This is a genomic window from Streptomyces sp. NPDC029956, from assembly GCF_055574655.1.
In genome coordinates this window covers 2,253-43,879 of record NZ_JBVHZJ010000070.1, presented here as the reverse complement: position 1 = coordinate 43,879, position 41,627 = coordinate 2,253, and the positions used below count along the sequence as shown (strand labels likewise).

The following is a 41,627-nucleotide window of genomic DNA, read 5'->3' as shown; positions in this document are numbered from 1 at the left end:
CCCTCTTTCTGCTTTGGCCGGGTCCACCCTTGCTCTTTTTCTTTTTTTTTTTTGGGGGGGGGGGGGGGGGGGGGGGGGGGGCCCCCCCCCCCCCCCCCCCCCCCCCCCCCCCGGGGCAGGACGGATCAGACGGCCGTGCCGTACTGGCTGTCCTTCATGAGGAAGGTCGCCAGCGGCTTGCCGTCGCCCTGCGACATGGCCGTGAAGGTCACGCCCAGCGTGGACGCGGCCTTGCGGGCCAGCTTGATGTCGTCGGACGCGGTGACCTGGCCGCGCGGGATGATGAAGCGGTACGTGACCGCGGTGGCGCCACCGGCCTTGACGTCGGTGAACTCCAGGCCGAGGGCGCGCACGTCCGCGAACGGACGCTCGGCGATCTCGTACTTGTAGGTCTCCGTGGACGCGGCCGGTTCGGCCTCGACCTTGCCGCCGCCCATGAAGAAGGGCAGCGTCAGCTCGTTGAACTGGAGCATGGAGAACTTCAGCGAGAGGTCACGGCTGGAGTAGATGAAGTGCACCGGGGAGACCGACTGCCACGAGTCGATCGGCTCCAGCTTGTCCTTCTTGGCGAAGGTCACGCCGTCGCCGGTCGTGAAGCCGAGGTCCTTCCAGCCCGCACCGGTCCAGTCGGCCGCGGCGTCGGCGCCGAAGGTGGTCGGGGCGGCGGAGCCGGCGTCGGCCACGTAGAGCTTGCCGGTGCCGGCGACGCGGATCTCGGCCGAGTTGTTTCCTGCCATGGTGGATCTCTCCTTGTGATGGGTGAGGGCGCCGTCCCGGTGTGGGATCCGGGTACGGCAAAGGCCCCGCCGGACGGCGAGGCCTGGTCTGTGGGGCGAGCGCCCGGGGGCGCTCGGTGCGGGGCGCGGAACCCCGCGGCGAGCGGCTAGAACACGCTCAGGGAGAGGCGGATGACGCACAGGTATCGGTTGGCGCCCCGGTAGAGGTAGTCGGGCAGCCAGCGCGGCCCGTCCTGCTCCTCGACGTCGTGGACGACGTTGCCGGCGCCGATCTGCTTGCCGATGGTGGCGAGCAGGGCCCGGCGGGCGCCGTTGGCGAGGACGTGGGCGGCGTTCTTGGTCGGCCCGTACACCTCGAACTCGATCAGCGGCATGTCGACGTGCAGGTCGCCGATCCAGGCGCCGCCGCGGCGGTTGACCAGGACGGCGGCCTGGGTGCCGTCGAAGCCGGCCGGCGCGTTGACCGCGATGGTCGCGCCGGCCAGGGCCGGGTCGGCCTTGAGGACGTCGACGACCAGCTTCTCGACGTCCGGGAAAGCACTCGGGGGAGTGGTCATGACGGGTTCTCCTCGGGAGAGGGTGCGGGACGGGGTGCCGCCCGGGGCGCTCCGGCGGGAGGGGGCGGTGCGCGGCAGCGCGCCCGGACGGCGAACGGCGAAGCCGCCGCCCGTCGTTCGGGCGCAGCTCCGCCGCTGCACCAACTGTGACAGAGAGCGTGCGCGCACGCAACTAGTTCTGGATGTCCCTCCGCCTGTTCCTCCGCGCGCCCCTCCGTACGCCCTCGGTACGCCCCCGCCCGACGTCCTCCCGTGCAGGTCCGCACGCGTGCCCGATAGGTTGGCGGCCACCGAAAGAGGAGCCGCCCCGTGCCCGCCGCCCGCCCCCGCCTCCTGTACGTCACCGACCTCGCCTACCCGGCCCGCGGACGGCGCTACTGCGACGAGGACATCCACCTCACCGCCCGGCTGCGCGAGAGCTTCGACCTGGCGCTCTGCCACCCGCTCGACGCCGCCGCCCTCATGGGCGGCTTCGACGCCGTCGTCGTACGCAACAGCGGCCCGGTCATCGGCTACCAGAAGGAGTACGACGCCTTCCGTGAGCGCGCCCTCGCCGAGGGCACCCGCGTCTACAACCCGCTCCACGGCCGCGGCGACATGGCCGGCAAGCAGTACCTGCTCGACCTGACCGCCGCCGGATACCCGGTCATCCCCACCGTCGACCGGCCCGAGGACCTCCACCGGCTGCCCGCCGCCGCCGAGTACGCGGTCAAGCCCAAGGCCGGCGCCGACTCGATAGGCCTGCGCTTCCTCGCGTACGAGGAGCTCGCCGGCCTCGCGTACGACGGCCTCCTCGTCCAGCCGCGCATCGACTTCCGGTACGAGGTCTCCTTCTACTTCGTCGACGACCTCTTCCAGTACGCCCTCCACGCCCCCGACCCCTCACGCCGCTGGGTCCTGGAGACGTACGAACCCACCGAGGACGACCTCGCCTTCGCCCGCCGCTTCGTCGACTGGAACACCCTCGACCACGGCATCCAGCGCGTGGACGCCTGCCGCGCCCCCGACGGCGAGCTGCTCCTCGTCGAGCTGGAGGACCTCAACCCCTATCTCTCCCTCGACCGCGTCCCCGAGGAGACCCGCGACCGCTTCACCGCCGCCTTCACGGACTCGCTCCACCGCTTCCTGGAGGCATGAGGAGCGGCACGAGGCGCGGCACGAGAAAGCGCCCCCCGTCCTTCACGGACGGGGGGCGCTTCTCGTACGACGGGGAGTCAGGCGGTACGGGGACGGCGGCGGGCCACGCGCTCGGCGGCGAACACGTCCTCCAGGCGGAAGAGCTGGGCCCGGCCCGTCTTTCCGGCGGCCCGCAGATGCCCGAGCTGGACCCACTTGCGGATGGTCGCGGGGGCGACGCCGGCCTCCTCGGCGGCCAACGGTCCGGGGATCAGGGCCGGCAGGACGGGCGAGCTCAGCACGAGGCCTCCTTCGGGTCGTCCATCGCCGCCTCGATCTCCTCGGTGCGGGAGCCGGAGGCGGCCGCGAGCTCCGCCCACTCCCGCTCCGGCCACAGGTGCCGGTAGGAGGGGTCGTCCTGGCAGCCGCACGCCTCGTCCGTGCACACGCAGGCCGGGTTCACACAGAGCACCGCGCGCCGGTCGGGGAAGGCCCGCAGCGACACCGAGTCGCACCAGGGGCAGCGGCCCGACACCCGTACGACGGTCTCCGAGTCGCCCAGCGTCCGAGCGCAGCGCCGGGCCATCCGGCGGATCTCGTCCCGTACGTGCCGGGCGAGGTCCGGGTCGGCGGCGACCGCGTCGAGGAGTCCCACGACCCGGCGGAGCCGGTCGATCACCCCGGCGCGGGGCGGCCGGGGCAGCGCGAGCCGGGCGCACACGGCCTCCTCCAGCTCCACCACCCCGTCGGTGATGTCGCGGATCGCGTCGGAGACGTGCAGCCGGATCGGGGCGGCGCCGTGGCCGGGCACGGAGAGGCCGTGCCGCTGCTGGAGGAGCAGCGCCTCGCGGCGCTCCTCGCGGATCTGCTCGTCACGGCCCGCGGGGGAGGGGGCCGGGGCGCTCCCGGCGGGGCCGCGGCGGCCGGGCGCGAGCTCTTCGGACAGCTCGGGGAACTGGCGTACGAGGGAGGCGGTCCAGAGCGCGATGTCGCGCAGCACGAGCTCGACGGAAGCGAGGGCGGGCGTGCGGTCAGCCACGGCGGCCGCTCCGGGTGAGCGTCGGGGCGAGGGCGACGGCCTTCGCCACGCGGGCCGCGTCCGCCGGGCGCCCGTTGCGCCAGAGGCGGCCCGCGCAGACGCCGTCGAAGTAGCTCTCGGCGGGTGCCACCGCCGTCTCGCACTCGCGGCGGACGGGGCAGCCGGCGCAGGCGCGCAGCGCCGGGGCCGCCTGATTGGCGCGGCGGGCGAAGACGACGGACGGGGAGAGGTCGGCGCACGCGGCGGCGGCCTGCCAGGGGGTGGGGTCGGGCTGGGACAAGAGGTTCTCCACGGTCCGGGGCACCCCGAACTCCATGGGACCGATGGGGCCGTTGGGGCTCAGGGGGCCGACGAGTGCGGCGGCGAGCCAGAGTTACATGTTGCGTGCGGGCGCGCAACAAGTTTTGTGGGGCACCCCGGGAGCGACCTTCATCGTTTCGACACGTTGCGTACTCGAAACCAAGTAATTCTGTGCGCGCAAGCACGCTAGAGTTGAGCGCCTGGAGGAGTGGAGTGAGGAGCTGTACATGACCACTCGTGGGCTGGATGAGTTCGCAGGCTGGGTCGAAGGCCTGATGCGACAGCGCGGCTACGACATCGACAGCCCGCGCGGCGGCGGCAAGTCCCGGATCGCGGACGAGGCCGGGGTGCACCGGGCTGCCGTGACGCGCCTGCTGCAGCGGCAGAGCATGCCCGACCTGGAGACCATGCGCAGGATCGCCCCGCTGCTCGGGGTCTCGGTCCGCGACATGCTGATCCGGTCCGGCCGGGTGAGCCCGGAGGAGCTTCCGATGGCGGCGGATCTGCTGCCGCCGAGCGACTGGCAGCCCTCGATGGAGGACTTCGCGCGCTGGCTGGGCGTCCCCGACGACCGGATGGGCGTCTTCGTCAAGGTCGTGAACCAGTTCCTGGAGCCCGACACGGAGGCGGAGGGGTCCGCCGAGGCCCCCGAACCCCGCCGCACGGCCCGGGACTGACCCCGGTCCCGCCCGGGATCCACCCCGGTCCCGCCCCGGACCGGCCCTCGCCCGATGTGATCTTGCCTGGTCCCGGCCCTCCCCGGCCGGGACCGCGTGCGCGTGGGCATTTGTTTTGACCGGAGTCCATGCGATAGGTACGCTCAAGCCTTGTGCCTGGGGTGTGCCTGGGCTCGCGTGCGTGTCCTCAACCGCAAGGCGAGTCATATATCGGCCACCGTGATCCGCGCCTTCTCCGCCTCGGCGGAAGGGCTCGCGAGATTCGACACACCCGACCGCGTGGGTCGGCGAATGTTCCAGGTTAGTTTCACCGACGGCACACAGAAACCGGAGAAGTAGTGCCTACGATCCAGCAGCTGGTCCGGAAGGGCCGGCAGGACAAGGTCGAGAAGAACAAGACGCCCGCACTCGAGGGTTCCCCTCAGCGTCGCGGCGTCTGCACGCGTGTGTTCACGACCACCCCGAAGAAGCCGAACTCGGCCCTCCGTAAGGTCGCGCGTGTGCGTCTGACCTCCGGCATCGAGGTCACGGCCTACATCCCGGGTGAGGGTCACAACCTGCAGGAGCACTCCATCGTGCTCGTGCGTGGTGGCCGTGTGAAGGACCTGCCGGGTGTTCGCTACAAGATCATCCGCGGTTCCCTCGACACGCAGGGCGTCAAGAACCGTAAGCAGGCTCGCAGCCGCTACGGCGCCAAGAAGGAGAAGTAAGAATGCCTCGTAAGGGCCCCGCCCCGAAGCGCCCGGTCATCATCGACCCGGTCTACAGCTCTCCTCTTGTCACCTCGCTGATCAACAAGATCCTGCTGGACGGCAAGCGTTCCACCGCCGAGCGCATCGTGTACGGCGCCATGGAGGGTCTTCGTGAGAAGACCGGCCAGGACCCCGTCATCACGCTGAAGCGCGCGCTGGAGAACGTCAAGCCGGCCCTCGAGGTCAAGTCCCGCCGTGTCGGTGGCGCCACCTACCAGGTGCCGATCGAGGTCAAGCCGGGCCGCGCGTCCACGCTGGCCCTCCGCTGGCTCGTCGGTTACTCCCGCGCCCGTCGCGAGAAGACCATGACCGAGCGCCTCATGAACGAGCTCCTCGACGCCTCGAACGGCCTCGGTGCGGCCGTCAAGAAGCGTGAGGACACGCACAAGATGGCCGAGTCCAACAAGGCCTTCGCGCACTACCGCTGGTAGTCGCAACCCACATCGAGACCGAGAGAAGACTGAGCCGATATGGCTACCACTTCGCTTGACCTTGCCAAGGTGCGCAACATCGGCATCATGGCTCACATCGACGCGGGCAAGACGACCACCACCGAGCGGATCCTGTTCTACACCGGCGTTTCGTACAAGATCGGTGAAGTCCACGACGGCGCTGCCACGATGGACTGGATGGAGCAGGAGCAGGAGCGCGGCATCACGATCACGTCTGCCGCGACGACCTGCCACTGGCCGCTCGAGAATGTCGATCACACGATCAACATCATCGACACGCCGGGTCACGTCGACTTCACCGTCGAGGTGGAGCGTTCGCTGCGCGTGCTCGACGGTGCTGTCACCGTGTTCGACGGTGTGGCCGGCGTCGAGCCCCAGTCCGAGACTGTCTGGCGACAGGCGGACCGCTACGGCGTGCCGCGTATCTGCTTCGTCAACAAGCTCGACCGTACGGGTGCCGAGTTCCTCCGCTGCGTCGACATGATCGTGGAGCGCCTCGGCGCCGTCCCGATCGTCATGCAGCTCCCCATCGGCTCCGAGATGGACTTCCAGGGCGTTGTCGACCTGGTCCGCATGAAGGCGCTTGTCTGGTCCGCCGAGGCCAGCAAGGGCGAGATGTACGACGTCGTCGACATCCCGGCCTCGCACACCGAGCTCGCCGACGAGTGGCGCGCGAAGCTGGTCGAGACCGTCGCGGAGAACGACGAGGAGCTCATGGAGCTCTTCCTCGAGGGCGTCGAGCCCACCGAGGAGCAGCTGTACGCGGCTGTCCGTCGTATCACCATCGCCTCCGGCAAGGGTGGCGGCGAGAAGACGATCACCCCCGTCTTCTGTGGCACCGCGTTCAAGAACAAGGGCGTTCAGCCCCTGCTCGACGCTGTCGTCCGCTACCTCCCGTCGCCCCTGGACGTCGAGGCCATCGAGGGCCACGACGTCAAGGACGCCGAGCTTGTCGTCAAGCGCAAGCCGTCCGACGACGAGCCGCTGTCGGCCCTCGCGTTCAAGATCGCGAGCGACCCGCACCTCGGCAAGCTCACCTTCGTCCGGATCTACTCCGGTCGCCTGGAGGCCGGCACCGCGGTGCTGAACTCCGTCAAGGGCAAGAAGGAGCGCATCGGCAAGATCTACCGCATGCACGCGAACAAGCGTGAGGAGATCGACTCGGTGGGCGCCGGCGACATCGTCGCCGTCATGGGCCTCAAGCAGACCACCACCGGTGAGACGCTGTGTGACGACAAGAACCCGGTCATCCTGGAGTCCATGGACTTCCCGGCGCCGGTCATTCAGGTCGCCATCGAGCCCAAGTCCAAGGGTGACCAGGAGAAGCTGGGTGTTGCCATCCAGCGTCTCGCGGAGGAGGACCCCTCCTTCCAGGTGCACTCGGACGAGGAGACCGGCCAGACCATCATCGGTGGTATGGGCGAGCTTCACCTCGACATCCTCGTCGACCGTATGCGTCGCGAGTTCAAGGTCGAGGCGAACGTCGGCAAGCCGCAGGTCGCGTACCGCGAGACGATCCGCAAGACCGTCGAGCGCGTGGACTACACCCACAAGAAGCAGACCGGTGGTACCGGTCAGTTCGCCAAGGTGCAGATCGCGATCGAGCCGATCACGGACGGCGACGCCTCGTACGAGTTCGTGAACAAGGTCACCGGTGGCCGCATCCCGAAGGAGTACATCCCTTCGGTCGACGCGGGTGCGCAGGAGGCCATGCAGTTCGGCATCCTGGCCGGCTACGAGATGACCGGCGTCCGCGTCATCCTTCTCGACGGTGGCTACCACGAGGTCGACTCCTCCGAGCTCGCGTTCAAGATCGCCGGTTCGCAGGCCTTCAAGGAGGCCGCGCGGAAGGCTTCGCCGGTCATCCTCGAGCCCATGATGTCCGTCGAGGTCACCACGCCCGAGGACTACATGGGTGAGGTCATCGGCGACATCAACTCCCGCCGTGGTCAGATTCAGGCCATGGAGGAGCGCAGCGGCGCTCGCGTCGTGAAGGGCCTCGTGCCCCTCTCGGAGATGTTCGGCTACGTCGGAGACCTCCGCAGCAAGACCTCGGGTCGCGCAAGCTACTCGATGCAGTTCGACTCCTACGCCGAGGTTCCGCGGAACGTCGCCGAGGAGATCATCGCGAAGGCCAAGGGCGAGTAACTCTTCCGAGTTCACGCTTTAGGCTTGACACCAGTCGCCGGGGCTCAGCCCCCGAAACCCGAGGGATCGGGTCCCGGCGGATGGCATCCCAGCAAAGATCACCTGGCGCCGATGAGCAAGGCGTACAGAACCACTCCGCAGGAGGATTCAGTGGCGAAGGCAAAGTTCGAGCGGACTAAGCCGCACGTCAACATCGGCACCATCGGTCACATTGACCACGGTAAGACGACCCTCACGGCCGCCATTACCAAGGTGCTGCACGACGCGTACCCGGACCTGAACGAGGCCTCGGCCTTCGACCAGATCGACAAGGCTCCCGAGGAGCGCCAGCGCGGTATCACGATCTCGATCGCGCACGTCGAGTACCAGACGGAGTCGCGTCACTACGCGCACGTCGACTGCCCGGGTCACGCTGACTACATCAAGAACATGATCACGGGTGCCGCGCAGATGGACGGCGCGATCCTCGTGGTCGCCGCCACCGACGGCCCGATGCCGCAGACCAAGGAGCACGTGCTCCTGGCCCGCCAGGTCGGCGTTCCGTACATCGTCGTCGCCCTGAACAAGGCCGACATGGTGGACGACGAGGAGATCCTGGAGCTCGTCGAGCTCGAGGTCCGTGAGCTCCTCTCCGAGTACGAGTTCCCGGGCGACGACCTTCCGGTCGTCCGTGTCTCGGCGCTCAAGGCGCTCGAGGGCGACAAGGAGTGGGGCGAGAAGCTTCTCGGCCTCATGCACGCGGTGGACGAGTCCATCCCGCAGCCCGAGCGTGACGTCGACAAGCCGTTCCTGATGCCGATCGAGGACGTCTTCACGATCACCGGTCGTGGCACCGTCGTCACCGGTCGTATCGAGCGTGGTGTCCTCAAGGTCAACGAGACCGTCGACATCATCGGCATCAAGACCGAGAAGACCACCACCACGGTCACCGGCATCGAGATGTTCCGCAAGCTGCTCGACGAGGGCCAGGCCGGTGAGAACGTCGGTCTGCTCCTCCGTGGCATCAAGCGCGAGGACGTCGAGCGCGGCCAGGTCATCATCAAGCCGGGCTCGGTCACGCCGCACACGAAGTTCGAGGCCCAGGCCTACATCCTGTCGAAGGACGAGGGTGGCCGTCACACCCCGTTCTTCAACAACTACCGCCCGCAGTTCTACTTCCGTACCACGGACGTGACCGGCGTCGTGACCCTCCCCGAGGGCACCGAGATGGTCATGCCGGGCGACAACACCGCCATGAGCGTTGAGCTGATCCAGCCCATCGCCATGGAGGAGGGCCTCAAGTTCGCCATCCGTGAGGGTGGCCGGACCGTCGGCGCCGGCCAGGTCGTCTCCATCACCGAGTAATCAGTGATCTGACCTGGTAGCTCCACGAGCTGCAGCAGAAGGCCCCGCACCTTTCGGTGCGGGGCCTTCTCGCATGTCCGCGGCGGGTCACGGCCGCCAGCTCCACGGGTGACCGTCCGCGCCGATGCCCACCACGGTCGCCCCGTCCGCGCGCAGGTGCAGCGCCGCCGACACCGCCGGCGCCCCCGTCGTACGGGTCCGCAGCCTGCCCCCGGTCCGCATCCGCACCCGGCCGTCCGGATCCGTGCCCAGGAGCACGGTCCCCAGCGCCGCGGAGCGCGCGGCGACCACACCCCCGTAGCCGTCCAGACCGGCGTCGCCCCCGGGCCCGAGGAGTTCCCCGCCGGCCGGGCGCCGGTAGTAGAGGTCGCCGCCCGCCGACGCCACCGTGGATCCGGAGAGCGGCAGCGGCTCCGCCTGCTCGACCCCGTCCACCCAGTGCCGTACCGACTCCCGCCCCGCCGCGTGGAGGTGCACCCGGCCCGTCGCGTCGAGCGACACGGCGAGTCCGTCCTGGACCTCCGCCGCCCCGGGGAGCGTCCGCCACGGGCCCCAGGCGCCGTCCGCCGCCCGTACCCGGGTCGAGACGTTCTTGTCCGCGTTCCGTACGAAGAGATGGACCCGGCCGTCGGGCGCCGCGACGGCAACCGGCGCACCGACCCGGCGCCCCCGGTCGTCCGTGCGCTCCGGGTTCCCGAGCCCGCGCCAGGCCAGGAAGGGGCCGCCGGTGGAGCGCTGCTCCAGGAGCACCAGCTCGCGCCGGTTCCGCCCGCCGTGTCCGTCGATCGCGGAGAACCGCACCCCGAAGAGCAGCACCCGGCCGTCGCCGAGCACCGCCGAGCCGAGTGCGGGGGCGAGCGGGCCGCCGCCGAGGTCCGCCGGTTCGCTCCAGACGCCGGGCGCCGTCTCCTGCCAGCGGACCGCGCGCAGGCCGAGCACCCCGTAGGCGGCGAGGCGGCCGTCCGGCCGCTCGGCGAGCGCCGGACCCCCGGTGGGCCAGCGGTGGTGGGTGGAGCGGACCCAGCCCTTGCGGTTGGTGAGCGGCCGCTCGCCGCCGACGCCGTAGTCGCCGCAGCCCGAGGGGTTGCCGCACTCCCAGGAGGGGTCACCGCCGTACGGGACGAGGCGGGCGGCCTTCGCCCCGAGCACCTGGGGCGGGAGGTTCTTGGGCCAGTGCCGGTTGTAGTAGCCGCGGAACGCGGTCGTCGTGAACGCCGGTATCGGTTCGCCGTCCCGTACCGCGTCCGAGACCCAGCGGCTCAGCGCGGCCCAGGTGAAGGACGCGACCGCCGTGTGGTCACCGTGGTCGGAGTAGCCGGCCTGCTCCGAGTCCCGCTTGCGGGTGGCCTCGTCGCTGAGCTGGATGTCCGGGTCGGGGTCCAGGGTGTGCACGACGGTGGGCCGGTAGCGGCCGAGCAGTCCGGCGAGGACGCCGACCAGCTGGTCGTAGTCGTAGGTGTCCGAGCGGGTCACGGGCGAACCGGTCGACAGATGGGTCCGCAGTTCCAGCGCGCGGTCGTGCCAGAGGGCCGGCAGGGCCATGTAGCGCCGGTTCGTGTGCATCGGCAGGTTGAGGAAGACCAGCTCGATCCGGTTGCCGCCGTGGTCGAGGGTGTCGGTCTCCGCCCGCCGGCCGCCGGGGAGCGTGAGGACCTCGCGCCGCCAGGGAGTGAACATCGGCAGGCCGAGCGCCGCAGCGTACGACTGGCGCAGGCCCTGGTGGCGCGCCGAGGAGTAGGCGGCGCGGTCCGGGGGAGTCTCCGGCATCCCCTTGATCCGGTTCCGGCCGGTGTGCTCGCCCGCGGTCACGTACACGGAGACGAGCGGGACCCCGGCGTCGAGGAGCCGCTGGGTGTCGGGGTTCATGAAGTACAGGTCGTCGTCGGGGTGGGCGGCGACCTGCAGGAGCAGCGCGCGCCGGGTCCGGGCGGAGGCGATCGGCTTGCCGGGCGCGGGGTCGACGGTCGGCGCGGTCCTGCGCGGCGCCGGCACGGAACACCCGGCGACGGCCGAGGTGACGGCGAGGCCTGCGGCGAGAACCGCCCGCCGGCGGGGTGCTGTGGTCACGTGGGCGGTCCGTCCCCTGGGCGTTGCGGTCCCCTGTAAGACGAACGTTCGATGTCGGTGGTTGTGTGCGGACCGAACCCCGCCTGGCAGGATGCGGCCACCGGCGAGAGCTCGGCGAGAGATCGCCGTCGATCATGTCGAGGAGCGGCCGCCGGCTCCGACCAGGGAGTGACAGCACGCCGCAGGGGCGCGCGGGACGGGGAGGACGACCACGATGAAGTACGCCGCGATGATCTACGGCAACCAGGCCACGTGGGACGCCTTCCCCGCCGAGGCCTGGCCCGAGGCGATCGCCCGCCAGGAGGCGTTCAACCGGAGGTACCGCGAGAGCGGCGAGCTGATCGGCGCGTACGGACTCGCCGACGCGGCCACCGCCCAGCTCGTACGGCGTGAGGGCGGCGCCCCCGCGGTCACCGACGGCCCGTACCTGGAGACCGAGGAGTACCTGGCCGGCTTCTACCTGCTCGACTGCGACAGCCTGGAGCGGGCCCAGGAGATCGCCGCGGACATGCCCTTCGCGGACACCGGCCCCGTCGAGCTGTGGCCGATCCTGCACGAGTCCGCGGCGGACGTGTGAGCGGCTCCGCCGAGGTCGAAGGCCTGCTGCGCGTGTTCGCGCCGCAGGTCCTCGGCGCGCTCGTCCGCCGGTACGGCACCTTCGACCTCTGCGAGGACGCCGTCCAGGAGGCCCTGATCGCCGCCGCCCGGCAGTGGCCGGAGGACGGTGTCCCGGGCAACCCGCGCGGCTGGCTGGTCACCGTCGCCACCCGCAGGTTCGTCGACCTGGTGCGCGGCGAGGCCGCCCGCAGGCGCCGCGAGGACGCCGTGGCCCTGGCCACCCCGGACTCCGAACTCCTGGCGCGCGCCGCGGACGAGGCTCCCGGCAGCGACCGGGACGACTCGCTCGCCCTGCTGTTCCTCTGCTGCCACCCGGAACTGTCCCCGCCCAGCCGGATCGCGCTCACCCTGCGCGCCGTCGGCGGCCTCACCACCGCGCAGATCGCCGCCGCCTTCCTCGTACCCGAGTCGACGATGGCGCAGCGCATCAGCCGGGCCAAGCAGACGATCAGGGAGGCGGGCGGGTCGCTCGCACTCCCGCCGGGGGAGGACCGCACGGCCCGGCTCGCCGAGGTCCGGCACGTGCTCTACCTGATCTTCAACGAGGGCTATACGGCCAGCGCCGGCGAGGAGTTGACCGCGCCCGAACTGTCGACCGAGGCGATCCGGCTCGGGCGGCTGCTCCACCGGCTGCTGCCCGAGGACACCGAGACGGCCGGTCTGCTCGCGCTGATGCTGCTCACCGACGCCCGCAGGCCGGCCCGCACGGGACCGCACGGCGAACTGGTGCCGCTCGCGGAGCAGGACCGGGGGAGGTGGGACGGCCGGCTCGTCGCGGAGGGGGTCGAGCTGATCAGCCGCACGCTGCCCCGGGGCCAGGTCGGCCCGTACCAGCTGCAGGCGGCGATCGCGGCGGTGCACGACGAGGCGGAGACCGCCGGGGCGACCGACTGGCCGCAGATCCTCGCGCTGTACGAGCTCCTGGAGCGGACCGGGCCGAATCCGATGGTCACCCTCAACCGTGCGGTGGCCGTCGCGATGGTCGAGGGACCCGGGGCCGGGCTCGCGCTCCTGGACGACCTCGCGCGGGACAAGCGGCTGGCCCGGCATCACCGGCTGCTCGCCGCGCGGGCCCATCTGCTCGAACTCCTCGGCGAGAAGGAGACCGCCGCGGAGGCCTACCGGGAGGCGGCACGCCGTACGACCAGTGCCCCGGAGCGTCGTCATCTCACCGAGCGGGCACGGCGCTTGGCGTGAGGCGGAGGGGGGCGGCCGTTCCCGGCGCGTGCGCCCCGGCGCATGACCGTACGTGACGTGGGGTACAGTCTTCGCTCCCGATTGGCGGCCGGATGGCCCCGTATGGCAGACTGTCGGGGTTGCTCGGTTGAGTGCCGATGCTGCGCGCCTCCCGTCGGGAGGACCGGAAGCGAGTCCCACAGTACTCGTCGCTCCTTTTCAGGAGCGGACGTACGGGAATCTTCTGGGAAGCGTCAGCGGGGTGCCGGCCAGGCGCCCGGTGGGTGTTTTGCCCCCGGCCTGCGGTCATGGCGACCGTGCCCCCTTGGTTGGGAAATCCTCAGGGATTTCTGCGTAGAGGGAGTGCGACACGCCCGACCGCGTGGGTCGGAGATACGACAACGCTTTTCAGTAAGCGAAGCCGATCGGGTTCCAGAGCGTTACGAGACAAAGGACTACTAGTAGCCATGGCGGGACAGAAGATCCGCATCCGGCTCAAGGCCTACGACCACGAGGTCATCGACTCCTCGGCGAAGAAGATCGTCGAGACGGTGACCCGCACTGGTGCGTCGGTCGCAGGCCCGGTGCCGCTGCCCACTGAGAAGAACGTGTACTGCGTCATCAAGTCGCCGCACAAGTACAAGGACTCGCGCGAGCACTTCGAGATGCGCACGCACAAGCGCCTCATCGACATCCTCGACCCCACGCCGAAGACGGTTGACTCGCTCATGCGTCTCGACCTCCCGGCGGGCGTTGACATCGAGATCAAGCTCTGAGGGCGCGCGAGATGGCTAAGAACATCAAGGGCATCCTGGGCGAGAAGCTCGGCATGACGCAGGTCTGGGACGAGAACAACCGGATTGTCCCGGTGACCGTCGTCAAGGCCGGCCCCAATGTCGTGACCCAGGTGCGTACGAACGACGTCGACGGCTACGAGTCGGTCCAGATCGCCTTCGGCGAGATCGACCCGCGCAAGGTGAACAAGCCCCTCAAGGGTCACTTCGCCAAGGCCGACGTCACCCCGCGCCGCCACCTGGTGGAGCTCCGCACCGCTGACGCCTCCGAGTACACGCTCGGCCAGGAGATCACCGCCGAGCTCTTCGAGGCCGGCGTGAAGGTCGACGTCACCGGTAAGAGCAAGGGCAAGGGCTTCGCCGGTGTCATGAAGCGCCACAACTTCCGTGGTGGCAAGGCGTCGCACGGTGCCCACCGCGTGCACCGCAAGCCCGGTTCCATCGGTGGCTGCGCCACCCCGGGCCGTGTCTTCAAGGGTATGAAGATGGCTGGTCGCATGGGCAACGAGCGCGTGACCACCCAGAACCTGACCGTCCACGCCGTTGACGCCGAGAAGGGTCTGCTGCTCATCAAGGGCGCCGTCCCCGGCCCCAACGGTGGCCTCGTCCTGGTCCGCACCGCGGCCAAGGGGGTTTGAGGAACCGATGAGCACCATTGACATCCTTTCGCCGGCAGGCGACAAGACCGGGACCGTCGAGCTCCCCGAGGAGATCTTCGGCGCCAAGGTCAGCGTTCCGCTGATCCACCAGGTCGTCGTCGCGCAGCTGGCCGCGGCCCGTCAGGGCACGCACAAGACCAAGCGCCGTGGCGAAGTCCGTGGTGGTGGCAAGAAGCCTTACCGCCAGAAGGGCACCGGCCGCGCCCGTCAGGGTTCGACCCGCGCTCCGCAGTTCGTCGGCGGTGGCGTCGTCCACGGCCCGCAGCCGCGTGACTACTCGCAGCGGACCCCGAAGAAGATGAAGGTCGCCGCCCTCCGCGGTGCCCTCTCGGACCGGGCCACCCACTCCCGCATCCACGTCGTGACCGGCGTGGTCGAGGGTGACATCTCCACCAAGGCCGCGAAGACGCTGTTCGGCAAGATCTCGGAGCGCAAGAACCTGCTCCTGGTCGTCGAGCGCTCCGACGAGGCTGCGTGGCTGTCCGCTCGTAACCTGCCCCAGGTGCACATCCTGGAGCCGGGCCAGCTCAACACGTACGACGTGATCGTCTCCGACGACGTGGTCTTCACCAAGGCCGCCCTCGAGTCCTTCGTGTCTGGCCCCCAGACCGCTGAGACCGAAGGGAGCGACGCCTGATGACTGAGGCCGTCGTCACCAGCAAGACCTTCTCGGACCCGCGCGACATTCTCGTCAAGCCGGTCGTCTCGGAGAAGAGCTACGCACTGCTGGACGAGAACAAGTACACGTTCATCGTCGCGCCTGGCTCCAACAAGACCCAGATCAAGCAGGCCGTCGAGGCGGTCTTCTCGGTCAAGGTCACCGGGGTCAACACGATCAACCGCCAGGGCAAGCGCAAGCGCACCAAGGCCGGTTTCGGCAAGCGCAAGGACACCAAGCGCGCCATCGTGACCCTTGCCGAGGGCAACCGTATCGACATCTTCGGCGGTCCGACCGCCTAAGGGCGGTCTGGATCGTCCGGAATCGGACGAGGACTGAGAAATGGGAATCCGCAAGTACAAGCCGACTACGCCGGGCCGCCGTGGCTCCTCCGTAGCCGACTTCGTCGAGATCACGCGGTCCACGCCGGAGAAGTCGCTGGTCCGCCCCCTGCACAGCAAGGGCGGCCGTAACAACACCGGTCGTGTGACCGTCCGTCACCAGGGCGGTGGCCACAAGCGTGCCTACCGCGTGATCGACTTCCGTCGTCACGACAAGGACGGCGTGCCGGCCAAGGTCGCTCACATCGAGTACGACCCCAACCGCACCGCGCGCATCGCGCTGCTCCACTACGTGGACGGCGAGAAGCGCTACATCATCGCCCCCAAGGGTCTGACGCAGGGTGACCGCGTCGAGAACGGCCCCGGCGCTGACATCAAGCCCGGCAACAACCTGGCGCTCCGCAACATCCCGGTCGGTACCACGATCCACGCGATCGAGCTCCGTCCCGGTGGCGGCGCCAAGTTCGCGCGCTCCGCTGGTGCCTCCGTGCAGCTGCTGGCGAAGGAGGGCACGATGGCCCACCTTCGTATGCCGTCCGGTGAGATCCGTCTCGTCGACGCCCGCTGCCGCGCCACGATCGGCGAGGTCGGCAACGCCGAGCAGTCGAACATCAACTGGGGCAAGGCCGGCCGTAAGCGCTGGCTGGGCGTCCGCCCGACCGTCCGCGGTGTGGCGATGAACCCGGTTGACCACCCGCACGGTGGTGGTGAGGGTAAGACCTCCGGTGGTCGCCACCCGGTCTCCCCGTGGGGTCAGAAGGAGGGTCGTACTCGCTCGCCGAAGAAGGCTTCGAGCAAGTACATCGTCCGCCGCCGCAAGACGAACAAGAAGCGCTAGGAGCGGGTTTAGATGCCGCGCAGTCTCAAGAAGGGACCCTTCGTCGACGGACACCTCGTAAAGAAGGTGGACGTACAGAACGAAGCCGGTACCAAGAACGTCATCAAGACCTGGTCCCGTCGCTCGATGATCATCCCGGCCATGCTCGGCCACACGATCGCGGTGCACAACGGCAAGACCCACATTCCGGTGTTTGTCACCGAGTCGATGGTCGGCCACAAGCTCGGCGAGTTCTCGCCGACGCGCACCTTCCGGGGTCACGTGAAGGACGACCGGAAGTCGAAGCGCCGCTAGTAGCGGGGTGGAATGACCATGACAGACACTGGAAGGACAACCATGGAAGCCAGGGCCCAGGCGCGGTACATCCGCGTCACGCCCATGAAGGCCCGCCGAGTGGTGGACCTTATCCGTGGCATGGACGCCACGGAGGCTCAGGCGGTCCTGCGTTTCGCCCCGCAGGCCGCGAGCGTGCCGGTTGGCAAGGTGCTTGACAGCGCCATCGCCAACGCTGCACACAACTACGACCACACCGACGCCTCTTCGCTGGTCATCAGCGAGGCGTTCGTGGATGAGGGCCCGACCCTGAAGCGGTTCCGTCCGCGTGCTCAGGGCCGTGCCTACCGGATCCGTAAGCGGACCAGCCACATCACCGTGGTCGTCAGCAGCAAGGAAGGAACCCGGTAATGGGCCAGAAGGTTAACCCGCATGGGTTCCGGCTCGGCATCACCACGGACTTCAAGTCCCGCTGGTACGCCGACAAGCTGTACAAGGACTACGTCAAGGAAGACGTCGCCATCCGTCGGATGATGACGTCCGGCATGGAGCGCGCCGGCATCTCGAAGGTTGAGATCGAGCGCACCCGTGACCGCGTGCGGGTGGACATCCACACCGCGCGTCCCGGCATCGTCATCGGCCGCCGTGGCGCCGAGGCCGACCGCATCCGCGGCGACCTCGAGAAGCTCACGGGCAAGCAGGTCCAGCTGAACATCCTCGAGGTCAAGAACCCCGAGATGGACGCTCAGCTGGTTGCTCAGGCCGTTGCCGAGCAGCTCTCCTCCCGCGTCTCCTTCCGTCGTGCCATGCGTAAGAGCATGCAGGGCACGATGAAGGCCGGCGCCAAGGGCATCAAGATCCAGTGTGGCGGTCGTCTCGGCGGCGCCGAGATGTCCCGCTCGGAGTTCTACCGCGAGGGTCGTGTGCCGCTGCACACGCTCCGCGCGAACGTGGACTACGGCTTCTTCGAGGCCAAGACGACCTTCGGTCGCATTGGCGTCAAGGTCTGGATCTACAAGGGCGACGTCAAGAACATCGCCGAGGTCCGCGCCGAGAACGCTGCGGCCCGTGCGGGTAACCGCCCGGCCCGTGGCGCCGGCGCTGGCGACCGCCCGGCCGGCCGTGGTGGCCGCGGTGGCGAGCGTGGCGGCCGCGGCCGCAAGCCGCAGCAGCAGTCCGCGCCGGCTGCCGAGGCCCCCAAGGCCGACGCTCCCGCCGCCGCTGCCGCTCCGGCTGAGAGCACCGGAACGGAGGCCTGACCGAAATGCTGATCCCCCGTAGGGTCAAGCACCGCAAGCAGCACCACCCCAAGCGCTCGGGTATGAGCAAGGGTGGTACGCAGGTTGCGTTCGGCGAGTACGGCATTCAGGCCCTCACGCCGGCGTACGTGACCAACCGCCAGATCGAGGCGGCTCGTATCGCGATGACCCGCCACATCAAGCGTGGCGGCAAGGTCTGGATCAACATCTACCCGGACCGCCCGCTGACGAAGAAGCCCGCCGAGACCCGCATGGGTTCCGGTAAGGGTTCTCCGGAGTGGTGGATCGCGAACGTCAAGCCGGGTCGGGTGATGTTCGAACTGTCCTACCCGAACGAGAAGATCGCGCGCGAGGCCCTGACCCGTGCGGCCCACAAGCTGCCGATGAAGTGCAAGATCGTTAAGCGCGAAGCAGGTGAGCTGTGATGTCGGCCGGTACCAAGGCGTCCGAGCTGCGCGAGCTGGGCAACGAGGAGCTTCTCAACAAGCTCCGCGAGGCCAAGGAAGAGCTGTTCAACCTCCGCTTCCAGGCGGCGACGGGTCAGCTCGAGAACCACGGTCGGCTCAAGTCCGTCCGTAAGGACATCGCCCGGATCTACACCCTGATGCGTGAGCGCGAGCTGGGCATCGAGACGGTGGAGAACGCCTGATGAGCGAGAGCAACGTGACTGAGAAGACCGAGCGCAACGCTCGCAAGGTCCGCGAGGGCCTGGTCGTCAGCGACAAGATGGACAAGACCGTCGTCGTCGCTGTCGAGGACCGCGTCAAGCACGCGCTGTACGGCAAGGTCATCCGCCGTACGAACAAGCTCAAGGCTCATGACGAGCAGAACGCTGCCGGCATCGGCGACCGCGTCCTCCTGATGGAGACCCGGAAGCTGTCCGCCACGAAGCACTGGCGCGTCATCGAGATCCTCGAGAAGGCCAAGTAATTCTTGAAGGGGTAACCCTTCGAGTTCGTTCCGCCAGGCTCGGCCGGGGCTTCCTCGTGAAGCCCCGGCCGGGAACCGGCAGACAAATCAGGAGATAGACGTGATCCAGCAGGAGTCGCGACTGCGTGTCGCCGACAACACTGGTGCCAAGGAGATCCTTTGCATCCGTGTTCTCGGTGGCTCGGGTCGCCGCTACGCGGGCATCGGTGACGTCATCGTCGCCACCGTCAAGGACGCGATCCCCGGTGGCAACGTGAAGAAGGGTGACGTCGTCAAGGCGGTCATCGTTCGCACCGTCAAGGAGCGCCGCCGCCAGGACGGCTCGTACATCCGCTTCGACGAGAACGCCGCTGTCATTCTCAAGAACGACGGCGACCCTCGTGGCACCCGTATCTTCGGCCCGGTCGGCCGTGAGCTGCGCGAGAAGAAGTTCATGAAGATCATCTCGCTCGCGCCGGAGGTGCTGTAAGCATGAAGATCAAGAAGGGCGACCTGGTCCAGGTCATCACCGGTAAGGACAAGGGCAAGCAGGGCAAGGTCATCACGGCCTTCCCCCGTGAGAACCGCGTCCTGGTCGAGGGTGTCAACCGGGTCAAGAAGCACACCAAGGCCGGCCCGTCGCAGGCCGGTGGCATCGTCACGACCGAGGCTCCGGTCCACGTCTCCAACGTCCAGCTGGTCGTGGAGAAGGACGGCAAGAAGGTCGTCACGCGTGTCGGTTACCGCTTCGACGACGAGGGCAACAAGATCCGCGTTGCCAAGCGGACGGGTGAGGACATCTGATGGCTACCACCACTCCGCGTCTCAAGACGAAGTACCGCGAGGAGATCGCGGGCAAGCTGCGTGAGGAGTTCTCCTACGAGAACGTCATGCAGGTTCCCGGCCTCGTGAAGATCGTGGTCAACATGGGTGTCGGCGACGCCGCCCGTGACTCGAAGCTCATGGACGGTGCCGTCCGTGACCTGACCACGATCACCGGTCAGAAGCCGGCCGTCACCAAGGCCCGCAAGTCCATCGCGCAGTTCAAGCTGCGTGAGGGTCAGCCGATCGGTGCTCACGTCACCCTCCGTGGCGACCGCATGTGGGAGTTCCTGGACCGCACCCTGTCGCTCGCGCTTCCGCGCATCCGCGACTTCCGTGGTCTGTCCCCCAAGCAGTTCGACGGGCGTGGCAACTACACCTTCGGTCTCACGGAGCAGGTCATGTTCCACGAGATCGACCAGGACAAGATCGACCGTGTCCGGGGTATGGACATCACCGTGGTGACCACGGCGACCAACGACGACGAGGGCCGTGCCCTTCTGCGTCACCTCGGCTTCCCCTTCAAGGAGGCGTAAGCGAGATGGCGAAGAAGGCTCTCATCGCGAAGGCTGCTCGCAAGCCCAAGTTCGGCGTGCGTGGCTACACGCGCTGCCAGCGCTGTGGTCGTCCCCACTCCGTGTACCGCAAGTTCGGCCTGTGCCGCGTGTGCCTTCGTGAGATGGCTCACCGTGGCGAGCTGCCGGGCGTGACCAAGAGCTCCTGGTAATCCCTTCATTGGGATGACCGGAGTCTCTCGGTAAGCACTGGGTTGTCGGATGCCCATCCCTCCATGGCTTAGGCTAGGAGGGTTGGGCGTCCGCCGCCCGTACGACTTACTACGCCGTAGGTCCCCGCGCCGCACCCGTCCCGCCCCTGTGTGGGGAGAGGGATGGCGCACTGGAAACCCCGGCGAGAGAGGCCGAAGGCCAATTCATGACCATGACTGATCCGATCGCGGACATGCTGACTCGTCTGCGTAACGCGAACTCGGCATACCACGACTCCGTGACGATGCCGCACAGCAAGATCAAGTCTCACATCGCGGAAATCCTCCAGCAGGAGGGCTTCATCACGGGCTGGAAGGTCGAGGACGCCGAGGTCGGCAAGAACCTCGTCCTCGAGCTCAAGTTCGGTCCGAACCGTGAGCGCTCCATCGCGGGCATCAAGCGGATCTCGAAGCCCGGTCTCCGGGTTTACGCGAAGTCCACCAACCTGCCGAAGGTTCTCGGCGGCCTGGGCGTGGCGATCATCTCCACGTCCCACGGCCTCCTGACCGGCCAGCAGGCAGGCAAGAAGGGCGTAGGTGGGGAAGTCCTCGCCTACGTCTGGTAGTCGGGAACGGAGGAATAGCTAATGTCGCGTATTGGCAAGCTGCCTATCCAGGTTCCCGCCGGCGTGGACGTCACCATCGATGGCCGCACGGTCACGGTCAAGGGTTCCAAGGGCACCCTGAGCCACACCGTCGCCGCTCCGATCGAGATCGTTAAGGGCGAGGATGGCGTGCTCAACGTCAACCGTCCGAACGACGAGCGTCAGAACAAGGCCCTTCACGGCCTGTCCCGCACGCTGGTGGCCAACATGATCACCGGTGTGACCCAGGGTTACGTGAAGGCGCTCGAGATCAGCGGTGTCGGTTACCGCGTGGCCGCGAAGGGCTCCAACCTGGAGTTCCAGCTCGGCTACAGCCACCCGATCCTCGTCGAGGCGCCCGAGGGCATCTCGTTCAAGGTCGAGTCGCCGACCAAGTTCTCGGTCGAGGGCATCGACAAGCAGAAGGTCGGCGAGGTCGCGGCGAACATCCGCAAGCTGCGGAAGCCCGACCCGTACAAGGCCAAGGGCGTCAAGTACGCCGGCGAGGTCATCCGCCGCAAGGTCGGAAAGGCTGGTAAGTAAGCCATGGCATACGGTGTGAAGATCGCCAAGGGCGACGCTTACAAGCGTGCCGCCAAGGCGCGCCGCCACATCCGCATCCGCAAGAACGTGTCGGGTACGGCGGAGCGTCCGCGCCTCGTCGTGACGCGTTCGAACCGCGGTATCACCGCTCAGGTCATCGACGACCTCAAGGGTCACACCCTTGCGTCCGCGTCGAACCTGGACGCGTCGATCCGCGGTGGCGAGGGTGACAAGTCCGCGCAGGCCAAGCAGGTCGGAGCTCTCGTCGCCGAGCGCGCCAAGGCCGCTGGTGTCGAGGCTGTCGTGTTCGACCGTGGTGGCAACAGGTACGCCGGGCGCATTGCCGCTCTGGCTGACGCCGCCCGCGAAGCCGGGCTGAAGTTCTAAGCCCCGGTTCCGGGACTAACGGACGTAACAGAGAGAGGTAAATCCAATGGCTGGACCCCAGCGCCGCGGAAGCGGTGCCGGTGGCGGCGAGCGGCGGGACCGGAAGGGCCGCGACGGTGGCGCTGCCGCCGAGAAGACCGCGTACGTTGAGCGCGTTGTCGCGATCAACCGCGTCGCCAAGGTTGTCAAGGGTGGTCGCCGCTTCAGCTTCACCGCGCTGGTCGTGGTGGGCGACGGTGACGGCACCGTAGGTGTCGGTTACGGCAAGGCCAAGGAAGTTCCCGCGGCCATCGCCAAGGGTGTCGAGGAAGCCAAGAAGAACTTCTTCAAGGTTCCGCGCATCCAGGGCACGATCCCTCACCCGATCACGGGTGAGCGTGCCGCGGGCGTCGTGCTGCTGAAGCCGGCTTCCCCCGGTACCGGTGTTATCGCCGGTGGCCCGGTGCGCGCCGTTCTGGAGTGCGCCGGCGTTCACGACATCCTGTCGAAGTCGCTCGGCTCGTCCAACGCGATCAACATCGTGCACGCGACCGTGGCGGCCCTCAAGGGCCTGCAGCGTCCCGAGGAGATCGCGGCTCGCCGTGGTCTGCCCCTCGAGGACGTCGCCCCCGCGGCTCTGCTTCGTGCACGTGCCGGGGCGGGTGCGTAATGGCTCGCCTCAAGGTCACGCAGACGAAGTCGTACATCGGCAGCAAGCAGAACCACCGCGACACCCTGCGCTCGCTTGGCCTCAAGAAGGTCAACGACGTGGTTGTCAAGGAGGACCGCCCCGAGTTCCGCGGAATGGTTCACACCGTCCGCCACCTCGTGACGGTCGAGGAGGTTGACTGACATGGCGGAGAACAACCCGCTGAAGGCCCACAACCTCCGTCCCGCCCCCGGTGCCAAGACCGCGAAGACCCGTGTGGGCCGTGGTGAGGCGTCGAAGGGTAAGACGGCCGGTCGTGGTACCAAGGGCACCAAGGCCCGTTACCAGGTTCCGCAGCGCTTCGAGGGTGGGCAGATGCCCCTCCACATGCGTCTGCCGAAGCTCAAGGGCTTCAAGAACCCGTTCCGCACCGAGTACCAGGTCGTGAACCTGGACAAGCTCACCGCGCTCTACCCGCAGGGTGGCGAGGTCACGGTGGCCGATCTGGTCGCCAAGGGTGCGGTTCGCAAGAACCAGCTCGTCAAGGTGCTCGGCACCGGCGAGATCACCGTGGCGCTGCAGGTGACGGTCGACGCCGTCTCCGGCTCCGCCAAGGAGAAGATCGCCGCCGCCGGTGGCACCGTCACCGAGCTCGTCTAAGACGACTCGATGGCTTGAACATCCGATCGGGGATGCCTCCCAAAAGGGGCATCCCCGATTGGTCGTTCCTAGGGGGGCATGGTCGCCGGTAAGGTGGCGTGCACTGTCTAGACTCCGTGCGGTATGCCCGCACGGAATTGATGACCGATACCTATTCGTCGAACCTCAAGACCGTCACCCTTGACGCCTAGCGCGGGGGTCGCAGGAGGCACCGTGCTCACCGCGTTCGCCCGGGCGTTCAAGACGCCCGACCTGCGCAAGAAGCTGCTCTTCACGCTCGCCATCATCGTGCTGTACCGCCTCGGGGCCCACATCCCGGTCCCCGGCGTCAGCTACGAGGCCGTCCAGCAGTGTGTCAAGCAGGCCAGCGAGGGCAACAACAGCCTCTTCGGCCTGGTCAACATGTTCAGTGGCGGAGCGCTGCTGCAGATCACCATCTTCGCGCTCGGCATCATGCCGTACATCACGGCCAGCATCATCCTGCAGCTGCTGACCGTCGTGATCCCGCGTCTCGAAGCCCTCAAGAAGGAGGGTCAGTCCGGTACCGCCAAGATCACGCAGTACACCCGGTACCTGACGGTCGCCCTCGCCGTGCTGCAGGGCACCGGTCTCGTCGCCACCGCCAAGAGCGGTGCGCTCTTCAGTGGCTGCCGTGTCGCCGACCAGGTCGTGCCCGACCCGTCGATCTTCACCATCGCCACGATGGTCCTCACGATGACCGCCGGTACCTGCATCGTCATGTGGCTCGGTGAGCTCATCACGGACCGCGGCATCGGCAACGGCATGTCGATCCTGATGTTCATCTCGATCGCCGCCGGCTTCCCGGGCGCGCTGTGGGCCATCAAGGAGAGCGGCAAGCTCGCCAAGGGCTGGATCGAGTTCGGCACCGTCATCCTCATCGGCTTCGTGATGGTGGCCCTCGTGGTCTTCGTCGAGCAGGCCCAGCGCCGGATCCCGGTGCAGTACGCGAAGCGCATGATCGGCCGGCGCTCCTACGGCGGTACGTCCACGTACATCCCGCTGAAGGTGAACCAGGCGGGTGTGATTCCTGTCATCTTCGCGTCGTCGCTGCTCTACATCCCGGCCTTGATCGCGCAGTTCTCGAACTCCACCGCAGGGTGGAAGACCTGGATCGAAGCCCACTTCGTCAAGGGTGACCACCCCTACTACATCGCGACGTACTTCCTCCTGATCGTGTTCTTCGCCTTCTTCTATGTGGCGATCTCGTTCAACCCCGAGGAAGTCGCGGACAACATGAAGAAGTATGGTGGCTTCATCCCGGGTATCCGGGCTGGTCGACCTACTGCCGAGTACCTGAGCTACGTGCTCAACCGGATCACTTGGCCGGGCTCGCTGTACTTGGGTCTGATCGCTCTTGTGCCGACGATGGCGTTGGCAGGCTTCGGTGGCGCCAATGCCAACTTCCCCTTCGGTGGGACGAGCATCCTCATCATCGTGGGTGTGGGGCTGGAGACCGTGAAGCAGATCGAGAGCCAGCTCCAGCAGCGCAATTACGAAGGGTTCCTCCGCTGATGCGAATCGTCCTCGTCGGACCGCCCGGTGCCGGCAAGGGAACGCAGGCTGCGTTCCTTGCCAAGAACCTGGACATCCCGCACATCTCCACGGGCGACCTGTTCCGCGCCAACATCTCTCAGGGCACGGAGCTGGGTCTCAAGGCCAAGGCGTTCATGGACGCCGGCGACCTCGTGCCCGACGAGGTGACCATCGGGATGGCCAAGGACCGGATGGAGCAGTCGGACGCCGCCAACGGCTTCCTGCTGGACGGGTTCCCCCGCAACGTGGCTCAGGCCGAGGCTCTGGACGTGGTCCTGAAGGCCGAGGACATGCAGCTCGACGCGGTGCTGGACCTGGAGGTCCCCGAGGACGAGGTCGTGAAGCGGATCGCGGGTCGCCGCATCTGCCGCAACGACAGCGCGCACGTCTTCCACGTGGAGTACAACGCGCCGAAGAGCGAGGGCGTCTGCGACGCCTGCGGCGGTGAGCTGTACCAGCGTGCGGACGACTCCGAGGAGACGGTCCGCAAGCGCCTGGAGGTCTACCACACGCAGACCGAGCCGATCATCGACTACTACCGGGCGCAGAACCTGGTCGTGACGATCTCGGCGCTCGGCAAGGTGGACGAGGTCACGGCGAAGGCGATGGCCGCGCTCAAGAAGTAACCACGGTTCGTCCGATACGGCCGCGGTGCCCCTCAGGGGCGCCGCGGCCGTATCGTTGTTCTGTTCCCCGTACTCGATGGAAAGGCCGCGGCCACGATGGTGCAGATCAAGACCCCCGAGCAGATCGCGAAGATGCGCGAGGCGGGGCTGGTCGTCGCCGCCATTCACGCGGCGACCCGTGAGGCCGCCGTGCCGGGCGCCACGACGAAGGACCTGGACGAGGTCGCGCGGAAGGTCATCGCCGACCACGGGGCGAAGTCGAACTTCCTCGGGTACGGCGGGTTCCCCGCGACGATCTGCACCTCGGTGAACGAGGTCGTCGTCCACGGCATCCCCGACGAGAAGACCGTCCTCAAGGACGGCGACATCATCTCCATCGACGCGGGCGCGATCGTGGACGGCTGGCATGGTGACGCTGCCTTCACGGCCTTCGTGGGCACCGGGCACGCGCCCGAGCTCGTGGAGCTCTCCCGTGTCACGGAGGAGTCGATGTGGGCCGGCATCGCGGCCATGAGGCTCGGCAACCGCCTGGTCGACATCTCGAAGGCGATCGAGACGTACATCAAGCGCCAGCCGCGTCCCGCCGTCGGCGACCACAGCCTCGGCCGGTACGGGATCATCGAGGACTACGGCGGCCACGGCATCGGCACCGAGATGCACATGGACCCGCACCTGCTGAACTACGTCTCCCGCAAGCGGGGCAAGGGGCCGAAGCTGGTCCCGGGCCTGTGCCTGGCGATCGAGCCGATGGTCTCCCTGGGCACCCCGCAGACGGAGGTCCTGAAGGACGACTGGACCGTCATCACGACGGACGGCACCTGGTCCTCCCACTGGGAGCACTCGATCGCGCTGACCGAGGAGGGCCCCCTGGTCCTGACGGCGGTCGACGGAGGCAAGGCGAAGCTGGCGGAGCTGGGCGTGACGGCGGCGCCGGACCCGCTGGCGTAGCGACGGCGCCGGGGGCGGTTCGCCCGGGCGTTCGCGTTCGTTCAGGAGTAGCTTTGAGGTTTCTACGGCGTGGTGCCTTGCGTAAGGATCAGTTCGGGTGGGCAGACTTCCCGATTCGTCTTTTCCTGGGGCCTGACGTAGACTGATGCGTCGGCTCTCGTGTACCCGTGTGTCCGCATGCGGCGGCGAGAGTCGATCAAGGTAGCCGATTCGAAAGGCGAAGCGTGGCCAAGAAGCAAGGTGCCATCGAAATCGAGGGCACCGTGATCGAGTCCCTCCCGAACGCCATGTTCAAGGTGGAACTCCAGAACGGTCACAAGGTCCTCGCGCACATCTCCGGCAAGATGCGGATGCACTACATCCGAATCCTTCCGGACGACCGGGTCGTGGTGGAGCTCTCTCCGTACGACCTGACGCGTGGCCGGATCGTCTACCGGTACAAGTAGATCTTGCCCGCACCCCGCCTCCGCGCGCGGGTGATGGCACTGACCCGGAGAACCTCACACCCATGAAGGTCAAGCCGAGCGTCAAGAAGATCTGCGACAAGTGCAAGGTGATCCGCCGTCACGGCCGGGTCATGGTCATCTGCGACAACCTGCGCCACAAGCAGCGCCAGGGCTGACGCACGCCGACCGACCTGCAACTTCGCAGTTCTTCGCGCGACGCATAGCAATACGTACATACGCAGAGCCCGTCGGGCCGTGTTCTCACGGTTGACGGCACCTCCGGCGGGGGCCGGGGACCCGACCTGTACCTCATACGGCAGCCGGGAACGGTTCTGCAGCAGACCCCCGAGAACACAGGAGCCATTGAATGGCACGCGTTTCCGGTGTTGACATCCCGCGCGAAAAGCGTGTGGTGGTCGCACTCACCTACGTCTTCGGCATCGGGCGTACCCGGTCCGAGGAGATTCTCGCCGCGACCGGCGTGAACCCGTCCACCCGTGTCCGCGACCTTGCCGAGGAAGACCTCGTCAAGATCCGCGAGTACGTGGACGCCAACCTCCAGACCGAGGGTGACCTCCGTCGCGAGATCGCCGCCGACATCCGCCGCAAGGTCGAGATCGGCTGCTACCAGGGCCTGCGCCACCGTCGTGGCCTGCCCGTCCGCGGCCAGCGCACCAGCACGAACGCTCGTACCCGCAAGGGCCCGCGTCGCGCCATCGCCGGCAAGAAGAAGCCGGGCAAGAAGTAGTCCTCAGCGGACGCTTGACCAAGCGGTCTTCGCTGTAGGACCGACCACCTCCCGTAGGAGTTATAGATGCCCCCCAAGGGTCGTCAGGGCGCTGCCAAGAAGGTGCGCCGCAAGGAAAAGAAGAACGTCGCTCACGGCCACGCGCACATCAAGAGCACGTTCAACAACACGATCGTCTCGATCACGGACCCCGCGGGCAACGTGATCTCCTGGGCCTCCGCCGGCCACGTCGGCTTCAAGGGCTCGCGCAAGTCGACCCCGTTCGCCGCGCAGATGGCCGCCGAGTCGGCCGCTCGCCGCGCGCAGGAGCACGGCATGCGCAAGGTTGACGTCTTCGTCAAGGGTCCGGGCTCCGGCCGCGAGACCGCGATCCGTTCCCTCCAGGCCACGGGCCTCGAGGTCGGTTCGATCCAGGACGTCACCCCCACGCCGCACAACGGCTGCCGTCCCCCCAAGCGCCGCCGCGTCTGACGCACGGCTGCTTGATTCAGGACTTCGGGCGGTACGGCTCTTCGGACCGTGCCGCCCGTACCCTTGCAGTACGCAGTACTCCGTCGGGCGTCAAATAGTGGGCGTCCACGACTGAAGGAATTGACACATGCTTATCGCTCAGCGTCCTTCGCTGACCGAAGAGGTCGTCGACGAGTTCCGCTCCCGGTTCGTGATCGAGCCGCTGGAGCCGGGCTTCGGCTACACCCTCGGCAACTCCCTCCGCCGTACCCTCCTGTCCTCGATCCCGGGTGCCGCTGTCACCAGCATCCGCATCGACGGCGTCCTGCACGAGTTCACCACCGTGCCGGGCGTCAAGGAGGACGTGACCGACCTCATCCTCAACATCAAGCAGCTGGTCGTCTCCTCGGAGCACGACGAGCCGGTCGTGATGTACCTGCGCAAGCAGGGCCCGGGTCTGGTCACCGCCGCCGACATCGCGCCCCCGGCCGGTGTCGAGGTGCACAACCCCGACCTCGTCCTCGCCACGCTCAACGGCAAGGGCAAGCTGGAGATGGAGCTGACCGTCGAGCGCGGTCGCGGCTACGTCTCCGCCGTGCAGAACAAGCAGGCGGGCCAGGAGATCGGCCGTATCCCGGTCGACTCCATCTACTCCCCGGTGCTCAAGGTCACGTACAAGGTCGAGGCGACCCGTGTCGAGCAGCGCACCGACTTCGACAAGCTGATCGTCGACGTCGAGACCAAGCAGGCCATGCGCCCGCGTGACGCCATGGCGTCCGCCGGCAAGACCCTGGTCGAGCTGTTCGGTCTGGCGCGCGAGCTCAACATCGACGCCGAGGGCATCGACATGGGCCCGTCCCCCACGGACGCCGCCCTCGCCGCCGACCTGGCGCTGCCGATCGAGGAGCTCGAGCTCACCGTTCGTTCGTACAACTGCCTCAAGCGTGAGGGCATCCACTCCGTGGGTGAGCTCGTGGCGCGCTCCGAGGCCGACCTGCTCGACATCCGCAACTTCGGTGCGAAGTCGATCGACGAGGTCAAGGCGAAGCTGGCCGGTATGGGCCTCGCCCTGAAGGACTCGCCGCCCGGATTCGACCCGACCGCCGCCGCCGACGCCTTCGGCGCCGACGACGACGCGGACGCCGGTTTCGTCGAGACCGAGCAGTACTAGTCCCTCGGGGCAGACTGCCTGAATGCCTCTGCGGGCCGGCTCCGGCCGGCCACGCAGTTCCCCGCGCCCCTCAGGGGGCGCGGGTCTTCGACGGGCGACCGCCCGCTCGGATACTGACCTCGGTACCTGATACGGCCGAGGCAGACATCAAGGAGAATCACCATGCCGCGTCCCGCGAAGGGTGCCCGCCTCGGCGGTTCCGCCGCGCACGAGAAGCTGCTCCTCGCCAACCTGGCGAAGTCGCTCTTCGAGCACGGCCGCATCACCACCACCGAGGCCAAGGCCCGTCGCCTGCGTCCGGTCGCCGAGCGCCTGATCACCAAGGCGAAGAAGGGCGACATCCACAACCGTCGCCTGGTGCTGCAGACGATCACCGACAAGGGCATCGTCCACACCCTCTTCACCGAGATCGCCCCGCGCTACTCCGAGCGCCCGGGTGGCTACACCCGTATCACCAAGATCGGCAACCGTCGTGGCGACAACGCCCCGATGGCCGTGATCGAGCTGGTCGAGGGCGAGATCGCCAAGAAGGCGACCGTCGCCGAGGCCGAGGCCGCCACCGTGCGCGCCGTCAAGGAGGCCGACGCGGCCGCCGAGGCTCCGGCCGAGGAGTCGAAGGACGCGTAAGCGTTCCGACGTTTCTCGTGTGCGGGCCCGTACCCCTTCGGGGGTACGGGCCCGTTCCCGTGTGTTTGAGAGGATCTTCGCGTGAGCGATGACGTGCAGGACGGTTTCGTACGGGTGCGGCTCGACCTGTCGTACGACGGCAGGGACTTCTCCGGCTGGGCCAGGCAGCCCGGGGGCCGGCGGACCGTGCAGGGGGACATCGAGGCCGCGCTGCGGACCGTGACCCGATCGACGGAGACGTACGAGCTGACCGTGGCCGGCCGGACCGACTCCGGGGTGCACGCGCGGGGGCAGGTCGCGCATGTCGACCTGCCCGTCGAGCTGTGGGCCGAGCACCGCGACAAGCTGCTCAGGCGGCTCGCCGGGCGCCTCTCGCACGATGTGCGGGTCTGGTCCCTGACCGAGGCCCCCAGCGGCTTCAACGCGCGGTTCTCCGCCATCTGGCGCCGTTACGCGTACCGCGTCACCGACAACCCCGGCGGGGTCGACCCGCTGCAGCGCGGGCACGTCCTGTGGCACGACTGGGCCCTCGACATGGACGCCATGAACGAGGCCGCCGCCGCGCTGGTCGGTGAGCACGACTTCGCCGCGTACTGCAAGAAGCGCGAGGGCGCCACCACCATCCGCACGCTCCAGGAGCTGCGCTGGGAGCGGCGCCCGGACGGCGTGATGGAAGCCACCGTGAAGGCCGACGCCTTCTGCCACAACATGGTCCGCTCGCTGGTCGGCGCCCTGCTCTTCGTCGGCGACGGGCACCGGCCCGTGGACTGGCCGGGCAAGGTCCTCGCGGCCGGCGTGCGGGACTCGGCCGTGCACGTCGTACGGCCGCACGGCCTCACCCTCGAAGAGGTCGGCTACCCCGCCGACGAGCTCCTGGCCGCCCGCAATCTGGAGGCCAGGAACAAGCGGTCACTCCCCGGGAGCGCCGGCTGCTGCTGAGGCCTGGGCGCGGCCGCGGGCGTAGATCTGGTTGAACGCGAAGGTGCCGAGGTCGTCGCTGGCCTGGAAGACCGGCTTGTCGGCCTTGGTGACCTTCTTGCCGTTGGCGAAGCCGGCCTGGGTGAAGTAGGCGTAGCGGCCGACCGAGTTCGAGCGGCGCAGACAGACCGTCGCGTGGCAGAAGTCACCCACGCCCGCGCCGACCAGGGGTGCGATACCGCCGGTGGCCTGGTTCTTCGCCTTCAGGGCCGCGGCCTCCGAGGGGAAGACGGCGACGCCGACGGTGATCGCCACGCCGTCCTTCACATAGGTGGCGCGGAGTACCTTCTGGCAGCCGTTCTTCTTCAGGACGGCGCCGAGGCCGCCCTGGGTGACGGCCGCGCAGTCGGTCGTCGCCGAGGTCGCGCCCTTCTTGTACGGGCGCTTGTTCATCGTCAGCTTCTTGCCCGGGAAGAGGCCCTCCGCGGAGAGCGGGGCCTTGTCCTTCTTCGGGTCCGAGATGTAGTCCTTCGGGTTCGGCGGGGGCGGCGGCGCCACCGAGGAGAAGGTCGGCTCGGGGGTCGGCGCCGTGGTGGGGGAGACCGTGCCGGTCGGCACCCCGCCGTTCTTGGCCTCGTCGTTCTTCTTGCCGGAGGCCACCACGGCGGTGGCGACGATCGCGCCGACGACCAGGGCCGCCACCGCGCCGCCGCCGACGACCATCCAGCGCTTGCGGCGGTTACGGGAGGCCGAGGCGTCGGCCAGGGCGCCCCAGTCGGGGGTCGTCCCGCCGCCCTGGGCGCCCGGGAACGGGTCGGGTGCCTGACCCTGACCCTGGCCGGGCTGCTGCCCGTAGCCCTGCTGCCCGTACCCCTGCGGCTGTCCGTAGCCCTGCTGCGGCTGCTGTCCGTGCCCCTGCTGCCCGCCCTGCTGCGGCTCTTGCGGCCACTGCGGTCCCCCAAAGCTCATGCCGCGCATCCTAAACCGGTTGGGCCCCGGCGATGCGGGCGGCGACAATGCACCTCATGGGACATGTCGAGGCCGCGCATCTTGAGTACTACCTGCCCGACGGGAGGATCCTGCTCGGGGATGCCTCCTTCCGGGTCGGAGAGGGCGCCGTCGTCGCCCTCGTCGGGGCCAACGGCGCCGGCAAGACCACACTGCTCCGGCTGATCGCCGGAGAGCTCCAGCCGCACGGCGGCACCGTCAGGGTCAGCGGCGGCCTCGGCGTGATGCCGCAGTTCGTCGGCTCCGTGCGCGACGCGTCCACCGTGCGTGACCTGCTGGTCTCGGTGGCGCAGCCCCGGATCCGGGAGGCCGCGAAGGCCGTCGACGAGGCCGAGCACCTGATCATGACCGTCGACGACGAGGCCGCGCAGATGAAGTACGCGCAGGCCCTCAGCGACTGGGCCGAGGTGCAGGGGTACGAGGCCGAGACCCTCTGGGACATGTGCACGATGGCCGCGCTCGGCGTCCCGTACGAGAAGGCGCAGTTCCGGGAGGTCCGGACGCTCTCGGGGGGTGAGCAGAAGCGGCTCGTCCTGGAATCGCTGCTGCGCGGCTCCGACGAGGTGCTGCTCCTCGACGAGCCGGACAACTATCTCGACGTCCCCGGCAAGCGGTGGCTGGAGGAGCGGCTGCGGGAGACCCGCAAGACCGTGTTGTTCATCTCTCACGACCGGGAGCTGCTGTCCCGGGGCGCGCAGAAGATCGTCGCGGTCGAGCCCGGCCCGGCCGGCTCCGACGTGTGGGTGCACGGTGGCGGGTTCGACACCTTCCACGAGGCGCGCCGGGAGCGGTTCGCCCGCTTCGAGGAGCTGAAGCGGCGCTGGGAGGAGAAGCACGCCCAGCTGAAGAAGCTCGTCGTCAACCTGCGGCAGGCGGCCGCGGTCAGCCACGACATGGCCTCGCGGTACGCGGCGGCGCAGACCCGGCTGCGGAAGTTCGAGGAGGCGGGGCCGCCGCCGGAGCCGCCGCGCGAGCAGGACATCAAGATGCGGCTGCGTGGCGGCCGCACCGGCGTACGTGCTGTGACCTGCGAGAACCTTGAGCTGACCGGGCTGATGAAGCCGTTCTCGCTGGAGATCTTCTACGGCGAGCGGGTCGGCGTCCTCGGCTCGAACGGGTCGGGGAAGTCACACTTCCTGCGGCTCCTCGCGGGGGACCCGACGGTCGCGCACACGGGTGACTGGAAGCTGGGCGCGCGGGTGGTGCCGGGGCACTTCGCCCAGACCCACGCGCACCCCGAGCTGACCGGGCGGCCGCTCGTCGACATCCTGTGGACGGAGCACGCCAAGGACCGGGGCGGCGCGATGTCGATGCTGCGGCGGTACGAGCTGGAGCGGCAGGGCGACCAGCCCTTCGACAAGCTCTCGGGCGGGCAGCAGGCGCGGTTCCAGATCCTGCTCATGGAGCTGGCGGGCACGACGGCGCTGCTCCTCGACGAGCCGACGGACAACCTGGACCTTGAGTCGGCGGAGGCCCTGCAGGACGGGCTCGAGTCGTACGACGGGACGGTGCTGGCCGTGACCCACGACCGCTGGTTCGCGAAGAGCTTCGACCGCTTCCTGGTGTTCGGCTCCGACGGTGTGGTGCGCGAGACGACGGAGCCGGTGTGGGACGAGCGGCGGGTCGAGCGCGCACGGTGACCGGCGTTCGGCGGCGGTTCCGGGGCCCTGGGTCGGCGGACGGAGTTCGGCGCAGCCGGGTGAAGCCGGGGAGGCCCCTTGGGGCCGAGCGGTGCGAGGTCGGCGTGGGGGAGAGGTCGACGGAGCCGGTGTGGGACGAGCGGCGGGTCGAGCGCGCACGGTGACCGGCGTTCGGCGGCGGTTCCGGGGCCCTGGGTCGGCGGACGGAGTTCGGCGCAGCCGGGTGAAGCCGGGGAGGCCCCTTGGGGCCGAGCGGTGCGAGGTCGGCGTGGGGGAGAGGTCGACGGAGCCGGTGTGGGACGAGCGGCGGGTCGAGCGCGCACGGTGACCTGGTGTCCTGCGGCGTTTTGACCCGTCGGGGGCAGCGCGGGTAGTGTTGCGGTTTGTTATGCGTATTGGCTCCGTCGTCTTCGTACGAAGGGCTCTTACGCAGGTTCCCTGGAGCAGTTACCAGTGGCTCGCATACGGGCGATGTTCCCGGCAGTGCAGGCCCCAGCTGCATGATCGCTTCAGGTGTGTCTGGACTCCATCCACTGAAGAAGCGAAGGCTACGAAGTGCGTACGTACAGCCCCAAGCCCGGCGATGTCACTCGCCAGTGGCACATCATCGACGCGCAGGACATCGTCCTGGGCCGTCTGGCGACCACGGCTGCGAACCTCCTCCGAGGCAAGCACAAGCCGGTCTACGCCCCCCACATGGACATGGGCGACTTCGTCATCATCATCAACGCTGACAAGGTCCACCTGTCCGGCAACAAGAAGACCCAGAAGCTGGCGTACCGCCACTCCGGCTTCCCGGGTGGTCTGCGCTCGGTCCGTTACGACGAGCTGCTCTCCAAGAACCCGGAGAAGGCCGTCGAGAAGGCCATCAAGGGCATGATCCCCAAGAACACCCTCGGCCGTCAGATGATCTCGAAGCTGAAGGTCTACGCGGGCGAGAACCACCCGCACGCTGCGCAGCAGCCGGTCCCGTTCGAGATCACCCAGGTCGCGCAGTAGTTCCGGCCACACCCCCTAAGAACGAAAGAAATCTGAGGAGCATCGTGGCCGAGACCACCCCCGAGACCCCCGTCGACGAGTTCGAGGGCGTTGAGGAGTACACCACCGAGACCGAGCTCGTCGAGGGTGAGTACACCTCCGAGTCGCTCGCGTCCCGCTTCGGCGACCCGCAGCCGGCCGCCGGCCTGGGCCGTCGCAAGAACGCCATCGCCCGCGTCCGGATCGTTCCGGGCACCGGCAAGTGGAAGATCAACGGTCGCACCCTTGAGGACTACTTCCCCAACAAGGTGCACCAGCAGGAAGTCAACGAGCCCTTCAAGGTGCTCGAGCTCGACAACCGCTACGACGTCATCGCCCGCATCGCGGGTGGCGGTGTCTCCGGCCAGGCCGGCGCCCTGCGCCTCGGTGTGGCCCGTGCGCTGAACGAGGCGGACGTCGAGAACAACCGCCCGGCGCTGAAGAAGGCCGGCTTCCTTTCCCGCGACGACCGTGCGGTCGAGCGCAAGAAGGCCGGTCTCAAGAAGGCCCGTAAGGCTCCGCAGTACAGCAAGCGTTAATCGCCTGCTCGGTCTGCTTTCGTACGCCCCGGCGGCACTGCCCGTGCCGTCGGGGCGTACGTTTTTTCATAACCTCTTTCTTCTTTCATCAGCTTGGGCACGTATTTCTCGGAGGACAGCTGTGGGACGACTCTTCGGCACGGACGGCGTACGCGGCGTCGCCAACGCGGACCTGACGGCGGAGCTCGCGCTCGGCCTGTCGGTCGCGGCGGCGCACGTTCTCGCCGAGGCGGGCACCTTCGAGGGCCATCGGCCCACCGCCGTGGTCGGCCGTGACCCCCGTGCGTCCGGAGAGTTCCTCGAAGCCGCCGTGGTGGCCGGCCTCGCCAGCGCCGGCGTCGACGTCCTGCGCGTCGGCGTCCTGCCCACCCCGGCCGTGGCCCACCTCACCGGCATCCTCGGCGCCGACCTCGGCGTGATGCTCTCCGCCAGCCACAACGCCATGCCCGACAACGGCATCAAGTTCTTCGCGCGCGGCGGCCACAAGCTCGCCGACGAGCTCGAGGACAAGATCGAGGCCGTCTACGAGGAGCACCGCACGGGCGCCCCCTGGGAGCGTCCGACCGGTTCCGGTGTCGGCCGGGTCCGTGACTACGACGAGGGCTTCGAGACCTACGTCGGCCACCTCCTCACCGTCCTCCCGAACCGTCTCGACGGTCTCAAGGTCGTCCTCGACGAGGCCCACGGCGCCGCCGCCCGCGTCTCGCCGGAGGCCTTCGCCCGGGCCGGTGCCCAGGTCGTCACCATCGGCGCCGAGCCGGACGGCCTCAACATCAACGACGGCTGCGGCTCCACCCACCTCGGGCTGCTCAAGGCCGCCGTCGTCGAGCACGGCGCCGACCTGGGCATCGCGCACGACGGTGACGCCGACCGCTGCCTCGCGGTGGACGCCGCGGGCAACGAGGTCGACGGCGACCAGATCCTCGCCGTGCTCGCCCTCGCCATGCGCGAGGCCGGTGCGCTGCGCGGGGACACCGTCGTCGCGACCGTCATGTCCAACCTGGGCTTCAAGCTCGCCATGGAGCGCGAGGGCCTGAACCTCGTCCAGACGGCGGTCGGCGACCGCTACGTCCTGGAGTCCATGAAGGAGCACGGTTTCGCGCTCGGCGGCGAGCAGTCCGGGCACGTCATCGTGCTCGACCACGCCACCACGGGCGACGGCACCCTCACCGGTCTGATGCTGGCCGCCCGCCTGGCCGCCACCGGCAGGTCGCTCGCGGACCTGGCCGGCGTGATGGAGCGGCTGCCGCAGATCCTCATCAACGTCCCCGACGTCGACAAGTCCCGGGTGAAGACCTCCGGCGACCTGGCCGCCGCGGTCACCGTCGCCGAGCAGGAGCTCGGCTCCACCGGCCGCGTCCTGCTGCGCCCCTCCGGCACCGAGCCGCTGGTCCGCGTCATGGTCGAGGCCGCGGACATCGAGCAGGCCCGCGCGGTGGCGCAGCGGCTCGCGGACGTCGTGAAGTCGGCGCTGGGCTAACCTTTCTGAAGCACCGTCATGCGCATGGAGGCCCCGCCGTACCGCACCCCGGTACGGCGGGGCCTCCTCGTGTCCGGGAGTCAGCCCCGCCGCAGACGGCGCTTCAGACGCCCGCGGTGCTTGCGCCACAGTCTCTGCTGGAGCGCCAGGGTCGCCGTGCCCGCCAGCATGATGCCCAGCAGATTGAGCAGCAGCTGCTCGATCGACCCCCACATCTGTCCGACCTCGCCGTAGCTGAGTGCCACCGCCGCGTTCGCCGCCGCCGGAACGGTCGTCACCGAGATCGCCACCCCCACCAGGGCGCCCGACTTGGACGAGGTGAGGGAGAGGGTCCCGGCCGCGCCCGCCAGGAGCGCCACCACGAAGGAGAACAGGTCCGGCTGCCAGATGAAGCTGGTCTGCGGACGCTCCGCGTCCAGCATCTCCTCGCTGAACTGGTTCAGCCAGTCCATGAGCAGGCTGAACAGGGTCGTCGCCAGGATCGCCGTCGCGAAGCCGACGAGCAGCGCGGTCAGGGACCGTACCGCCAGTCTCGGTGCCCGCTGCACGATCGCCGTGCACACCCCGGCGAGCGGGCCGAACTCCGGGCCGACCGCCATGGCGCCCACGATCAGGATGGCGTTGTCCAGCACGACACCGCAGGCCGCGATCATCGTCGCGAGGCCCATGAAGGAGAGATAGGTGAAGGAGAGCGTCGACTCCTCGTGGGTCGCCTCCGCCAGCTGCTCCCAGATCACGGCGTCCGCGCCCTCGCCCGGGGCGTCCTCCTCGGCCTGGTCCGCCCGTGTGGACATCGACAGGTCGACGCTCTCCACCGCGATCGACCCGTCCTGATCGATCCTCATGCCGCGCAGGCCGTGCAGGAGTTCGTCGGTCGACTCGCGCGCCATGTCGCACATGACCAGGTCGCCGACGGGATCCCGGGCGGCACCGGGCAGCACCACGAGATGCGTGGTGCCGACCGTCGACTCGATCAGCTCGACCGCGAGGGCGGTGCGGTCCTGCGGGACGATCATCCGGAGGTGCAGCATCCCCCGAGCTTACGGAGGCAGGGGGTCAGAGCTTACGGAGGCTCAGCCTCTGCACCTTGTGGTCCGGTCCCTTGCGGACGACGAGAGTCGCCCGGCCGCGCGTCGGGGCCACGTTCTCCAGGAGGTTCACCTTGTTGATGGTCCGCCACATGGTGCGCGCGTAGTCGAGGGCCTCGTCCTCGGAGACCCGGGTGTAGCGCTGGAAGTACGAGTCGGGGTCCTGGAAGGCGGTGTCGCGCAGCTTGCGGAAGCGGTTGAGGTACCAGCGCTCGATGTCCTCCGGGCGGGCGTCCACGTACACCGAGAAGTCGAAGTAGTCGGCGAGGCCGACCCGGGTGCGGCCGTCCTTGCCGGGCAGGGCCGGCTGGAGGACGTTCAGTCCTTCGACGATGAGGATGTCCGGTCGGCGCACGACGAGCCGCTCGCCGGGGACGCGGTCGTAGATGAGGTGCGAGTAGACCGGGGCCGTGACCTCGTCCTTGCCCGCCTTGATGTCCGCGACGAACCGGGTCAGGGCCCGGCGGTCGTACGACTCGGGGAAGCCCTTGCGGGACATGAGGCCGCGGGCCTTCAGCTCCTCCATCGGATAGAGGAAGGCGTCCGTGGTGACCAGCTCTACGCGCGGGTGCTCCGGCCAGCGGGCGAGGAGGGCCTGGAGGAGACGGGAGACCGTCGACTTCCCGACGGCGACCGAACCGGCGACTCCTATGACGAAGGGAGTGCCGCGCTGTTCGGCGCTCTCGCCGAGGAAGGTGTTGAGGGCGCCGCGGAGTCCGCTGGTGGCCTGTACGTACAGGTTGAGCAGCCGGGACAGGGGAAGGTAGATGTCCCGGACCTCGTCGAGGTCGATGACGTCCCCGAAACCGCGGAGCCGCTCGACCTCGTCGGCGGTGAGAGGGAGCGGAGTCTTGTCGCGCAGGGCGCTCCACTCGGCGCGGGTGAGGTCGACGTAGGGCGTCGTGCCGTTGGCGCTTCGTGGCGGCGAAGTGATCACCCCGCCATTGTCGGGGGTGACAGGGCTCTGTGGGCCGCGGGGGGCCGTGGGGTGGGTCACGCGACAAAAGCATTTGTCGTACCGATGATCCGGGTCCATCCTGCTTGACGCCGCGTGGGCCGCTGTTCTTCACGCGGGGGGAGCCGCCCGGGGGGCGGCACGACGAGAACACGAAGAGAAGCAGAGAGCCACCACATGCGTACGTCCATGAGAAGCGCCGCCGTCGCCGCCACCGCCGTCTCCCTGGCCCTCCTCACCGCCTGCGGTGGCGGGGAGAAGACCGGGGACGAGGGCGACAAGGCCGGTGGCACCGGTGCGCCCAGCGCCTCCGCCACGAGCGCGCCCGCCGCGAAGGCGCTGTCCGCCGCCGAGCTGGAGAAGCTGATCGTCGAGCAGGCCGACCTCAAGGGCTACCAGGTGCAGAAGGCCAAGCCCGCGGACATCGTCCCGGCCGACGCCGTCTCCACCGACAAGGCCTCCTGCAAGCCGATCGCCGACGGCATGTCGTCCATCGCCACCGGGAAGCCGGCGGCGAGCGCGCAGCGCAAGGCCATCGAGATGCCGAAGACCGAAGGGACGGCCTCCCCGGAGGACGCCCTCGGGGCGCTGGCCGCCCCGGTGACCAGCGTGACGCTCGGGTCGTACGAGGGCCAGGGTGCCCAGGAGGCCCTCGCGGCGCTGAAGACGGCCGGCACCGACTGCGCGGGCGGCTTCACGCTGATCGGCGGCGGCGAGAAGACGAAGATCGACAAGGTAGCGCCGGAGACCGTGTCCGCCGGTGACGAGGCGCTGGCCTGGACGATCACCACCGACGTGGACGGGAAGCCGTTCCTCACCAAGCTGGTCGTCTTCCGCAAGGGCAACACCCTCGCCTCGTTCCACACCCTCAGCTTCGGCGGCACCGTCAAGGCCCTGCCGCAGGCCATCGTCGACGCGCAGGCCGCCAAGCTGTCCTGACTCCGACCCTCCGGGCGCCCGCGGCCGTAGGCTGCCGCCATGTGCGGAATCGTGGGATACGTCGGCGGGCAGTCGGCGCTTGATGTGGTGGTCGCGGGCCTCAAGAGGCTCGAATACCGGGGCTACGACTCGGCCGGTGTCGCGGTGCTCTCCGACGGAGGGCTGGCCGCGGCCAAGAAGGCGGGCAAGCTCGTCAACCTGGAGAAGGAGCTCGTGGACCGGCCGCTCGCCGGCGGGTCCGTGGGCATCGGACACACCCGCTGGGCCACCCACGGCGGGCCGACCGACGCCAACGCGCACCCGCATCTGGACAACGCCGGGCGCGTCGCCGTCGTCCACAACGGCATCATCGAGAACTTCGCCGCCCTCCGGGGCGAGCTCGCCGAGCGCGGCCACGACCTGCTGTCCGAGACGGACACCGAGGTCGTGGCCCACCTCCTCGCCGAGGAGTTCTCGTCCGCCGGTGACCTCGCGGAGGCCATGCGGCTGGTGTGCCGGCGGCTCGACGGGGCCTTCACCCTGGTCGCCGTGCACGCCGACCAGCCGGACGTGGTCGTCGGCGCCCGCCGGAACTCGCCGCTCGTCGTCGGTGTCGGCGAGGGTGAGAACTTCCTCGCCTCCGACGTGTCCGCTTTCATCGCCCACACCCGGTCGGCCATCGAACTCGGCCAGGACCAGGTCGTCGAGCTGACCAGGGACGGCGTGACCGTCACCGACTTCGACGGGGCGCCCGCCGACGTCCGTGCCTTCCACGTGGACTGGGACGCCTCCGCCGCCGAGAAGGGCGGCTACGACTACTTCATGCTCAAGGAGATCGCCGAGCAGCCCAAGGCCGTCGCCGACACCCTCCTCGGCCGCATCGACGGCGCCGGCCGGCTCACCCTCGACGAGGTGCGCATCCCCGACGCCGTGCTCCGCGAGGCCGACAAGGTCGTCATCATCGCGTGCGGCACCGCGTTCCACGCCGGGCTCATCGCCAAGTACGCCATCGAGCACTGGACCCGCATCCCCTGCGAGGTCGAGCTCGCCAGCGAGTTCCGCTACCGCGACCCGATCCTCGGCCAGCGCACCCTCGTCATCGCCATCTCCCAGTCGGGCGAGACGATGGACACGCTGATGGCACTGCGGCACGCGCGGGAGCAGGGCGCGAAGGTGCTCGCCGTCTGCAACACGAACGGCTCGACGATCCCGCGCGAGTCCGACGCCGTGCTGTACACCCACGCCGGGCCCGAGGTCGCCGTGGCCTCCACCAAGGCCTTCCTCACCCAGCTCGTCGCCTGCTACCTTCTCGCGCTCTACCTCGGTCAGGTGCGCGGCACCAAGTGGGGCGACGAGATCCACGCAGTGGTCCGCGAGCTCGCCCGGATCGGCGACGAGGTCGAGCGGGTCCTGGACACCATGGAGCCCGTCCGGGCCCTCGCCCGCTCCCTCGCCCACAAGGACACCGTCCTCTTCCTCGGCCGGCACGTGGGCTATCCCGTCGCCCTCGAAGGCGCCCTGAAGCTCAAGGAACTGGCGTACATGCACGCCGAGGGCTTCGCCGCCGGAGAGCTCAAGCACGGGCCGATCGCGCTCATCGAGGAGGACCTGCCGGTCGTCGTCGTGGTCCCCTCGCCCAAGGGCCGCTCCGTCCTCCACGACAAGATCGTCTCCAACATCCAGGAGATCCGGGCACGCGGCGCCCGCACCATCGTGATCGCCGAGGAGGGCGACGAGGCCGTCGTCCCGTACGCCGACCACCTCGTCCGCATCCCGGCCACGCCTACGCTGCTCCAGCCGCTGGTCTCCACGGTGCCGCTCCAGGTCTTCGCCTGCGAGCTCGCCACCGCGCGGGGCAACGAGGTCGACCAGCCGCGCAATCTGGCCAAGTCCGTGACCGTGGAGTGAGTGTGTGCGTGTGAAGGTGACCAGATGATCATCGGGGTGGGGATCGACGTGGCCGAGATCGACCGGTTCGCCGCGTCGATCGAACGGACACCGGCGCTGCTCCAGCGCCTCTTCGTCGAGAGCGAACTGCTGCTTCCCAGCGGCGAACGGCGCGGGCCCGCCTCCCTCGCGGTGCGGTTCGCCGCGAAGGAGGCCCTCGCGAAGGCGCTCGGCGCGCCGGCCGGGCTGCACTGGACGGACGCCGAGGTGTACGTCGAGAGCAGCGGGCAGCCGCGGCTGCGGGTGAGCGGGACGGTGGCGGCCCGGGCGGCCGAGCTGGGCGTGAAGCACTGGCATGTGTCGCTGAGCCATGACGCGGGGGTGGCGTCCGCCGTGGTGATCGCGGAGGCGTAGGCGTGGGACGTACGGACCAGGGGGGGGGGAGGGGGGGGGGGGGGGGGGGGGGGGGGGGGGGGGGGGGGGGGGGAGGGGGGGGGGGTGGG

The 41,627-nt window shown here is 68.7% G+C and carries 55 protein-coding genes; 46 read left to right on the top strand and 9 right to left on the bottom strand.

All coding sequences use genetic code 11. The features are described 5' to 3' along the window. Nucleotides 1–125: 125 nt before the first annotated feature. Both ACZ4XX_RS35725 and ACZ4XX_RS35720 read right to left on the bottom strand, forming a co-directional pair. Nucleotides 126–737 (bottom strand): phage tail tube protein, encoded by a 612-nt coding sequence (locus ACZ4XX_RS35725; RefSeq protein ID WP_468511986.1) that lies wholly within the window; start codon nucleotides 735–737, stop codon nucleotides 126–128. 146 nt (nucleotides 738–883) lie between these two features. Continuing rightward, on the bottom strand, nucleotides 884–1,294 hold the full coding sequence (locus tag ACZ4XX_RS35720; protein ID WP_364289110.1) for a hypothetical protein: 411 nt from the start codon (nucleotides 1,292–1,294) through the stop codon (nucleotides 884–886). A gap of 309 nt (nucleotides 1,295–1,603) precedes the next feature. Between ACZ4XX_RS35720 and ACZ4XX_RS35715 the strand changes: the two genes are divergently transcribed. Beyond that, nucleotides 1,604–2,431 carry an ATP-grasp domain-containing protein gene (locus tag ACZ4XX_RS35715; RefSeq protein WP_468511985.1) on the top strand — a complete coding sequence of 276 codons (828 nt, stop codon included), beginning with the start codon at nucleotides 1,604–1,606 and terminating at the stop codon, nucleotides 2,429–2,431. Nucleotides 2,432–2,508: 77 nt separating this feature from the next. Here ACZ4XX_RS35715 and ACZ4XX_RS35710 read toward each other — a convergent pair whose 3' ends face one another. From ACZ4XX_RS35710 to ACZ4XX_RS35700, 3 genes are read right to left on the bottom strand one after another with little or no spacing between them, the layout of a single operon-like run. After that, on the bottom strand, nucleotides 2,509–2,712 hold the full coding sequence (locus tag ACZ4XX_RS35710) for a MerR family transcriptional regulator (protein WP_468511984.1): 204 nt from the start codon (nucleotides 2,710–2,712) through the stop codon (nucleotides 2,509–2,511). Continuing rightward, nucleotides 2,706–3,449 (bottom strand): hypothetical protein, encoded by a 744-nt coding sequence (locus ACZ4XX_RS35705; RefSeq protein ID WP_468511983.1) that lies wholly within the window; start codon nucleotides 3,447–3,449, stop codon nucleotides 2,706–2,708. The genes ACZ4XX_RS35710 and ACZ4XX_RS35705 overlap by 7 nt, the downstream gene beginning before the upstream one ends. Continuing rightward, complete coding sequence (locus ACZ4XX_RS35700; RefSeq protein WP_468511982.1) at nucleotides 3,442–3,729, bottom strand: WhiB family transcriptional regulator; 288 nt, start codon at nucleotides 3,727–3,729, stop codon at nucleotides 3,442–3,444. The genes ACZ4XX_RS35705 and ACZ4XX_RS35700 overlap by 8 nt, the downstream gene beginning before the upstream one ends. A 247-nt stretch (nucleotides 3,730–3,976) precedes the next feature. Here ACZ4XX_RS35700 and ACZ4XX_RS35695 point away from each other — a divergent pair, with 247 nt between their 5' ends. From ACZ4XX_RS35695 to tuf, 5 genes are all read left to right on the top strand, one after another. After that, complete coding sequence (locus tag ACZ4XX_RS35695) at nucleotides 3,977–4,426, top strand: helix-turn-helix domain-containing protein (RefSeq protein ID WP_073910666.1); 450 nt, start codon at nucleotides 3,977–3,979, stop codon at nucleotides 4,424–4,426. Between the two features lie 338 nt (nucleotides 4,427–4,764). Continuing rightward, entirely contained in the window at nucleotides 4,765–5,136 is a 372-nt protein-coding gene (gene rpsL / locus ACZ4XX_RS35690; RefSeq protein WP_003948652.1) for a 30S ribosomal protein S12, read from the top strand. A gap of 2 nt (nucleotides 5,137–5,138) precedes the next feature. Further along, nucleotides 5,139–5,609: a 30S ribosomal protein S7 gene (rpsG, locus tag ACZ4XX_RS35685; protein WP_015035567.1), complete on the top strand. Its 471-nt coding sequence runs from the start codon at nucleotides 5,139–5,141 to the stop codon at nucleotides 5,607–5,609. A gap of 39 nt (nucleotides 5,610–5,648) precedes the next feature. Continuing rightward, nucleotides 5,649–7,778: an elongation factor G gene (fusA, locus tag ACZ4XX_RS35680; RefSeq protein WP_468511981.1), complete on the top strand. Its 2,130-nt coding sequence runs from the start codon at nucleotides 5,649–5,651 to the stop codon at nucleotides 7,776–7,778. A gap of 150 nt (nucleotides 7,779–7,928) precedes the next feature. Next, nucleotides 7,929–9,122, top strand: a complete 1,194-nt coding sequence (tuf, locus tag ACZ4XX_RS35675) for an elongation factor Tu (RefSeq protein ID WP_468511980.1) — start codon at nucleotides 7,929–7,931, stop codon at nucleotides 9,120–9,122. Nucleotides 9,123–9,209: 87 nt separating this feature from the next. Here the strand turns inward: tuf and ACZ4XX_RS35670 are convergent, their stop codons facing one another. Beyond that, nucleotides 9,210–11,189: a PIG-L family deacetylase gene (locus tag ACZ4XX_RS35670; protein WP_468511979.1), complete on the bottom strand. Its 1,980-nt coding sequence runs from the start codon at nucleotides 11,187–11,189 to the stop codon at nucleotides 9,210–9,212. 214 nt (nucleotides 11,190–11,403) lie between these two features. On the opposite strand from ACZ4XX_RS35670, the gene ACZ4XX_RS35665 reads away from it, so the two are divergent. From ACZ4XX_RS35665 to truA, 33 genes are all read left to right on the top strand, one after another. Continuing rightward, nucleotides 11,404–11,766, top strand: a complete 363-nt coding sequence (locus ACZ4XX_RS35665) for a YciI family protein (protein ID WP_468511978.1) — start codon at nucleotides 11,404–11,406, stop codon at nucleotides 11,764–11,766. Next, a complete protein-coding gene (locus ACZ4XX_RS35660) occupies nucleotides 11,763–13,004 on the top strand; it encodes an RNA polymerase sigma factor (RefSeq protein ID WP_468511977.1) in 1,242 nt (413 codons plus the stop codon). The genes ACZ4XX_RS35665 and ACZ4XX_RS35660 overlap by 4 nt, the downstream gene beginning before the upstream one ends. A 446-nt stretch (nucleotides 13,005–13,450) precedes the next feature. Further along, nucleotides 13,451–13,759, top strand: a complete 309-nt coding sequence (gene rpsJ, locus ACZ4XX_RS35655; RefSeq protein ID WP_003948644.1) for a 30S ribosomal protein S10 — start codon at nucleotides 13,451–13,453, stop codon at nucleotides 13,757–13,759. A gap of 11 nt (nucleotides 13,760–13,770) precedes the next feature. Further along, nucleotides 13,771–14,415, top strand: a complete 645-nt coding sequence (gene rplC / locus ACZ4XX_RS35650; protein ID WP_148005762.1) for a 50S ribosomal protein L3 — start codon at nucleotides 13,771–13,773, stop codon at nucleotides 14,413–14,415. A 7-nt stretch (nucleotides 14,416–14,422) separates the two neighbouring features. Continuing rightward, nucleotides 14,423–15,073 carry a 50S ribosomal protein L4 gene (gene rplD / locus ACZ4XX_RS35645; protein ID WP_189831625.1) on the top strand — a complete coding sequence of 217 codons (651 nt, stop codon included), beginning with the start codon at nucleotides 14,423–14,425 and terminating at the stop codon, nucleotides 15,071–15,073. After that, entirely contained in the window at nucleotides 15,073–15,396 is a 324-nt protein-coding gene (rplW, locus tag ACZ4XX_RS35640; RefSeq protein WP_024755407.1) for a 50S ribosomal protein L23, read from the top strand. The genes rplD and rplW overlap by 1 nt, the downstream gene beginning before the upstream one ends. A 40-nt stretch (nucleotides 15,397–15,436) precedes the next feature. Beyond that, nucleotides 15,437–16,273, top strand: coding sequence for a 50S ribosomal protein L2 (rplB, locus tag ACZ4XX_RS35635; protein ID WP_055598863.1), 837 nt, complete (start codon nucleotides 15,437–15,439; stop codon nucleotides 16,271–16,273). Nucleotides 16,274–16,285: 12 nt separating this feature from the next. Further along, nucleotides 16,286–16,567, top strand: coding sequence for a 30S ribosomal protein S19 (rpsS, locus tag ACZ4XX_RS35630; protein WP_024755409.1), 282 nt, complete (start codon nucleotides 16,286–16,288; stop codon nucleotides 16,565–16,567). Nucleotides 16,568–16,609: 42 nt separating this feature from the next. After that, complete coding sequence (rplV, locus tag ACZ4XX_RS35625; RefSeq protein ID WP_056552397.1) at nucleotides 16,610–16,957, top strand: 50S ribosomal protein L22; 348 nt, start codon at nucleotides 16,610–16,612, stop codon at nucleotides 16,955–16,957. Continuing rightward, nucleotides 16,957–17,805 carry a 30S ribosomal protein S3 gene (gene rpsC / locus ACZ4XX_RS35620; RefSeq protein ID WP_017239578.1) on the top strand — a complete coding sequence of 283 codons (849 nt, stop codon included), beginning with the start codon at nucleotides 16,957–16,959 and terminating at the stop codon, nucleotides 17,803–17,805. The genes rplV and rpsC overlap by 1 nt, the downstream gene beginning before the upstream one ends. A gap of 5 nt (nucleotides 17,806–17,810) precedes the next feature. Further along, the gene (gene rplP / locus ACZ4XX_RS35615) at nucleotides 17,811–18,230 is read left to right on the top strand and encodes a 50S ribosomal protein L16 (RefSeq protein ID WP_015035580.1); all 420 of its coding nucleotides are present in this window, start codon (nucleotides 17,811–17,813) and stop codon (nucleotides 18,228–18,230) included. Beyond that, the gene (gene rpmC, locus ACZ4XX_RS35610; protein ID WP_017239580.1) at nucleotides 18,230–18,454 is read left to right on the top strand and encodes a 50S ribosomal protein L29; all 225 of its coding nucleotides are present in this window, start codon (nucleotides 18,230–18,232) and stop codon (nucleotides 18,452–18,454) included. The genes rplP and rpmC overlap by 1 nt, the downstream gene beginning before the upstream one ends. Further along, a complete protein-coding gene (rpsQ, locus tag ACZ4XX_RS35605) occupies nucleotides 18,454–18,735 on the top strand; it encodes a 30S ribosomal protein S17 (protein WP_015035582.1) in 282 nt (93 codons plus the stop codon). Before rpmC ends, rpsQ begins: the two co-directional genes overlap by 1 nt. Nucleotides 18,736–18,835: 100 nt before the next feature. Then, entirely contained in the window at nucleotides 18,836–19,204 is a 369-nt protein-coding gene (gene rplN / locus ACZ4XX_RS35600) for a 50S ribosomal protein L14 (RefSeq protein WP_003956455.1), read from the top strand. A gap of 2 nt (nucleotides 19,205–19,206) precedes the next feature. Then, nucleotides 19,207–19,518, top strand: a complete 312-nt coding sequence (rplX, locus tag ACZ4XX_RS35595; RefSeq protein WP_015035583.1) for a 50S ribosomal protein L24 — start codon at nucleotides 19,207–19,209, stop codon at nucleotides 19,516–19,518. Beyond that, on the top strand, nucleotides 19,515–20,072 hold the full coding sequence (gene rplE / locus ACZ4XX_RS35590) for a 50S ribosomal protein L5 (protein WP_106975815.1): 558 nt from the start codon (nucleotides 19,515–19,517) through the stop codon (nucleotides 20,070–20,072). Before rplX ends, rplE begins: the two co-directional genes overlap by 4 nt. A 5-nt stretch (nucleotides 20,073–20,077) precedes the next feature. Then, nucleotides 20,078–20,263 carry a type Z 30S ribosomal protein S14 gene (locus ACZ4XX_RS35585; RefSeq protein ID WP_003948630.1) on the top strand — a complete coding sequence of 62 codons (186 nt, stop codon included), beginning with the start codon at nucleotides 20,078–20,080 and terminating at the stop codon, nucleotides 20,261–20,263. Between the two features lie 206 nt (nucleotides 20,264–20,469). Beyond that, nucleotides 20,470–20,868, top strand: coding sequence for a 30S ribosomal protein S8 (gene rpsH / locus ACZ4XX_RS35580; protein WP_015035585.1), 399 nt, complete (start codon nucleotides 20,470–20,472; stop codon nucleotides 20,866–20,868). Between the two features lie 21 nt (nucleotides 20,869–20,889). Then, on the top strand, nucleotides 20,890–21,429 hold the full coding sequence (gene rplF, locus ACZ4XX_RS35575) for a 50S ribosomal protein L6 (RefSeq protein WP_024755414.1): 540 nt from the start codon (nucleotides 20,890–20,892) through the stop codon (nucleotides 21,427–21,429). Between the two features lie 3 nt (nucleotides 21,430–21,432). Beyond that, the gene (gene rplR, locus ACZ4XX_RS35570) at nucleotides 21,433–21,816 is read left to right on the top strand and encodes a 50S ribosomal protein L18 (protein ID WP_015035587.1); all 384 of its coding nucleotides are present in this window, start codon (nucleotides 21,433–21,435) and stop codon (nucleotides 21,814–21,816) included. 46 nt (nucleotides 21,817–21,862) lie between these two features. After that, a complete protein-coding gene (gene rpsE, locus ACZ4XX_RS35565; protein ID WP_030214033.1) occupies nucleotides 21,863–22,465 on the top strand; it encodes a 30S ribosomal protein S5 in 603 nt (200 codons plus the stop codon). After that, nucleotides 22,465–22,647, top strand: coding sequence for a 50S ribosomal protein L30 (rpmD, locus tag ACZ4XX_RS35560; RefSeq protein WP_015035589.1), 183 nt, complete (start codon nucleotides 22,465–22,467; stop codon nucleotides 22,645–22,647). The genes rpsE and rpmD overlap by 1 nt, the downstream gene beginning before the upstream one ends. A gap of 1 nt (nucleotide 22,648) precedes the next feature. Continuing rightward, a complete protein-coding gene (gene rplO, locus ACZ4XX_RS35555; RefSeq protein WP_384560146.1) occupies nucleotides 22,649–23,104 on the top strand; it encodes a 50S ribosomal protein L15 in 456 nt (151 codons plus the stop codon). A 213-nt stretch (nucleotides 23,105–23,317) separates the two neighbouring features. Further along, nucleotides 23,318–24,637, top strand: a complete 1,320-nt coding sequence (gene secY / locus ACZ4XX_RS35550; RefSeq protein ID WP_073910637.1) for a preprotein translocase subunit SecY — start codon at nucleotides 23,318–23,320, stop codon at nucleotides 24,635–24,637. Further along, entirely contained in the window at nucleotides 24,637–25,284 is a 648-nt protein-coding gene (locus ACZ4XX_RS35545) for an adenylate kinase (RefSeq protein ID WP_468511976.1), read from the top strand. Before secY ends, ACZ4XX_RS35545 begins: the two co-directional genes overlap by 1 nt. A gap of 96 nt (nucleotides 25,285–25,380) precedes the next feature. Continuing rightward, nucleotides 25,381–26,232 (top strand): type I methionyl aminopeptidase, encoded by an 852-nt coding sequence (gene map / locus ACZ4XX_RS35540; protein WP_468511975.1) that lies wholly within the window; start codon nucleotides 25,381–25,383, stop codon nucleotides 26,230–26,232. A 224-nt stretch (nucleotides 26,233–26,456) separates the two neighbouring features. Then, nucleotides 26,457–26,678, top strand: coding sequence for a translation initiation factor IF-1 (gene infA, locus ACZ4XX_RS35535; protein ID WP_003956442.1), 222 nt, complete (start codon nucleotides 26,457–26,459; stop codon nucleotides 26,676–26,678). Between the two features lie 62 nt (nucleotides 26,679–26,740). Beyond that, nucleotides 26,741–26,854 (top strand): 50S ribosomal protein L36, encoded by a 114-nt coding sequence (gene rpmJ / locus ACZ4XX_RS35530; protein WP_003956441.1) that lies wholly within the window; start codon nucleotides 26,741–26,743, stop codon nucleotides 26,852–26,854. Between the two features lie 191 nt (nucleotides 26,855–27,045). Continuing rightward, on the top strand, nucleotides 27,046–27,426 hold the full coding sequence (gene rpsM / locus ACZ4XX_RS35525) for a 30S ribosomal protein S13 (RefSeq protein WP_015035595.1): 381 nt from the start codon (nucleotides 27,046–27,048) through the stop codon (nucleotides 27,424–27,426). A gap of 66 nt (nucleotides 27,427–27,492) precedes the next feature. Continuing rightward, nucleotides 27,493–27,897, top strand: a complete 405-nt coding sequence (rpsK, locus tag ACZ4XX_RS35520) for a 30S ribosomal protein S11 (RefSeq protein WP_006376016.1) — start codon at nucleotides 27,493–27,495, stop codon at nucleotides 27,895–27,897. Nucleotides 27,898–28,024: 127 nt separating this feature from the next. Further along, nucleotides 28,025–29,047 (top strand): DNA-directed RNA polymerase subunit alpha, encoded by a 1,023-nt coding sequence (locus tag ACZ4XX_RS35515; RefSeq protein WP_024755423.1) that lies wholly within the window; start codon nucleotides 28,025–28,027, stop codon nucleotides 29,045–29,047. Between the two features lie 162 nt (nucleotides 29,048–29,209). Next, entirely contained in the window at nucleotides 29,210–29,674 is a 465-nt protein-coding gene (rplQ, locus tag ACZ4XX_RS35510; protein WP_015035596.1) for a 50S ribosomal protein L17, read from the top strand. 81 nt (nucleotides 29,675–29,755) lie between these two features. Further along, the gene (gene truA / locus ACZ4XX_RS35505) at nucleotides 29,756–30,613 is read left to right on the top strand and encodes a tRNA pseudouridine(38-40) synthase TruA (protein WP_468511974.1); all 858 of its coding nucleotides are present in this window, start codon (nucleotides 29,756–29,758) and stop codon (nucleotides 30,611–30,613) included. Here truA and ACZ4XX_RS35500 read toward each other — a convergent pair. After that, a complete protein-coding gene (locus ACZ4XX_RS35500; protein ID WP_468511973.1) occupies nucleotides 30,584–31,561 on the bottom strand; it encodes a hypothetical protein in 978 nt (325 codons plus the stop codon). The two genes, truA and ACZ4XX_RS35500, sit on opposite strands and share 30 nt — an antisense overlap. Nucleotides 31,562–31,608: 47 nt before the next feature. On the opposite strand from ACZ4XX_RS35500, the gene ACZ4XX_RS35495 reads away from it, so the two are divergent. The 4 genes from ACZ4XX_RS35495 to glmM all read left to right on the top strand — a co-directional run bounded on the left by ACZ4XX_RS35495 (nucleotide 31,609) and on the right by glmM (nucleotide 36,276). Continuing rightward, nucleotides 31,609–33,240: an ABC-F family ATP-binding cassette domain-containing protein gene (locus ACZ4XX_RS35495; RefSeq protein ID WP_468511972.1), complete on the top strand. Its 1,632-nt coding sequence runs from the start codon at nucleotides 31,609–31,611 to the stop codon at nucleotides 33,238–33,240. 555 nt (nucleotides 33,241–33,795) lie between these two features. Next, a complete protein-coding gene (rplM, locus tag ACZ4XX_RS35490; RefSeq protein ID WP_030318630.1) occupies nucleotides 33,796–34,239 on the top strand; it encodes a 50S ribosomal protein L13 in 444 nt (147 codons plus the stop codon). 44 nt (nucleotides 34,240–34,283) lie between these two features. Continuing rightward, entirely contained in the window at nucleotides 34,284–34,796 is a 513-nt protein-coding gene (gene rpsI / locus ACZ4XX_RS35485; protein WP_015035601.1) for a 30S ribosomal protein S9, read from the top strand. Nucleotides 34,797–34,917: 121 nt separating this feature from the next. Beyond that, a complete protein-coding gene (gene glmM / locus ACZ4XX_RS35480) occupies nucleotides 34,918–36,276 on the top strand; it encodes a phosphoglucosamine mutase (RefSeq protein WP_468511971.1) in 1,359 nt (452 codons plus the stop codon). 80 nt (nucleotides 36,277–36,356) lie between these two features. On the opposite strand, the gene ACZ4XX_RS35475 is transcribed toward glmM, so the two are convergent. Together ACZ4XX_RS35475 and coaA are read right to left on the bottom strand one after the other, a co-directional pair. Beyond that, nucleotides 36,357–37,307: a DUF389 domain-containing protein gene (locus ACZ4XX_RS35475; RefSeq protein WP_468511970.1), complete on the bottom strand. Its 951-nt coding sequence runs from the start codon at nucleotides 37,305–37,307 to the stop codon at nucleotides 36,357–36,359. A gap of 25 nt (nucleotides 37,308–37,332) precedes the next feature. Beyond that, on the bottom strand, nucleotides 37,333–38,301 hold the full coding sequence (coaA, locus tag ACZ4XX_RS35470; protein ID WP_468511969.1) for a type I pantothenate kinase: 969 nt from the start codon (nucleotides 38,299–38,301) through the stop codon (nucleotides 37,333–37,335). A gap of 195 nt (nucleotides 38,302–38,496) precedes the next feature. Between coaA and ACZ4XX_RS35465 the strand changes: the two genes are divergently transcribed. The 3 genes from ACZ4XX_RS35465 to ACZ4XX_RS35455 are packed head-to-tail and all read left to right on the top strand — an operon-like array spanning nucleotide 38,497 to nucleotide 41,538. Beyond that, nucleotides 38,497–39,258, top strand: a complete 762-nt coding sequence (locus ACZ4XX_RS35465; protein WP_468511968.1) for a hypothetical protein — start codon at nucleotides 38,497–38,499, stop codon at nucleotides 39,256–39,258. Between the two features lie 39 nt (nucleotides 39,259–39,297). Further along, nucleotides 39,298–41,145, top strand: a complete 1,848-nt coding sequence (glmS, locus tag ACZ4XX_RS35460) for a glutamine--fructose-6-phosphate transaminase (isomerizing) (protein WP_468511967.1) — start codon at nucleotides 39,298–39,300, stop codon at nucleotides 41,143–41,145. 24 nt (nucleotides 41,146–41,169) lie between these two features. Beyond that, entirely contained in the window at nucleotides 41,170–41,538 is a 369-nt protein-coding gene (locus tag ACZ4XX_RS35455) for a holo-ACP synthase (RefSeq protein ID WP_468511966.1), read from the top strand. The last annotated feature ends 89 nt before the right edge of the window (nucleotides 41,539–41,627 follow it).

Coding starts and splice junctions, on each gene's coding strand:
- ACZ4XX_RS35725 (WP_468511986.1), bottom strand. CDS start 737: ATGGCAGGAAACAACTCGGCCGAGATCCGCGTCGCCGGCACCGGCAAG.
- ACZ4XX_RS35720 (WP_364289110.1), bottom strand. CDS start 1,294: ATGACCACTCCCCCGAGTGCTTTCCCGGACGTCGAGAAGCTGGTCGTC.
- ACZ4XX_RS35695 (WP_073910666.1), top strand. CDS start 3,977: ATGACCACTCGTGGGCTGGATGAGTTCGCAGGCTGGGTCGAAGGCCTG.
- rpsG (WP_015035567.1), top strand. CDS start 5,139: ATGCCTCGTAAGGGCCCCGCCCCGAAGCGCCCGGTCATCATCGACCCG.
- fusA (WP_468511981.1), top strand. CDS start 5,649: ATGGCTACCACTTCGCTTGACCTTGCCAAGGTGCGCAACATCGGCATC.
- ACZ4XX_RS35665 (WP_468511978.1), top strand. CDS start 11,404: ATGAAGTACGCCGCGATGATCTACGGCAACCAGGCCACGTGGGACGCC.
- rpsJ (WP_003948644.1), top strand. CDS start 13,451: ATGGCGGGACAGAAGATCCGCATCCGGCTCAAGGCCTACGACCACGAG.
- rplC (WP_148005762.1), top strand. CDS start 13,771: ATGGCTAAGAACATCAAGGGCATCCTGGGCGAGAAGCTCGGCATGACG.
- rplD (WP_189831625.1), top strand. CDS start 14,423: ATGAGCACCATTGACATCCTTTCGCCGGCAGGCGACAAGACCGGGACC.
- rplW (WP_024755407.1), top strand. CDS start 15,073: ATGACTGAGGCCGTCGTCACCAGCAAGACCTTCTCGGACCCGCGCGAC.
- rplB (WP_055598863.1), top strand. CDS start 15,437: ATGGGAATCCGCAAGTACAAGCCGACTACGCCGGGCCGCCGTGGCTCC.
- rpsS (WP_024755409.1), top strand. CDS start 16,286: ATGCCGCGCAGTCTCAAGAAGGGACCCTTCGTCGACGGACACCTCGTA.
- rplV (WP_056552397.1), top strand. CDS start 16,610: ATGGAAGCCAGGGCCCAGGCGCGGTACATCCGCGTCACGCCCATGAAG.
- rpsC (WP_017239578.1), top strand. CDS start 16,957: ATGGGCCAGAAGGTTAACCCGCATGGGTTCCGGCTCGGCATCACCACG.
- rplP (WP_015035580.1), top strand. CDS start 17,811: ATGCTGATCCCCCGTAGGGTCAAGCACCGCAAGCAGCACCACCCCAAG.
- rpmC (WP_017239580.1), top strand. CDS start 18,230: ATGTCGGCCGGTACCAAGGCGTCCGAGCTGCGCGAGCTGGGCAACGAG.
- rpsQ (WP_015035582.1), top strand. CDS start 18,454: ATGAGCGAGAGCAACGTGACTGAGAAGACCGAGCGCAACGCTCGCAAG.
- rplX (WP_015035583.1), top strand. CDS start 19,207: ATGAAGATCAAGAAGGGCGACCTGGTCCAGGTCATCACCGGTAAGGAC.
- ACZ4XX_RS35585 (WP_003948630.1), top strand. CDS start 20,078: ATGGCGAAGAAGGCTCTCATCGCGAAGGCTGCTCGCAAGCCCAAGTTC.
- rpsH (WP_015035585.1), top strand. CDS start 20,470: ATGACCATGACTGATCCGATCGCGGACATGCTGACTCGTCTGCGTAAC.
- rplF (WP_024755414.1), top strand. CDS start 20,890: ATGTCGCGTATTGGCAAGCTGCCTATCCAGGTTCCCGCCGGCGTGGAC.
- rplR (WP_015035587.1), top strand. CDS start 21,433: ATGGCATACGGTGTGAAGATCGCCAAGGGCGACGCTTACAAGCGTGCC.
- rpsE (WP_030214033.1), top strand. CDS start 21,863: ATGGCTGGACCCCAGCGCCGCGGAAGCGGTGCCGGTGGCGGCGAGCGG.
- rpmD (WP_015035589.1), top strand. CDS start 22,465: ATGGCTCGCCTCAAGGTCACGCAGACGAAGTCGTACATCGGCAGCAAG.
- rplO (WP_384560146.1), top strand. CDS start 22,649: ATGGCGGAGAACAACCCGCTGAAGGCCCACAACCTCCGTCCCGCCCCC.
- ACZ4XX_RS35545 (WP_468511976.1), top strand. CDS start 24,637: ATGCGAATCGTCCTCGTCGGACCGCCCGGTGCCGGCAAGGGAACGCAG.
- map (WP_468511975.1), top strand. CDS start 25,381: ATGGTGCAGATCAAGACCCCCGAGCAGATCGCGAAGATGCGCGAGGCG.
- rpmJ (WP_003956441.1), top strand. CDS start 26,741: ATGAAGGTCAAGCCGAGCGTCAAGAAGATCTGCGACAAGTGCAAGGTG.
- rpsM (WP_015035595.1), top strand. CDS start 27,046: ATGGCACGCGTTTCCGGTGTTGACATCCCGCGCGAAAAGCGTGTGGTG.
- rpsK (WP_006376016.1), top strand. CDS start 27,493: ATGCCCCCCAAGGGTCGTCAGGGCGCTGCCAAGAAGGTGCGCCGCAAG.
- ACZ4XX_RS35515 (WP_024755423.1), top strand. CDS start 28,025: ATGCTTATCGCTCAGCGTCCTTCGCTGACCGAAGAGGTCGTCGACGAG.
- rplQ (WP_015035596.1), top strand. CDS start 29,210: ATGCCGCGTCCCGCGAAGGGTGCCCGCCTCGGCGGTTCCGCCGCGCAC.
- ACZ4XX_RS35500 (WP_468511973.1), bottom strand. CDS start 31,561: ATGAGCTTTGGGGGACCGCAGTGGCCGCAAGAGCCGCAGCAGGGCGGG.
- ACZ4XX_RS35495 (WP_468511972.1), top strand. CDS start 31,609: ATGCACCTCATGGGACATGTCGAGGCCGCGCATCTTGAGTACTACCTG.
- ACZ4XX_RS35475 (WP_468511970.1), bottom strand. CDS start 37,307: ATGCTGCACCTCCGGATGATCGTCCCGCAGGACCGCACCGCCCTCGCG.
- ACZ4XX_RS35465 (WP_468511968.1), top strand. CDS start 38,497: ATGCGTACGTCCATGAGAAGCGCCGCCGTCGCCGCCACCGCCGTCTCC.
- glmS (WP_468511967.1), top strand. CDS start 39,298: ATGTGCGGAATCGTGGGATACGTCGGCGGGCAGTCGGCGCTTGATGTG.
- ACZ4XX_RS35455 (WP_468511966.1), top strand. CDS start 41,170: ATGATCATCGGGGTGGGGATCGACGTGGCCGAGATCGACCGGTTCGCC.